At 73.9% G+C, this 56,171-nt stretch carries 56 protein-coding genes and 1 pseudogene; 34 read left to right on the top strand and 23 right to left on the bottom strand.

Annotated features, from left to right (window positions below; translation table 11 throughout):
* The first annotated feature begins 16 nt into the window (after positions 1–16).
* Both EFE23_RS09050 and EFE23_RS09045 read left to right on the top strand, forming a co-directional pair.
* Positions 17–235 (top strand): hypothetical protein, encoded by a 219-nt coding sequence (locus EFE23_RS09050; protein ID WP_123240484.1) that lies wholly within the window; start codon positions 17–19, stop codon positions 233–235.
* 78 nt (positions 236–313) lie between these two features.
* Complete coding sequence (locus EFE23_RS09045; RefSeq protein ID WP_233600926.1) at positions 314–1,423, top strand: winged helix DNA-binding domain-containing protein; 1,110 nt, start codon at positions 314–316, stop codon at positions 1,421–1,423.
* Between the two features lie 100 nt (positions 1,424–1,523).
* Here EFE23_RS09045 and EFE23_RS09040 read toward each other — a convergent pair whose 3' ends face one another.
* Both EFE23_RS09040 and EFE23_RS09035 read right to left on the bottom strand, forming a co-directional pair.
* Positions 1,524–2,609, bottom strand: coding sequence for a DUF3866 family protein (locus EFE23_RS09040; RefSeq protein ID WP_123240457.1), 1,086 nt, complete (start codon positions 2,607–2,609; stop codon positions 1,524–1,526).
* Positions 2,610–2,669: 60 nt separating this feature from the next.
* The gene (locus EFE23_RS09035) at positions 2,670–3,677 is read right to left on the bottom strand and encodes a cation diffusion facilitator family transporter (protein WP_123240456.1); all 1,008 of its coding nucleotides are present in this window, start codon (positions 3,675–3,677) and stop codon (positions 2,670–2,672) included.
* A gap of 189 nt (positions 3,678–3,866) precedes the next feature.
* Between EFE23_RS09035 and EFE23_RS09030 the strand changes: the two genes are divergently transcribed.
* The 10 genes from EFE23_RS09030 to EFE23_RS08985 all read left to right on the top strand — a co-directional run bounded on the left by EFE23_RS09030 (position 3,867) and on the right by EFE23_RS08985 (position 12,113).
* Positions 3,867–4,865: a helix-turn-helix transcriptional regulator gene (locus tag EFE23_RS09030; protein ID WP_123240455.1), complete on the top strand. Its 999-nt coding sequence runs from the start codon at positions 3,867–3,869 to the stop codon at positions 4,863–4,865.
* A complete protein-coding gene (locus EFE23_RS09025; protein WP_123240454.1) occupies positions 4,862–5,869 on the top strand; it encodes a helix-turn-helix transcriptional regulator in 1,008 nt (335 codons plus the stop codon). Before EFE23_RS09030 ends, EFE23_RS09025 begins: the two co-directional genes overlap by 4 nt.
* A 10-nt stretch (positions 5,870–5,879) precedes the next feature.
* Positions 5,880–6,128 carry a hypothetical protein gene (locus EFE23_RS09020; protein ID WP_123240453.1) on the top strand — a complete coding sequence of 83 codons (249 nt, stop codon included), beginning with the start codon at positions 5,880–5,882 and terminating at the stop codon, positions 6,126–6,128.
* Between the two features lie 216 nt (positions 6,129–6,344).
* Positions 6,345–6,647: a Sec-independent protein translocase subunit TatA gene (tatA, locus tag EFE23_RS09015; RefSeq protein WP_123240452.1), complete on the top strand. Its 303-nt coding sequence runs from the start codon at positions 6,345–6,347 to the stop codon at positions 6,645–6,647.
* A 19-nt stretch (positions 6,648–6,666) separates the two neighbouring features.
* Positions 6,667–7,620 (top strand): twin-arginine translocase subunit TatC, encoded by a 954-nt coding sequence (gene tatC / locus EFE23_RS09010; RefSeq protein WP_123240451.1) that lies wholly within the window; start codon positions 6,667–6,669, stop codon positions 7,618–7,620.
* A gap of 115 nt (positions 7,621–7,735) precedes the next feature.
* On the top strand, positions 7,736–8,131 hold the full coding sequence (locus tag EFE23_RS09005) for a hypothetical protein (protein WP_199736985.1): 396 nt from the start codon (positions 7,736–7,738) through the stop codon (positions 8,129–8,131).
* Positions 8,132–8,371: 240 nt separating this feature from the next.
* Complete coding sequence (locus tag EFE23_RS09000; protein WP_158675843.1) at positions 8,372–8,749, top strand: SCP2 sterol-binding domain-containing protein; 378 nt, start codon at positions 8,372–8,374, stop codon at positions 8,747–8,749.
* Entirely contained in the window at positions 8,746–10,797 is a 2,052-nt protein-coding gene (locus EFE23_RS08995) for an amylo-alpha-1,6-glucosidase (protein ID WP_123240448.1), read from the top strand. Before EFE23_RS09000 ends, EFE23_RS08995 begins: the two co-directional genes overlap by 4 nt.
* Positions 10,798–10,832: 35 nt before the next feature.
* The gene (locus EFE23_RS08990) at positions 10,833–11,135 is read left to right on the top strand and encodes a GNAT family N-acetyltransferase (protein WP_123240447.1); all 303 of its coding nucleotides are present in this window, start codon (positions 10,833–10,835) and stop codon (positions 11,133–11,135) included.
* Positions 11,136–11,186: 51 nt separating this feature from the next.
* The gene (locus EFE23_RS08985) at positions 11,187–12,113 is read left to right on the top strand and encodes a diacylglycerol kinase (RefSeq protein WP_123240446.1); all 927 of its coding nucleotides are present in this window, start codon (positions 11,187–11,189) and stop codon (positions 12,111–12,113) included.
* Here the strand turns inward: EFE23_RS08985 and EFE23_RS08980 are convergent.
* Together EFE23_RS08980 and EFE23_RS08975 are read right to left on the bottom strand one after the other, a co-directional pair.
* The gene (locus EFE23_RS08980) at positions 12,076–13,026 is read right to left on the bottom strand and encodes an EamA family transporter (protein ID WP_123240445.1); all 951 of its coding nucleotides are present in this window, start codon (positions 13,024–13,026) and stop codon (positions 12,076–12,078) included. The genes EFE23_RS08985 and EFE23_RS08980 overlap by 38 nt on opposite strands.
* Complete coding sequence (locus tag EFE23_RS08975) at positions 13,023–13,796, bottom strand: HAD family hydrolase (protein WP_123240482.1); 774 nt, start codon at positions 13,794–13,796, stop codon at positions 13,023–13,025. The genes EFE23_RS08980 and EFE23_RS08975 overlap by 4 nt, the downstream gene beginning before the upstream one ends.
* An 86-nt stretch (positions 13,797–13,882) precedes the next feature.
* Between EFE23_RS08975 and EFE23_RS08970 the strand changes: the two genes are divergently transcribed.
* Together EFE23_RS08970 and EFE23_RS08965 are read left to right on the top strand one after the other, a co-directional pair.
* The gene (locus EFE23_RS08970; protein WP_123240444.1) at positions 13,883–16,684 is read left to right on the top strand and encodes a DEAD/DEAH box helicase; all 2,802 of its coding nucleotides are present in this window, start codon (positions 13,883–13,885) and stop codon (positions 16,682–16,684) included.
* A 166-nt stretch (positions 16,685–16,850) separates the two neighbouring features.
* The gene (locus EFE23_RS08965; RefSeq protein ID WP_123240481.1) at positions 16,851–17,738 is read left to right on the top strand and encodes an MHYT domain-containing protein; all 888 of its coding nucleotides are present in this window, start codon (positions 16,851–16,853) and stop codon (positions 17,736–17,738) included.
* 128 nt (positions 17,739–17,866) lie between these two features.
* Here EFE23_RS08965 and EFE23_RS08960 read toward each other — a convergent pair whose 3' ends face one another.
* Together EFE23_RS08960 and EFE23_RS08955 are read right to left on the bottom strand one after the other, a co-directional pair.
* Positions 17,867–18,787 carry a 5'-3' exonuclease gene (locus EFE23_RS08960; protein WP_123240443.1) on the bottom strand — a complete coding sequence of 307 codons (921 nt, stop codon included), beginning with the start codon at positions 18,785–18,787 and terminating at the stop codon, positions 17,867–17,869.
* Between the two features lie 59 nt (positions 18,788–18,846).
* On the bottom strand, positions 18,847–19,071 hold the full coding sequence (locus tag EFE23_RS08955) for a hypothetical protein (RefSeq protein ID WP_123240442.1): 225 nt from the start codon (positions 19,069–19,071) through the stop codon (positions 18,847–18,849).
* Between the two features lie 104 nt (positions 19,072–19,175).
* Here EFE23_RS08955 and EFE23_RS08950 point away from each other — a divergent pair, with 104 nt between their 5' ends.
* Positions 19,176–20,249, top strand: coding sequence for a DUF4037 domain-containing protein (locus EFE23_RS08950; RefSeq protein ID WP_123240441.1), 1,074 nt, complete (start codon positions 19,176–19,178; stop codon positions 20,247–20,249).
* Positions 20,250–20,362: 113 nt separating this feature from the next.
* Here EFE23_RS08950 and EFE23_RS08945 read toward each other — a convergent pair whose 3' ends face one another.
* Positions 20,363–21,628 carry an MFS transporter gene (locus EFE23_RS08945; protein WP_123240440.1) on the bottom strand — a complete coding sequence of 422 codons (1,266 nt, stop codon included), beginning with the start codon at positions 21,626–21,628 and terminating at the stop codon, positions 20,363–20,365.
* Between the two features lie 83 nt (positions 21,629–21,711).
* On the opposite strand from EFE23_RS08945, the gene EFE23_RS08940 reads away from it, so the two are divergent.
* Positions 21,712–22,593, top strand: coding sequence for a winged helix-turn-helix transcriptional regulator (locus EFE23_RS08940; RefSeq protein ID WP_123240439.1), 882 nt, complete (start codon positions 21,712–21,714; stop codon positions 22,591–22,593).
* On the opposite strand, the gene EFE23_RS08935 is transcribed toward EFE23_RS08940, so the two are convergent.
* Positions 22,586–23,470, bottom strand: a complete 885-nt coding sequence (locus tag EFE23_RS08935; RefSeq protein WP_199736987.1) for a serine hydrolase domain-containing protein — start codon at positions 23,468–23,470, stop codon at positions 22,586–22,588. The two genes, EFE23_RS08940 and EFE23_RS08935, sit on opposite strands and share 8 nt — an antisense overlap.
* A 317-nt stretch (positions 23,471–23,787) precedes the next feature.
* Here EFE23_RS08935 and EFE23_RS08930 point away from each other — a divergent pair, with 317 nt between their 5' ends.
* The 6 genes from EFE23_RS08930 (at position 23,788) to EFE23_RS29265 (ending at position 28,204) form a co-directional block, all read left to right on the top strand.
* Positions 23,788–25,116: an extracellular catalytic domain type 1 short-chain-length polyhydroxyalkanoate depolymerase gene (locus EFE23_RS08930; protein WP_123240437.1), complete on the top strand. Its 1,329-nt coding sequence runs from the start codon at positions 23,788–23,790 to the stop codon at positions 25,114–25,116.
* 159 nt (positions 25,117–25,275) lie between these two features.
* Complete coding sequence (locus EFE23_RS08925; RefSeq protein ID WP_123240436.1) at positions 25,276–26,406, top strand: ABC transporter permease; 1,131 nt, start codon at positions 25,276–25,278, stop codon at positions 26,404–26,406.
* The gene (locus EFE23_RS08920; RefSeq protein WP_123240435.1) at positions 26,403–27,116 is read left to right on the top strand and encodes an ABC transporter ATP-binding protein; all 714 of its coding nucleotides are present in this window, start codon (positions 26,403–26,405) and stop codon (positions 27,114–27,116) included. The genes EFE23_RS08925 and EFE23_RS08920 overlap by 4 nt, the downstream gene beginning before the upstream one ends.
* An 84-nt stretch (positions 27,117–27,200) precedes the next feature.
* Positions 27,201–27,755, top strand: coding sequence for a TetR/AcrR family transcriptional regulator (locus tag EFE23_RS08915; protein ID WP_233600925.1), 555 nt, complete (start codon positions 27,201–27,203; stop codon positions 27,753–27,755).
* Between the two features lie 93 nt (positions 27,756–27,848).
* Positions 27,849–27,971 carry a 50S ribosomal protein L36 gene (locus EFE23_RS08910; protein ID WP_089008045.1) on the top strand — a complete coding sequence of 41 codons (123 nt, stop codon included), beginning with the start codon at positions 27,849–27,851 and terminating at the stop codon, positions 27,969–27,971.
* A 104-nt stretch (positions 27,972–28,075) separates the two neighbouring features.
* Positions 28,076–28,204, top strand: a complete 129-nt coding sequence (locus tag EFE23_RS29265) for a hypothetical protein (RefSeq protein WP_255421127.1) — start codon at positions 28,076–28,078, stop codon at positions 28,202–28,204.
* 39 nt (positions 28,205–28,243) lie between these two features.
* Here EFE23_RS29265 and EFE23_RS08900 read toward each other — a convergent pair whose 3' ends face one another.
* Genes EFE23_RS08900 through EFE23_RS08885 form a run of 4 tightly spaced genes read right to left on the bottom strand, consistent with a single transcriptional unit; the run spans position 28,244 to position 30,749 of the window.
* On the bottom strand, positions 28,244–28,972 hold the full coding sequence (locus EFE23_RS08900; protein WP_123240432.1) for a glycosyltransferase family 2 protein: 729 nt from the start codon (positions 28,970–28,972) through the stop codon (positions 28,244–28,246).
* 46 nt (positions 28,973–29,018) lie between these two features.
* Positions 29,019–29,717 carry an ElyC/SanA/YdcF family protein gene (locus tag EFE23_RS08895; protein WP_123240431.1) on the bottom strand — a complete coding sequence of 233 codons (699 nt, stop codon included), beginning with the start codon at positions 29,715–29,717 and terminating at the stop codon, positions 29,019–29,021.
* Positions 29,718–29,760: 43 nt separating this feature from the next.
* On the bottom strand, positions 29,761–30,036 hold the full coding sequence (locus EFE23_RS08890; RefSeq protein ID WP_123240430.1) for a DUF4873 domain-containing protein: 276 nt from the start codon (positions 30,034–30,036) through the stop codon (positions 29,761–29,763).
* Positions 30,033–30,749: a TetR family transcriptional regulator gene (locus EFE23_RS08885; RefSeq protein WP_123240429.1), complete on the bottom strand. Its 717-nt coding sequence runs from the start codon at positions 30,747–30,749 to the stop codon at positions 30,033–30,035. Before EFE23_RS08885 ends, EFE23_RS08890 begins: the two co-directional genes overlap by 4 nt.
* Positions 30,750–30,798: 49 nt before the next feature.
* Between EFE23_RS08885 and EFE23_RS08880 the strand changes: the two genes are divergently transcribed.
* The gene (locus tag EFE23_RS08880) at positions 30,799–31,692 is read left to right on the top strand and encodes an AurF N-oxygenase family protein (protein ID WP_123240428.1); all 894 of its coding nucleotides are present in this window, start codon (positions 30,799–30,801) and stop codon (positions 31,690–31,692) included.
* A gap of 44 nt (positions 31,693–31,736) precedes the next feature.
* Here the strand turns inward: EFE23_RS08880 and EFE23_RS08875 are convergent, their stop codons facing one another.
* The 5 genes from EFE23_RS08875 to EFE23_RS08855 all read right to left on the bottom strand — a co-directional run bounded on the left by EFE23_RS08875 (position 31,737) and on the right by EFE23_RS08855 (position 35,047).
* Positions 31,737–33,227 carry a cellulase family glycosylhydrolase gene (locus EFE23_RS08875; RefSeq protein WP_123240427.1) on the bottom strand — a complete coding sequence of 497 codons (1,491 nt, stop codon included), beginning with the start codon at positions 33,225–33,227 and terminating at the stop codon, positions 31,737–31,739.
* A 166-nt stretch (positions 33,228–33,393) separates the two neighbouring features.
* Complete coding sequence (locus EFE23_RS08870; RefSeq protein ID WP_123240426.1) at positions 33,394–33,681, bottom strand: BON domain-containing protein; 288 nt, start codon at positions 33,679–33,681, stop codon at positions 33,394–33,396.
* 59 nt (positions 33,682–33,740) lie between these two features.
* Positions 33,741–34,292, bottom strand: a complete 552-nt coding sequence (locus tag EFE23_RS08865) for an STAS domain-containing protein (protein WP_123240480.1) — start codon at positions 34,290–34,292, stop codon at positions 33,741–33,743.
* Positions 34,289–34,633, bottom strand: a complete 345-nt coding sequence (locus EFE23_RS08860; RefSeq protein ID WP_233600924.1) for a hypothetical protein — start codon at positions 34,631–34,633, stop codon at positions 34,289–34,291. Before EFE23_RS08860 ends, EFE23_RS08865 begins: the two co-directional genes overlap by 4 nt.
* Positions 34,634–34,642: 9 nt before the next feature.
* Positions 34,643–35,047, bottom strand: coding sequence for an STAS domain-containing protein (locus tag EFE23_RS08855; protein WP_123240425.1), 405 nt, complete (start codon positions 35,045–35,047; stop codon positions 34,643–34,645).
* Between the two features lie 153 nt (positions 35,048–35,200).
* Here EFE23_RS08855 and EFE23_RS08850 point away from each other — a divergent pair, with 153 nt between their 5' ends.
* Genes EFE23_RS08850 through EFE23_RS08840 form a run of 3 tightly spaced genes read left to right on the top strand, consistent with a single transcriptional unit; the run spans position 35,201 to position 37,775 of the window.
* Complete coding sequence (locus tag EFE23_RS08850; RefSeq protein ID WP_123240424.1) at positions 35,201–35,869, top strand: response regulator transcription factor; 669 nt, start codon at positions 35,201–35,203, stop codon at positions 35,867–35,869.
* Positions 35,866–37,218: a sensor histidine kinase gene (locus EFE23_RS08845; protein WP_123240423.1), complete on the top strand. Its 1,353-nt coding sequence runs from the start codon at positions 35,866–35,868 to the stop codon at positions 37,216–37,218. Before EFE23_RS08850 ends, EFE23_RS08845 begins: the two co-directional genes overlap by 4 nt.
* Entirely contained in the window at positions 37,218–37,775 is a 558-nt protein-coding gene (locus EFE23_RS08840) for a GerMN domain-containing protein (RefSeq protein ID WP_123240422.1), read from the top strand. The genes EFE23_RS08845 and EFE23_RS08840 overlap by 1 nt, the downstream gene beginning before the upstream one ends.
* Position 37,776: 1 nt before the next feature.
* Here the strand turns inward: EFE23_RS08840 and EFE23_RS08835 are convergent, their stop codons facing one another.
* The gene (locus EFE23_RS08835; RefSeq protein WP_158675842.1) at positions 37,777–38,289 is read right to left on the bottom strand and encodes a DinB family protein; all 513 of its coding nucleotides are present in this window, start codon (positions 38,287–38,289) and stop codon (positions 37,777–37,779) included.
* A 268-nt stretch (positions 38,290–38,557) separates the two neighbouring features.
* Between EFE23_RS08835 and EFE23_RS08830 the strand changes: the two genes are divergently transcribed.
* Positions 38,558–39,367 carry a SigB/SigF/SigG family RNA polymerase sigma factor gene (locus EFE23_RS08830; RefSeq protein WP_123240420.1) on the top strand — a complete coding sequence of 270 codons (810 nt, stop codon included), beginning with the start codon at positions 38,558–38,560 and terminating at the stop codon, positions 39,365–39,367.
* A 78-nt stretch (positions 39,368–39,445) separates the two neighbouring features.
* On the opposite strand, the gene EFE23_RS08825 is transcribed toward EFE23_RS08830, so the two are convergent.
* From EFE23_RS08825 to EFE23_RS08815, 3 genes are read right to left on the bottom strand one after another with little or no spacing between them, the layout of a single operon-like run.
* A complete protein-coding gene (locus tag EFE23_RS08825) occupies positions 39,446–41,917 on the bottom strand; it encodes a glycoside hydrolase family 65 protein (RefSeq protein ID WP_199736983.1) in 2,472 nt (823 codons plus the stop codon).
* A complete protein-coding gene (locus EFE23_RS08820) occupies positions 41,914–42,750 on the bottom strand; it encodes an ABC transporter permease (protein ID WP_123240419.1) in 837 nt (278 codons plus the stop codon). The genes EFE23_RS08825 and EFE23_RS08820 overlap by 4 nt, the downstream gene beginning before the upstream one ends.
* Positions 42,707–43,537: an ABC transporter ATP-binding protein gene (locus EFE23_RS08815; RefSeq protein WP_233600923.1), complete on the bottom strand. Its 831-nt coding sequence runs from the start codon at positions 43,535–43,537 to the stop codon at positions 42,707–42,709. The genes EFE23_RS08820 and EFE23_RS08815 overlap by 44 nt, the downstream gene beginning before the upstream one ends.
* A gap of 269 nt (positions 43,538–43,806) precedes the next feature.
* Between EFE23_RS08815 and EFE23_RS08810 the strand changes: the two genes are divergently transcribed.
* Positions 43,807–44,172, top strand: a complete 366-nt coding sequence (locus tag EFE23_RS08810; RefSeq protein WP_148058425.1) for a DUF6841 family protein — start codon at positions 43,807–43,809, stop codon at positions 44,170–44,172.
* Positions 44,173–44,255: 83 nt separating this feature from the next.
* On the opposite strand, the pseudogene EFE23_RS08805 reads toward EFE23_RS08810, so the two are convergent.
* A pseudogene (locus EFE23_RS08805) lies at positions 44,256–46,122 on the bottom strand (glycosyl hydrolase family 28-related protein).
* A 66-nt stretch (positions 46,123–46,188) separates the two neighbouring features.
* Here EFE23_RS08805 and EFE23_RS08800 point away from each other — a divergent pair.
* The 6 genes from EFE23_RS08800 (at position 46,189) to EFE23_RS08775 (ending at position 55,688) form a co-directional block, all read left to right on the top strand.
* On the top strand, positions 46,189–47,190 hold the full coding sequence (locus EFE23_RS08800) for a LacI family DNA-binding transcriptional regulator (RefSeq protein ID WP_123240417.1): 1,002 nt from the start codon (positions 46,189–46,191) through the stop codon (positions 47,188–47,190).
* A 469-nt stretch (positions 47,191–47,659) separates the two neighbouring features.
* Positions 47,660–49,039: an ABC transporter substrate-binding protein gene (locus tag EFE23_RS08795; RefSeq protein ID WP_123240416.1), complete on the top strand. Its 1,380-nt coding sequence runs from the start codon at positions 47,660–47,662 to the stop codon at positions 49,037–49,039.
* 77 nt (positions 49,040–49,116) lie between these two features.
* Positions 49,117–50,073 carry a carbohydrate ABC transporter permease gene (locus tag EFE23_RS08790; RefSeq protein ID WP_123240415.1) on the top strand — a complete coding sequence of 319 codons (957 nt, stop codon included), beginning with the start codon at positions 49,117–49,119 and terminating at the stop codon, positions 50,071–50,073.
* A gap of 12 nt (positions 50,074–50,085) precedes the next feature.
* Positions 50,086–50,973, top strand: coding sequence for a carbohydrate ABC transporter permease (locus EFE23_RS08785; protein ID WP_123240414.1), 888 nt, complete (start codon positions 50,086–50,088; stop codon positions 50,971–50,973).
* A gap of 148 nt (positions 50,974–51,121) precedes the next feature.
* Positions 51,122–52,708, top strand: coding sequence for a glycoside hydrolase family 13 protein (locus EFE23_RS08780; protein ID WP_199736982.1), 1,587 nt, complete (start codon positions 51,122–51,124; stop codon positions 52,706–52,708).
* Between the two features lie 118 nt (positions 52,709–52,826).
* Entirely contained in the window at positions 52,827–55,688 is a 2,862-nt protein-coding gene (locus tag EFE23_RS08775) for a discoidin domain-containing protein (RefSeq protein ID WP_123240412.1), read from the top strand.
* Between the two features lie 63 nt (positions 55,689–55,751).
* On the opposite strand, the gene EFE23_RS08770 is transcribed toward EFE23_RS08775, so the two are convergent.
* The coding region (locus tag EFE23_RS08770; protein ID WP_199736981.1) for a cellulose binding domain-containing protein at positions 55,752–56,171 on the bottom strand (420 nt) is incomplete at its 5' end.

The following is a 56,171-nucleotide window of genomic DNA, read 5'->3' as shown; positions in this document are numbered from 1 at the left end:
GTACGCTGGCGTCGCGATGAACACTTCCGAACCCTCCGACCGCGATCGTGAGCCCCGGCCGGGCCGCGACTCCGGCACCGAGAAGCTCAACTGGATCGACCGGCGCCGGGAGAAGATCCGCGCCGAGATCGAGCGGAACCGCCGCGGCGAGTACGCGGTGCCGACCTGGGTGCTGGCGGCCGCGCTGATCCTCATCGTGGTCGCCTGGCTGGGGTTGATCCTCTACTTCGGGTGAGCGGTTCTGTCGGGGGCCGACGTTAGCCTCTGCGCCACGAGGGCCGGGTACGCGGTCCTGGCACGGGAGGAGCCGCGGGTGCCGGAGCGTCGCGTCGCGGCCGGGGTGCCGGTGCTGTCCCGTCGGGCGTTGAACCGGGCCACGGTCGCCCGCCAGTTCCTGCTCGACCGGACCGACCAGCCGGCCCTGGACGTGGTGCGCCGGCTGGTCGGGTTGCAGGGCCAGGTGCCGGCCGCGCCCTACCTGGGGTTGTGGTCACGGGTGGCCGGGTTCGGCCGTGACGACCTGACCGGGTTGCTGCTGCGGCGGCAGGTGGTGCGGGCGACCACCGTGCGCGGCACCCTGCACGTGACCGCGGCGGCGGACTACCGGTGGCTGCGCCCGCTGCTGCAACCGCTGATGGCGCGGCTGCAGCGGCAGTTCGCGGGCCGGGCCACCGCGGGCGTCGACCCGGCCGACCTGGTGGCGCACGCGGCCGAGCTGCTGGCCAGGGAGCCGCTGAGCCGGACCCGGTTGCGGGAGCTGCTGGCAAGGCGCTGGCCGGACCATGACCGCAGCGCGTTGCTGCACTCGGTGCAGTACCTGCTGCCGCTGGTGCACCTGCCGCCGGCGGGCACCTGGGGTGGCCGGGTGGACGGTCCGTGCGCGCTCGCGCAGGAGTGGCTCGCCGCCCCGCCGGTGCCGGCCGATCCGGCCGTGCTGGTCCGCCGCTATCTGGCCGCGTTCGGGCCGGCGAGCGTCGCGGACGTGCAGGCCTGGTCGGGACTGACCCGGCTGGCCGAGGTGGTCGAGCCGATCCGGGGCGAGTTGCGGGTGTTCCGCGACGAGCAGGGGCGGGAGCTGTTCGACCTGCCGGACGCGGAGCGGCCCGACCCCGACACGCCGGCGCCGCCCCGGCTGCTTCCGGAGTACGACAACCTCCTGCTGGCGTACGCCGACCGGACCCGGGTGCTCGGCGATGTGGAGCGCCGTCGGGTGCTCACGCCGGCGGTGGCCGCGACGGTGCTGGTGGACGGATTCGTGGCCGGGACCTGGGCGGTCGACCGGGAGGACGGCACAGCGACGCTGCGCGTGCGCCCCTTCCGGTCGCTGGGCGGGGCCGACCGGGAGGCGCTGGCGGCTGAGGCCGGCCGCCTGCTCAACTTCGTCTGCCCGGACCAGCCCGAACGGACGGTGCGCTTCGACTGACACCGGCCGGTGGGGTGATCGAGTCGGCGATCTGGCGGTGTCCACCGGTGCCCGCGCCCGCCACCTCGGCGAGATGGCCGGGGGAGCCCGAGGGAGCGGGTCAGCCGGCGAGGGCGGCGGCGTGCCGGCCGGCGGCGGCCGCGGCCAGGAAGTAGGCGTGGTCGGCGTCGAGCCCGCGTCCCATCGTGGACAACCCCACCGGGCTGGCCCGTAGCGCCGCGTCGAGCCCGTCGGTGGGCACGGTGACGATCCGGTGCCGTTCGGCGAGGGGGGCCAGGTCCGCCACCAGCCGGGCGGCGAGCGCCGGTTCGAGCCCGGCGGGCACGACCAGCTCGGCCGGGGCGAGGGCGACCCGGCCGTACGCGGTGAGGCTGTGGTGGGAGACGCCCCGGTGCCGGGGGCGGGGATCGGCGTCGGAGATCCGCAGCGAGCCGACCGCCCGCCCGCCGAGGGTCGCCACGGCGTTGACCGCCTCGCCGACGGCCACCCCGGAGAATCCCCAGCGGGTGCCGGTGCCCAGGTTGCCCGGTCCCTGGGCGACGATCGCGACGTCGGCGCGCAGCACGTGCCGGGCGGCGAGCAGCCCGCTGTGCAGCGTGGCGGCCTCCAGGTCGCCGCCGAACGCCTGGCCGACGGTGACCGTGCCGACGAGGTGTCCGGCCAGCCCGGCGAGGGTGCGGGAGAACCAGGCGGGCAGCGCCCCGCCGTCGGTGAGCAGGTACGCCACCCGGGCGTGCGGGGCGTCGGCGTGGATGCCGGCGAGGATCGCCGGGAGCGCGGAGTGCAGGTCGGCGGTGACCACCGGCAGCCCGTCCAGGCTCTCGGCGGCGGCCAGCAGCTCGTGGTGCGGGGAGGCCTCCTCGTCCACGCCGAGCAGGATCGGTTGCAGCGGCGTGTAGCGGGCCTTGACCAGGTGGCCGGCGTCGCGGGTGTCGGCGGCCTGCGGCGGGTCGGCCGGCAGCCGGTCGGGCAGGGCGACGACCAGGGCGTATCCGCCGGTGCCCAGGCCCATCAGCAGGGCGCCGGCGTTGAGCAGCACCCGGTCGCCGGGCACCGGGTCGCCGACCAGCGCCGGGTAGGCCAGGGCGCGCAGCCGGCCGCCGTCGGGCAGGTCGACGTCGAGTTCGGCCGCGCCGGCCCACCGCCGCCGTACCGCCGCCACCGTTCCGGACCGCCATCGCACCATGCCCGGCACGCTATCGACCCGGGGACGGGCCGGGCGCGGCCGGGTCGCCCGGCCGTCGGGTCAGGAGCCGCCCCCGGCCGGCTCGTCGACCGGGCGCTGGTTCTCGTCCTGGGTCGGCCGGGCCCGATGCCCCTCGGGGCCGCGCATCGAGCGGGTGGGGTCGAGGAAGACGTACGCGATCTCCGGGTAGTGCTCGGTGAGCCGCCGCTCGGCCTCGTCGGCGGCGGCCTCGATGTCGGCGGCGGTGGCGTCGTCGCAGAAGTCGACCTTGGCGGCGACCAGGATGTCCTCCGGGCCGAGCAGCATGGTCATCAGCGTGTCGACCCGGTCCACCTCCGGCAGCGCCTCCAGCTCCTCCTCGATCCGCCGGTGCACCCGGTCGGACACCGCCCGGCCCACCAGCAGTGAGATGTTGCTCCGGGCCAGGATGCCGGCGACCACCAGCAGCAGCACGCCGATCAGGATCGAGGCGATGCCGTCGTAGAGCTCGTCGGCGGTGAGTTCGGAGAGCCCGAGGCCGACGCCGGCGATCAGCAGGCCGACCAGGGCCGCGCTGTCCTCCAGGAAGACCGCCTTCACCGTGGTGTCCGGGGTCAGCCGCAGGTAGCGGTGCGGACTGGACCGCCAGCGGCGGGACTCGCGGCGTACCTGCCGGATCGCCCGAGCCAGCGACACCGACTCGATCACGAACGAGATCGCCAGCACGAGGTACGAGGCCCGATAGTTCCCGGTGTGCTCGTGCACGAGGATCGTGGTGACGCCGTGGGTGATGGCGAAGCCCGCCCCGACGACGAAGGTGAACAGGGCGGCCAGGAACGCCCAGACGTAGCTCTCCTTGCCGTACCCGAACGGGTGCCGGCGGTCGGCGGGCCGCGCCCCCCGCCGCAACGCCAGGTAGAGCAGCACCTCGGTGGTGGTGTCGGCGAGCGAGTGGGCGGCCTCGGAGAGCATCGCCGCGGAGCCGGAGATCAGGCCGGCGACCAGCTTGGCGACCGCGATGGCGAGGTTCGCCGCGCCGGCCACCACGACGGTGCCGACGCTCTCGGCCTTGGCCTCCGCTTCCGACATGCGCTCACCCTATGGCCGGTCCCGGTGGTCCGCGCGGTGAGCGGAGCCGGCCGGGGGCGGTGTGGCGCGGATCGCCTGGCGAGGTACCTCGGGCTCGGCGCGCGCCGCGACCGGGAGCGGTGGCCCCCCCCGTGCGGCGCGCCCGCGCGGGGTGCACGCTCACGCCGCGCGGGCTGCTAGCGTTCAGGCGTGTCGCGGATCCGTACCGAACGCCTGGTCAACCTGGTGATCTGTCTGCTCTCCACGCGACGGTTCCTCACCGCCGCGCAGATCGCCGCGACCGTGCCCGGCTACGAGCACGACCCGGACGACGTCAAGGACCACGAGGCGTTCCAGCGCAAGTTCGAACGGGATAAGGCCGAGCTGCGTGAGCTGGGGGTGCCCCTGGAGACCGGGACGGCCAGCGTCTTCGACGCCGAGCCCGGCTACCGGATCGCCCACCGGGAGTACGCGCTGCCCGACATCCCCCTCGAACCGGACGAGGCCGCCGCGGTGGGCATCGCCGCCCGGCTGTGGCAGCACGCCGGCCTGGCCACCGCCGCCTCCTCCGGGCTGGCCAAGCTGCGCGCCGCCGGCATCGACGTGGACCCGCAGGCGACCCTCGGCGTGGAGCCGATGGTCACGGTCGACCCGGCGTTCGCCCCGCTGACCGCCGCGGCCCGGGACCGCCGGGAGGTCAACTTCGACTACCGGGTGCCGGACCGGGACGCGCCGACGCGCCGCCGGCTGCAGCCCTGGGGCGTGGTCTGCTGGCGCGGCCGGTGGTACGTGGTCGGGCACGACCTGGACCGGGCGGCCACCCGCTGCTTCCGGCTCTCCCGGGTGGTGGGCGCGGTGCGGGCGACCGGTGACCCGGGGGCGTACCAGCCGCCCGCCGGGGTGGACCTGATCAGCCACGTCGCCCGCTGGTCCGGGCCGGTCGAGCGGACCGGGCGGGCCACCGTGCTGGTCGCCCCGGGCCGGGCCGCCGGGCTGCGCCGTTGGGCGGTGCAGTCCACCGCCGGGCCGGACGGCGACCGTCTGGTGCTGCCGTACGCCGACGCGGACTTCCTCGCCGGCCAGCTCACCGGCTACGGCCCGGACGTGCGGGTGCTGGACCCGCCGGAGGTACGCGAGGCCGTGATCCAACGGCTGAAGGAGATCGTCGCCCGGCACGACGAGCTGGCGGCGCCCGGGGGTGTCCGGTGACCCGCCCGGCGGCCCGGGGTGGCCGCACCTCGGCGGACCGGCTGGCCCGGCTGCTCAACCTGGTGCCCTACCTGCTGGCCCGCCCCGGCATCGAGATCGCCGAGGCGGCGCGGGACCTCGGGGTGACCGAGAAGCAGCTGCGCGAGGACCTGGAGCTGCTCTGGGTGTGCGGGCTGCCCGGCTACGGGCCGGGCGACCTGATCGACATGGCGTTCGACGGTGACCGGGTGACCATCACCTACGACGCCGGCATCGACCGTCCGCTGCGGCTCACCCCGGACGAGGCGCTCGCGCTGGTGGTGGCGCTGCGGATGCTCGCCGAGACGCCCGGGGTGGCCAACCGGGAGGCCGTGGAGCGGGCCCTGGCCAAGATCGAGAGCGCGGCCGGTGACCTGGCCGGCGCGCCGGTCGAGGTGCGGCTGCCCGGGGACAACGCCCGGGTCCGCGAGCTGCGCGCCGCCGTGGAGCGCGGCCGGGCGCTGCGGATCACCTACTACACGGCGGCCCGGGACGAGACCACCGAGCGGACCATCGACCCGCTGCGGATGCTGATGGTGGGCGGCCGGGCGTACGTGGAGGCGTGGTGCCGCCGGGCCGAGGCGGTCCGGCTGTTCCGGGCCGACCGGATCGACGCGATCACCGAGCTGGCCGAGCCGGCCGTGGTGCCCCCGCAGGCCCGCCCGCACGACCTCAGCGACGGGGTGTTCCGCCCCTCGCCCGACCTGCCGCTGATCACCCTGCGGATCGGCCGGGGCGAGCGGTGGATCACCGAGTACTACCCGTGCGAGCGGGTCGAGGCCGACGGCGAGCAGTGGCTGGTGTCCCTGCGGGTCACCGACCTGGGCTGGGCGCGGCGGTTCGTGCTCGGGCTCGGCTCGGACGTCACCGTGCTGGCGCCCGCCGAGCTGGCCGAGCAGGTCCGCGCCCAGGCGGTCGCCGCGCTGGACGCGTACGCGTCGCCGGCCGAGCGCGCCGACCCGGCGGTGGCCGGCGTCCCCCGGTAGGCTGACCGCCGTGGTGACGTGGATCGTGGTCGGGGTCGTGGTGTTCGCCGTCGTCGTGCTGGCCCTGGCGGTCCGGCCGGTGCTGGCGCGGCTGCCCCGGCTGCGCCGGGCGGCGCTCGCGCTGCAGGGTCGCCAGGCCGAGGCGGAGGCGCTGCGCTCGGCCGCCGAGTCGCTCCAGGAGCGGGCGGAGGCGCTGCAGGAGCGGGTCGTCGTCGTGCAGGAGCGGATGACGTTGATCAAGGCCAGGCGCGGTAGGTGATCGACAGCGGTCGGTCCGGCGCGCACCGGCTGCGCGTTCCGGGGCGACTTCGCGCAGGATCGCGCCCGGACGGGTGGTTGACGGGACAGTTCGGGTTGGTCGAAACTTCACCGGCCGGGCCCGCATCGAGGGGCCGGGTGGGGTGGCAAGGCTCATGCGCGCACGTACGATGGGCTGCGACCACCCCTTCACCACACTGACCGACTGGAGCTTCCCATGGGTGCCCTCAAGCCGTGGCACATCGCCGTACTCGTGGTCGTGCTGATCCTGCTCTTCGGCGCGAAGCGGCTCCCCGACGCGGCCCGTTCGCTGGGCCGCTCGCTGCGGATCATCAAGGCCGAGACCAAGAGCCTGCACGACGACGACCGCGACCTGGCCGAGAAGGCCGACGCGCAGGCCGGCTACCAGCCGCTCCCGCCGCAGCAGCAGTACGCGCAGCCGCAGCAGCAGTTCGCCCCGCAGCCGCAGCAGCCGGTCGCCCCGCCGGTCGACCCGGTGCAGCGCGTCCGCGAGAACTGATCCGAGAGGGCCTCACACCGTGGCCTTCGGGTTGAAGAAGCGCGGCCCGAGCGACTTCGAGCGGGCCGCCGACGGCTCGATGACGCTCATGGAGCACATCCGTGAGCTGCGCAACCGGCTGTTCCGCGCCTCGCTGGCGATCGTGGCGGGCCTGATCGCCGGTTTCTGGCTCGCCGACCCGGTGTTCCTGCTACTCAAACGGCCGTACTGCCGGCTGCCCGGCACGCTCGACGCGGCGGGGCACTGCCAGGACCTGCTGGCGCTGGCGCCGACCACCGGTTTCGTGCTGAAGCTGAAGCTGGCGCTCTGGCTCGGCCTGATCATCGGCGGGCCGGTCTGGCTCTACCAGCTCTGGGCGTTCATCGCCCCCGGCCTGCACCGGCACGAGCGCAAGTGGGCCTACGTCTTCGTGTCGATCGCCGCGCCGCTGTTCGCGGCCGGCGGGGTGCTGGCCTACTTCGTGGTCGACAAGGGCCTCGGGTTCCTCATGGAGTCCGGGGTGGGCGGGCTGTCCAACCAGTTCGAGGTCAGCGCGTACATCGGGTTCGTCACCAACATGATCCTGTTGTTCGGGGTGGCGTTCGAGTTCCCGCTGATCCTGCTCATGCTCAACTTCACCGGGGTGGCGAGCGCCCGGCGCCTGCTCAGCTGGTGGCGTGCGGTGATCTTCGTGTCCTTCGCGTTCGCCGCGGTCGCCACGCCGGACCCGGGTCCGTTCGGCATGACCCTGCTGGCCGCCGCGCTCTCGCTGCTCTACTTCGTCGCGGTCGGGGTGGCCTTCCTCAACGACAAGCGGCGCGGGCGGGGCCGGGAGATCTACGCGGACGTCGCCGACGACGAGGTGTCGCCGCTGGACCTCTCCGTGGAGCCGGTGGAGGCGGCCGGGCGGGTGGAGGCGTCCGCCCCGATCGGGGCGCCGCAGCCGATCGCCGCTCCCGCGCCGATCGAGCGCCGCTACGACGACATGACCTGACGGTCACCGCCGTCGACCGGAAACGCCGCCCCCGCCCGGGGCGGCGTTTCGCATACCCGGGGTCCGAGCGCGGCGGTCCGGCGGTCCGGCGGGGACCGGCGGCATACTGGCGGCCGTGATCGACAACCCCCCGCCCGGCCGCCCGGACCTCGCCTCGGCGCTGCGCTTCCTGACCGAACTGGTCGCCTGGGTCGCCACCCCGTGGGCGCTCGCCCCGCACTCCGTGGTCCTCGCCGTCGCCTCGGTGGTGGTGCTGATCGGCCTGCCCACCGTGTTCGCCACCCCCGGCGACAAGAAGCAGGTGCTGGTGCCGGTGCCCGGAATGGTGACCATCGGGCTGGTGCTGCTGCAACTGGTCGCCGCGGTGGTCTCGGCCTGGGCGGCCTGGCCCCGGCCGGCGGCTGTGGCGGTCACCGTGCTGGCCCTGGCCACGGTGGTCACCGAGCTGCCGCGCTGGCGCCGGCTGGCCCCGCTCGCCCGCGACGGCCGCCCGCGCCGTACGGCCTCCTGACCGTCGGCCGGTCGACCGGCGCGGTCGCCTGTCCCGCCCCGGGTACCCGGTCGGTCCACCTGCCGACCCGGGCGGACGGGCACGCCGGCGTGGGTTCCGTGGATCCGAGCGTCCCCGCCCCGGCCCGGCGATAGTCTGGGGCGGCGCCGGACCCGTGGCCGGAGCGTTCGTCGTCGCAGCCCACGGGCCGTCAGCCGGAGCGGGGGCTGCGGTGACGGCCCTCTCCGGGGAGGCGGGTGGGTGTCCGATCCGATCGAGGCGTTCTTCGCGCGGCTCGCCCGGGACGCTCCGCAGCGGCTGCTGCGCCGCACCGTCGGCACCATCCGGTTCGAGTTGGACGGGCCCGGCGGGGTGGAGGTGTGGCACGTGAGCATCGCCGACGGCCGGGTGGCGGTGAGCCGTACCGGGGAGGCGGCCGACACGGTGATCCGTACCGACCGGGAGTTCTTCGGGCGGATGGCCCGGGGCGAGGCCAAACCGCTCACCGCCTGGCTGCGCAACGACCTCACCGCGGAGGGCCGGTTCCGCTTCGTGGTCCTGCTGGAGCGGCTCTTCCCCCCGCCGCCGGGTGCCCGCCATCCCCGGTCCGTCGGCGCCGCACCCGGAGAACCGGGATGAAGTCGGACCTGGTCCGGGTGCTGGACGGCAACATCTTCGTGCTCAGCGAGCACAACGGCGACATCGAGGCGACCGTCGCCAACCCGTGCGGCTTCTTCGACTTCGACACCCGGTTCCTGTGCCGGTGGCAGCTGCGCCTGAACGGCGAGCGGCTGACCCCGCTCTCCGTGGCCGAGCGGGATCACGTCACCCTGCGGTTCTTCCTGGTTCCCGGCGCGCCGACGCACTACGTGGACGCCACGTCCTCGGTGATCCGGGAGCGCGCGATCACCGGCGGCGCCTTCGAGGAACGGCTCACCGTGCTCAACCACGACCGCGAGCCGGTGGAGTTCACCGTACGGCTCGACGTGGCCAGCGACTTCGCGCCGATCCTGTCGGTGAGCGAGGAGCGCACGCCGCCGGGCCGGCTCTACCGCCGGGTGGAGGACGGCGGCCTGCGGTTGGGCTACCGGCGGGACCGGTTCCAGCGCGAGACGCTGATCACCAGCAGCGAACCGGCGCAGATCGACGAGCACGGCCTGACGTACACGGTCCGGCTGGCCCCGAAGCAGAGCTGGACGACCACGCTGCGGGTGCAGGGGCTGGCGCTGCGCCCCGACGGCCAGGACGTGCGCGAGCACCTGGACCGGCCACCCCGGCGCAGCGCCGCCGAACGGCGGCACGACCTCGCCGCGTGGCTGGACCGGGCCCCCACCCTCAGCTGCGACTGGAGCGCGCTGACCACCACATACCGGCGGAGCCTGGTGGACCTGGCGGCGCTGCGCTACTCGCCGCTGACCCTGCCCGAGGACGTGATGCCCGCCGCCGGCCTGCCCTGGTCGGCCACCATCACCGGCCGGGACAGCATCCTCACCAGCTTCGAGGCGCTGCCGGTGGCCCCGGAACTGGCCCTCGCGACCCTGCGGATGCTCGGCATCGACCAGGGCGCGGTGCTCGACGACTTCCGGGACGAGGAGCCGGGCAAGATCCTGCACGAGTTCCGCTACGGCGAGATGGTGGCCTTCGAGGAGCGCCCGGAGTCGCCGTACTACGGCAGCGCCGACGCCACCCCGCTCTACGTGGTCCTGCTCGACGAGTACGAGCGGTGGACCGGCGACACCGACCTGGTCCGGCAGTTCGAGGACGAGGCCCGCGCGGCGCTGGACTGGATCGACGAGTACGGCGACATCCTCGGCGACGGCTACGTGCGCTACCGGCGGCGCAACGAGCGGACCGGGGTGCGGAACCAGGGCTGGAAGGACACGCCGGAGGCGATCTGCCACGCCGACGGGCGGCTGCCGGGCCCGCCGCTGGCAACCTGTGAGCTGCAGGGGTACGCGTACGACGCGAAGCGGCGCGGGGCGCGGCTGGCCCGCGAGTTCTGGGGCGACCCGGCGTACGCCGGGCGGCTGGATCGGGAGGCCGCCGCCCTGCGGGAGCGCTTCGACCGGGACTTCTGGCTCGCCGACCGGGGCTACTACGCGCTGGCCCTGGACGGCGACGGCCGCCAGGTCGACGGGCTCGCCTCCAACATGGGGCACCTGCTGTGGAGCGGCATCGTCCCGGAGTCCCGGGCGGCCCGGGTGGTGGAGCAGCTGATGGACCCCCGGCTCTTCTCCGGTTGGGGCGTGCGGACCTTCGCCGAGGGGCAGGACCGGTACAACCCGCTCGGCTACCACCTGGGCGCGGTGTGGCCGTTCGACAACGCGCTGATCGCCTGGGGGCTGCGCCGGTACGGCTTCGCCGAGGAGGCCGGCCGGATCGCCGAGGCCGTCGTCGACGCGGCCGCGTACTTCGACGGTCAGCTGCCCGAGGCGTTCGCCGGCTACCCGCGCGAACTCACCCACTATCCGGTGCGGTACCCGACCGCCAACAGCCCGCAGGCGCTGGCGACCGGGGCGCCGTTCCTGCTGCTGCGCGCCCTGCTCGGCCTGGAGCCGGCGGGGGAGCACCTGCTGATGTCCCCCCGGGTGCCGGCGCGCTTCGGCCGGGTGGAGCTGCTGGACGTGCCCGGCCGGTGGGGCCGGATCGACGTGATCAGCAGCGGGCTCGGCCAGCCGGACCGGTGAGCCGGGGCAGGGCGGGGCCGTGGTTGGATGGCGGGGTGCAGTTCACCGTGACAGACGTGCCGGAGCGGGAGCGGTTCGAGGCGCGGGACGAGACCGGGGCGACCGCCGGCGTCGTCACCTATCAGCTGACCGGCAACATCATCGTCTACACCCACACCGAGGTCGACCCGGCGTTCGAGGGCAGGGGCGTCGGCTCGACCCTGGCCCGGGCGGTGATGGACGACGCGCGGGCCAGGGGGCGGACCGTGGTGCCCGTCTGCCCGTTCCTCGCCGGATGGCTGGAGAAGCACCCCGAGTACGCCCCGATCGTGGCCCGGTCGACCCGCAAGCTCAAGTGACCCGTACCCGGCACCGTCTCCCCTGGTGAGCGGGGCGGGTCGTGCCGTACGGTGCTCGCCGTGACCGCGCACGATCATCTCCCGTCCGGCCCCGTCGCCGTGCTCGCCAACCCGACCGCTGGCCGGGGGCGACACCGCGGGCTGCTGCCCCGGTTGCTGGAGCGGCTGGCCGGCGCGGGCCGGCCGGTGCGCCTGCTCGAGGCGACGAGCCCGGGGGAGGCGGAGGCGGCCTGTCGGGCGGCGGTCGCCGACGGGGCCGGCGCGCTCGTGGCGGTTGGCGGCGACGGCACGGTCCACCGCGCGGTGCAGGCGGTCGCCGGCACTGCGGTGCCGTTCGGCCCGGTCCCCGCCGGCACCGGCAACGACTTCGCGGTCGAGACCGGCTACCCGGCCGACCCGGTGGCGGCCGTCGGCGTGATCACCGACGCGCTGCGCGACGGCCGGGCCCGGCCCGTCGACCTGGCCCGGCTGACCACCCCCGACGGGGGCGACCGCTGGTACGGCGCGGTGCTCGCGGCCGGCTTCGACGCGATCGTCAACGAGCGGGCCAACCGGATGGCCTGGCCACGCGGCCCCCGCCGGTACGACCTGGCCATCCTGGTCGAGTTGGCCCGGTTGCGGCCGCGCCGCTACCGGCTGCGCCTCGACGACGAGGAGCACGAGCTGGACGCGGTGCTGGTGGCGGTGGGCAACGCCGCCAGCTACGGCGGCGGGATGCGGATCTGCCCGGACGCCGACCCGACCGACGGGCTGCTGGACGTGGTCGTCGGCGGTCGCTTCGACCGGCGCACCCTGATGCGGGTCAAGCCCCGCATCTACCAGGGGACCCACGTGGCGCACCCGCTCGTCCGCGCCTACCGGGCCCGCACGGTGGAGCTGGACGCGGCCGGCATCACCACGTACGTCGACGGGGAGCGGGCGTTCGACCTGCCGGTGCGGATCAGCGCGGTGCCGGCGGCGGTGCGGCTGCTGCACTGACCAGTGCCGAGCCCTCCGGCCCGGCGTCGCCGGGCGGCGGGCCCGCCGCCCGGCCGGCCCGGACCGCGCCGATGCTCGCGGCGATCACCAGGCCGATCGCCAGGACCTCCACCGGGTGCAGCGCCTGACCGAGGACCAGCCAGCCGGCCAGGGCCGCGATCGCCGGCCCGAGGCTCATCAGCACCGCGAAGGTCGAGGTGGGCAGCCGGCGCAGCGCCAGCAGCTCCAGCGTGTACGGCAGCACCGAGGCGAGCAGCGCCAGCCCGGTGCCGAGCCCCAGGACCGCCGGGTGCCACAGCCGGCCGCCCGACCCGATCAGCCCGATGGGCAGGGTGACCAGCGCGGCCACCGCCAACGCCAGGGCCAGCCCGTCGGCCCGGGGGAACCGGCCGCCGACCCGCGCCGAGCAGACGATGTACGCGGCCCACAACGTCCCGGCGCCCAGCGCCAGCGCGGCGCCGACCGGGTCGAGCCGGTCGAAGCCGCCGTGGCCGAGCAGGGCCACCCCGGCCAGCGCCAGCCCGGCCCAGCACCAGGCGGCGAGCCGCCGGGCGGTCACCACGGACAGCACCAGCGGCCCGAGCACCTCCAGGGTGACCGCCGGACCGAGCGGGATCCGTTCGATGGCCTGGTAGAAGACCGAGTTCATGCCGGCCAGGGCCAGCCCGAAGGCGACCACGGCGGTCCAGCCGCCCCGGCCGTGGCCGCGCAGCCGGGGCCGGCAGACGGCCAGCATCAGCAGCGCCCCGATGGTCAGCCGCAGCGTCACCGCGCCCGCCACCCCGGTACGCGGGAACAGCAGCGCGGCGACCGCCGAGCCGAACTGCACCGACAGCGCCCCGCCGAGGACCAGCCCGACCGCGCCGAGCCGACCCGCCGGGCGGTGGCCGGGGGCGGACCGGGGGCGCGTCATGCCGGTGACGCGGGCAGGGCGAGGTCGAGCACCGCGCCCAGCCCGTTGGGGCGGCCGGCGTCGGCGCCGGGCAGCACCAGGACGGCGCAGCCGGCCCGTACCGCGCCCGCGTCGGCCGGGGTGTCGCCCACCATCAGGGCACGCTCCGGGTCGACGCCGAGCATCCCGCACGCCCGCAGGAAGATCCCCGGGTCCGGCTTGCAGCGCCCCACCTCGTACGACAGCGCGTACGCGTCGATCAGCCCGTCCAGGCCCCAGGCCGTGAACAGCGGCCGGATGTCGAACCCGATGTTGCTGACCACGGCCACCTTCACCCCGGCCTGGCGCAGCGCCTTGAGCACCGCCTCGGTGTCCGGGTACGGCACCCAGCCCTCGGGGATCAGCACCCGCTCGTAGAGCGCCTCGGCGAACCCGTCGATGCCGGCGTCGACCGTTTCGGCCAACCCGGTGTACGCGCCCCGGTGGGCGTGCTCGTAGAGGTCACGGTCGGCCCACAGCTCGGCGAGCCGGGGCGGCACCCGGGCGGGCAACGGGCCGCCCGCCCGGCCGGTGGTGAGCAGCCGGTCGGCCAGTGCGGTGGCCCGCATCCGGTCCAACTCCACCCCGCACGCCGCCGCGGCGGCCAGCACCCACTCGCGGGGGTCCTCCACCTGGGCGAGGGTGCCGTGGAAGTCGAGGAGCACCCCCTCCACGGGACGGCGGGACGGGCTCGCGCGGACGACGTCGTCGGCGTCGCTCGAGGCATGGGGTGGTTCGGCATGATCCGGCACGTCGTGCACCCTACCGACCCGCCCCGACCGCCCTGCCGGACGGCCTTGGCCGGTGCCCGTCCGTCCTACCGATTAATCTTGGGGACATGTCGAGCCCCGCCGAGCGGTACGCCGCGGCGCGCCGCCGGGCCGCGCAGGCCTCCGCCTTCCCGGCCCTGGACGAATTCGCCCGCGACCTGGGGTTCGACCTCGACGACTTCCAGCGGGAGGCGTGCGAGGCCCTGGAACAGGGCAGCGGGGTGCTGGTCTGCGCCCCGACCGGTGCCGGCAAGACCGTGGTCGGCGAGTTCGCCGTACACCTCGCCCTGCGCGGGCGGCCCGGGAAGCCGGCGGCCGCCGACGCCGGTGAGAGCCTCAACACCCGGCGCAAGTGCTTCTACACCACGCCGATCAAGGCGCTGTCCAACCAGAAGTACCACGATCTCGTGGACCGCTACGGCGCCGAGCAGGTCGGGCTGCTCACCGGCGACAACGCGATCAACGGCGACGCGCCCGTGGTGGTGATGACCACCGAGGTGCTGCGCAACATGCTCTACGCCGGCTCGGCCACCCTGGAGGGCCTGGCCTACGTGGTGATGGACGAGGTGCACTACCTCGCCGACCGGTTCCGCGGCGGGGTCTGGGAAGAGGTGATCATCCACCTGCCCGCCTCGGTCACCCTGGTCTCGCTGTCGGCCACCGTCTCCAACGCCGAGGAGTTCGCCGACTGGCTGGTCACCGTGCGGGGCGAGACCGCCGTGGTGGTCAGCGAGCACCGGCCGGTGCCGCTCTGGCAGCACATGCTGGTCGGCAAGCGGATGTTCGACCTGTTCCACGACGCCGACGCGGCGCGCAAGCACGACGTGCACCCGGAGCTGCTGCGTTACACCCGGGACACGATGCGCCGCCTGGAGCTGGGGGAGGGCCGCAGCGCGGGCCCCGGCGGGGGGCGGCGCGGCCCGCGCTGGCGGGGCCCGATGCGGCCGGACATCGTCGACCGGCTCGACCGGGAGGGCCTGCTCCCGGCGATCCTGTTCATCTTCAGTCGGGCCGGCTGCGACGCCGCCGTGCAGCAGTGTCTCGCCGCCGGGCTGCGGCTGACCTTGCCCGAGGAGCGCGCCGAGATCCGCCGGGTGGTCGAGTCGCGGATCAGCGCCATCCCCGGCGAGGACCTCTCCGTCCTCGGTTACTGGGAGTGGCTGGACGGCCTGGAGCGCGGCCTCGCCGCGCACCACGCCGGCATGCTGCCGGCGTTCAAGGAGGTCGTCGAGGAGCTGTTCGTCCGCGGCCTGGTCAAGGCGGTCTTCGCCACCGAGACCCTGGCCCTGGGCATCAACATGCCGGCCCGCTGCGTGGTGCTGGAGCGCCTGGTCAAGTTCAACGGCGAGGCGCACGTCGACCTCACCCCGGGGGAATACACCCAGCTCACCGGCCGCGCCGGCCGGCGGGGCATCGACGTCGAGGGGCACGCGGTGGTGGTCTGGTCGCCGGAGACCGACCCCCGGCACGTGGCCGGCCTCGCCTCCACCCGCACCTACCCGCTGCGGTCCAGCTTCCGGCCGTCGTACAACATGGCGGTCAACCTGGTCGGCACGGTGGGCGCGGAGCCGGCGCGGGCCCTGCTGGAGTCCTCGTTCGCGCAGTTCCAGGCGGACCGGTCGGTGGTCGGCCTGGCCCGGCAGGTGCAGCGCAACACCGAGACCATGGAGGCGTACGGCGCCGACGCCGCCTGCCACCACGGGGACTTCGACGAGTACTTCGCGCTGCGGGTGGCCATCGCCGACCGGGAGCGCGCCATCGCCCGGCAGGGGCAGACCCAGCGCAAGGCCGCCGCGATCGCCTCCCTCGAACGGTTGCGGGTCGGTGACGTGATCCGGGTGCCCTCCGGCCGCCGCGCCGGTCTGGCGGTGGTCCTCGACCCGGCCACCGGTGGATTCGGCGAGCCCCGCCCGCTGGTGCTCACCCAGGACCGCTGGGCGGGCCGGGTCAGCCCGGGCGACTTCACCACCCCGGCCGAGGTGCTCACCCGGATCCGGGTGCCGAAGCACTTCAACCATCGGTCCCCGGCGGCCCGGCGCGACCTCGCCGCCGCGGTCAGCGGCACCGGGCTGGACCGGCACGGCGGGCGGCGCGGCGGGCGCTCCCGGCAGGTCGCCGGCGAGGACCACCGGCTCAGCCAGCTCCGCACGGAGCTGCGACGGCACCCGTGCCACGCCTGCCCGGACCGGGAGGAGCACGCCCGCTGGGCGGAGCGGCGTCGCCGGCTGGAGCGCGACACCGAGGAGCTGCGCCAGCGGGTGGCCGGGCGGACCGGGTCCCTCGCGCGGACGTTCGACCGGATCGTGGCGCTGCTGACCGCACGCGGCTACCTCACCGCCGAGGGAGAGGTCACCGACGCCGGGCGGATGCTCGGCCGGATCTGGACCGAGGCGGACCTGCTGGTCGCCGAGTGCCTGCGCCGTAAGGTGTGGGACGGGCTGTCCCCGGCCGAGTTGGCCGCCGCGGTCTCCGTGGTGGTCTTCGAGGCTCGCCGGGACGTCGACGAGCGGGCCTCGCTGCCGCGCGGCGCGGTCGCCGACGCGGTCGACGAGACGCTGAAGCTGTGGAGCGACATCGAGGGCGACGAGGCCGCCCGGGGCCTCGCGGTCACCCGCGAGCCGGATCTGGGCTTCGCCTGGCCGATCTACCGGTGGGCCCGGGGCGAGGCGCTCGCCAAGGTGCTCGCCAGCGGCCACCAGATCGACGGCGAGATGCCGGCCGGCGACTTCGTCCGCTGGGCCCGCCAGGTGGTCGACCTGCTCGGCCAGCTCGCCGACTCCGGCGGCGCCTCGGCCGAGCTGCGGTCCACCGCCCGGCAGGCGATCGCCGCCGTCAACCGGGGTGTGCTGGCCTACCACGCCGCCGCCTGACGATAACCGTAAGTAGTTGCCTCTCAACAATCGACGCATCCCTCTGTCACCGTGGCGGCACTCCCTGAATTCTCCGGGGGGTGCCGTCGTGCCTGCTCAATGGCTGCCCGATCATGGCTGGGACGTGTTCGTCGTGTGCTCGAAGCGCACCGGGGGGAAGGCCGTCATGATGGAGATCAATCACTTTGAGTACGGGTGGATCACGCCCGCGCTCAGCTACGCCCTGTCCGTGCTCGGCTCGGCCCTCGGCCTGGTCTGCGCCGGGCGGATCCGCGCCGCGCGCAGCGCCGGGCAGCGGGCGTGGTGGGGCCTGCTCGCCGCCTGGGCGCTCGGCGGCACGGCCATCTGGGCCATGCACTTCATGGCGATGCTCGGCTTCGCGGTCGCCGGCAGCCGGATCCGGTACGACGTGCCGCTCACCGCGGCCAGCACGGCGATCGCGGTGGTGTCGGTCGGCATCGGCCTGGCCATCGTCGGCACCGGCCGGCTGTCGGCCGGCCGGCTTCTGGCCGGTGGTCTGTTCACCGGCGCCGGCGTGGCGGCGATGCACTACACCGGCATGGCGGCGATGCGGCTCGACGGCGTGCTCGGGTACGACCGCACCCGGGTGGCCCTGTCCGTGCTCGTCGCGGTGGTTGCCGCGACCGTGGCGCTCTGGCTCGCGATGACCGTCCGTCGGGGCCTGGCGATCGCCGCCTCGGCCCTGGTCATGGGGATCGCCGTCAACGGCATGCACTTCACCGGCATGAGCGCGCTGTCCGTGCATCCGCACGAGCGCAGCGGCGACCTGACCGGCGCCGAGGTCAGCGGTCTGCTGGTGCCGATCGTCCTCGCGGTGGTGTTCGGCGTGGTCGGCCTGGTCTACGCGCTGCTCGCCGCCCCCACCGAGGACGACCGGGCGGGCGCCGCCTACCTGGACGCCCGGTGGGCGGCGGAGGCGTCCCCGGCGGTCACCCCCGAGCCGGCGCCCGACCCGGTCGGCCTGCGCGGGCGGTCCACCCTGGGCCAGCCGGGCACGCCCTTCCCCTCCCGCCGCCGCACCGACCCCCGCTGACCCGCCGGCCGTTGGCGGCGTTCGCCGGGTCGGGGAGGTGGGTGTGTCCCAGGGTTCCGGATACCGCCGGGTCGGCGAGCTGGCGGCCGGGCGGCGAGCGCCGGCCGGGTCAGGCGCCGCCGGCCAGGTCAGGCGCCGCCGGCGAGGGCGTCCACCAGGCGCCGGCAGGAGCCGGCCAGGTTCCACCGCTGCGCCAGCGCCAACAGCCGGTCCGGCTCGGCGGGCGCGGTGGGCAGCCGCGTGGTCAGCTCCGGCAGCGGCACGTCGGTGGCGACCTGGACCACCTTCGGCGCGACGGCCAGGTAGTCCCGGGCGGCCGCCAGCTTGGCGCGCAGGCCCGGGGCGAAGCCGGACTCCCCGTCGTCCAGCGCGGCCAGGATGCCGGGCAGCCCACCGTAGCGCTCGATCAGCCGGGCCGCCGTCTTCTCGCCGACGCCGGGCACGCCGGGCAGCCCGTCCGACGGGTCGCCCCGCAGCGCGGCGAAATCGGCGTACCGGTCGGCGGGCACGCCGTAGCGGGCGCGGACCGCCGCGTCGTCGCAGTCCTCCAGCTTGGCCACGCCCCGCCCGACGTAGAGCAGCCGCACCTGGCGGGCGTCGTCGACGAGCTGGAACAGGTCCCGGTCGCCGGAGACCACCTCGGCCGGGCCCGGCTGGGTCACCGAGAGGGTGCCGAGCACGTCGTCGGCCTCGTACCCGGTGGCGCCGACGGCGGTGATGCCGAGCGCGTCCAGCACCTCGAGGATCATCGGCACCTGGGGGGAGAGGGTGTCCGGCACCACCTCGCCACCCTCCGGCGCCACCCGGTGCGCCTTGTACGACGGCAGCAGCTCCACCCGCCAGGCCGGCCGCCAGTCGTGGTCGAGCGCGCAGACCATCCGGTCGGGCCGGCGGGTGCGGACGAGCTGGGCGAGCATGTCGAGGAAGCCGCGGACCGCGTTGACCGGCTGGCCCTCGTCCGTCTTCGCCGCCGACTCGGGAATGCCGAAGTAGGCGCGGAAGTAGAGGCTGGGGGAGTCGATCAGCAGGATCGGGGATCGCGTGGCCACGTCCGCCAGCCTGACACAGCGGTACGACGTGGTGGGGGACCGGTGCCCCGCGGCGGGCGTCAGCTCCGGTCGCGCCGGTACAGGCTCTCCCGGCGGGCCATCCGCTGCACGGCGTAGCTCAGCACGAGCAGGATGAGCGCCAGCACCACTTCGGTCCAGGCCAGGGCCCCGTTGGCAACCGTCAAGCCGAGCAGGAGCAGGGCCAGCCCGACCACGGCGAGCACGCCGGCCCACAACAGCCGACGACGCCGTACGGCCGCCGGGTCCCGACCGCTGTCCGACACCGCGTCACCCTCCCGGCACCCGTTTCGGCCAGGCTACCAACGCGGACCCGCCGGTGGACCGATAACCGCTGGGGGGCCGGGTGGCCGCGCGGCAGACTGGTCCCGTGACGTTCGTACCCGGGCTGACCCTGGCCCGCCGCTTCCACGACGAGCTGGTCGCCCCGCTGCTGGCCCGGCGCCTGCCCGGCCTCCGGTACGCCGCCGGCCTGCTGGACGGCGGTTCGGAGCTGCTCGGGCTGGACACCCCGCGGTCCACCGACCACGACTGGGGGCCGCGCACCCAGCTCTTCGTCGCCGACCCGGGCGACGTCGGGCCGGTCCGGGCGGTCCTCGACGCCGGTCTGCCCGCCGAGTTCCTGGGCTGGCCCACCCGGTTCGCGGGGGGTCCGGAGGTCCGGCTCGGGGTGGTACGCGCCGACGGCGAGCGACACGGGGTCACCGTCGACGAGCTGGGCGGTTGGCTGCGCGGGCGGCTCGGGTTCGACCCGCGGCGCGGGTTCGGGGTGGCGGACTGGCTCTCCGTGCCGACCCAGCGGCTGGCCGAGCTGACCGGCGGCGCGGTCTTCCACGACGGGCTCGACGGCACGCTCACCGCGGTCCGTGCCCGGCTGGCCTGGTATCCCGACGACGTGTGGCGGCACGTGCTGGCGACCGGCTGGCAGCGCGTGGGGCAGGCGGAGCACCTGGTCGGCCGGTGCGCGGAGGTCGGCGACGAGCTGGGCAGCCGGGTGGTCGCCGCCGGGCTGGCCCGCGACCTGATGCGCCTCGGCCTGCTGCTGCACCGCCGCTGGCCGCCGTACGCCAAGTGGCTGGGCACCGTCTTCGCCGCGCTGCCGGCGGCGGCACCGGTGATCGGCGCGCTCGACGTCGCGATCGGGCCGGGCGACTGGCCGACCCGGCAGGCCGGCCTGGTCCGGGCGCTGGAGGCGGTCGCCACCTGGAGCAACGACAGCGGCCTGGCCCCGCGCGTCGACCCCGGTGCCCGGCCGTTCCACGACCGGCCGTTCCTGGTCCTGCGCGCGGAACGGTTCGTCGCCGCGCTGCGCGCCGCGATCATCGACCCGGCGCTGCGCGACCGCCCACCGGTGGGCGCGGTCGACCAGTACCTCGACAACGTCGACGTGCTCAGCCACCCGGAGCGGGTCCGCCCGGTGGCCGCGGCGGTCCTGCCGGGCTGATCGGGCCACGCCGGCCGGTCCTGCCGGGCTGATCGGGCCGGGCCACGCCGGCCGGTGCGGGCCGGCCCGGTGGGGCCGGCGGCGCGGGGCGACCGGAGGCGGCGGGTGCGTGCTCAGCCGACCGGGGCCACGGCCAGCCGCTCCGCCGGCTCGTCGACCGGCAGGTCGGCCAGGTCGCGCAGCCCGCGTACCCGGGACAGGAGCAGGGCCAGCGGCGCCAGCGCCGTGGCCGCGGCGAAGGCGAACAGGGTGAGCCGGGCGCCGGCCGGACCGGCGAGGGCGCCGGCGACCAGCCCGCCCACCGGGATCGCGCCCCAGGAGACGAAGCGGACCGTGGCCATCACCCGGGAGAGCAGTTCGGGCGGGCTGGCGGTCTGCCGGTAGGTGCGGGTGGTGACGCTGAGCACCACCACGCCCCCGGCGAAGAGCACGTTGCCGGCCGCGAAGGCGAGGTACGCGGGCCAGCCGGTGCCCAACGGCACCAGGAAGGCGCCGCCGACGGCCACCACGCAGGCGACCACCAGGGACCGGGCGGTGCCCCACCGCCCGGTGATCCACGGCGTCAGGGTCGCCCCGACCAGTGAGCCGATGCCCTCGACGGCGAGCAGCAGGCCGACCAGGGCGGCGGGGGCGTGCAGCTCCCGGACCAGGTAGAGCGGGTAGACCGCGAGCTGCGCCCCGCAGACGAAGTTGACCGCCGTGGCCGTCCACATCGTCGGCCCCATCACCGGGTGCCGGGTGACGTACCGCCAGCCCTCGCCGATCAGCGTGCGGACCGGGGGTCGCCGGTCCGGGGCCTCGGTCTGGCGGGCCGGCAGCGACCACAGCAGCGCCGCGGAGACCAGGTAGCTGGCGGCGTCGACCAGGACGGCCGGGACCGCGCCGAGCGCCTGCACCGCGAGACCACCGAGGGACGGCCCGCTGAGCTGGGTGCCGGCGTGGGTGGCCGAGGTCAGGCTGTTACGCGAGTGCAACTGCTCGCGGCTCACGATGGCCGGCAGGAAGGTGGCGTTGGCGACGTCGAAGAGCACGTTGGCGAAGCTGATCACGAGCGCCACCACGACCAGTTGGGCGACCGTCAGCAGGCCCCACCACCAGGCCAGCGGGACCGAGGCCACGGCGGCCGCCCGGGCCAGGTCGGCGCCGACCTGGGCGCCCCGCAGCGGCAGCCGCTGCACGATCACGCCGGCCGGCAGTCCGATCACCAGCCAGGCCACGTAGTTCGCCGCCGCGATCAGCCCCATCTCGAACGCGGAGGCGTCCAGCACGGTCAGGGCGGTCAGCGGCAGCGCGACCGCGCCGACCGCCGACCCCACCTGACTGGTGGAGCCCGCGGCCCACCAACGCCAGAACACCCCGGCCCCCTGCCCGACGGACATGCCGTCAACCCCCGATCCGAGCCGGTTAGTTCCAATTTGAAACTGACTATACTCGAGGCGATCGGGAGGGCGGGAGGTGGGACGTGCGGCGGGCGGACCTCGGCGACGCCGACTGCGGCATCGCCCAGGCGCTGGGCGTGCTCGGCGACTGGTGGACCTTCCTGATCGTGCGGGAGATCGCCGGCGGCACCACCCGGTTCGACGCCGTCCAGCGGGAGCTGGGCGTCAGCCGGCGGGCGCTCACCGAGCGGCTCGCCGGCCTGGTCGAGCACGGGGTGCTGGTCCGCCGGCCCTACTCGACCCGTCCGCCCCGGCACGACTACCTGCTGACCGCCAAGGGGGAGGCGTTGCTGCCGGTGCTGGTCGCCCTCCAGGACTGGGGCACCCGGCACGTCATGGGCGACGGCACCCTCACCGCCACCGCGACCGCCGGCTCCGCCGAGGCGCGCCGGATGCACCACCTCGTCGGGCGGCGGCTGCCGGAGCTCGTCCTGGCCCGGGACGACGGCGGCAGCGAGCCGCCGGCCGTTCCGGACCGGTGGACGGTGCTCTACCTGTTCCCCGGCGCCTTCGCCCCGGGCACGCAGGGTGTCCCGCCCGGCTGGGGCGAGATCCCCGGTGCGGTCGGCTGCACGCTCGAATCCCGGACGTACGCGGACCGGCACGACCGGTTCCGGGCCCTCGGCGCGGAGGTGCGCGGGGTGAGCACCCAGCGACCGGACCAGTTGCGTGCCTTCGCGGCGCACGCCCGGCTGCCGTACCCGCTCCTGTCCGACCAGGACGGTCGGCTCGCGGCCGGCCTGCTGCTGCCCACCTTCCGGGCCGGCGGGGTGGACCGGCTCAAGCGGCTGACGCTCCTGGTCGACCCGCGGGCCGTGGTGCGGGCGGTGCAGTTCCCGGTGACCGACCCGGCCGGGTCGGTCGACGAGATGCTTGACGAGGTACGCCGCCGGACGGTCAGCTGAGGGCGGCGCCCGCCAGGGCGTCGAAGGTGCCCGGGGCGATCGCCTCGGAGTTGGTGAGCAGGACGATCCGTCGACGCGAGGCCGGCAGGCAGCCCGCGAAGGACAGGAATCCGGCGTTCTGTCCGCTGTGGTGGAACCACGGTTCACCGGCGAGCGTGCCGGTGAACCAGCCGTAGCCGTAGCCGTCCTCGCGCGGTCCGCGCCCGGTCGGGGCCCGGGCGGTGAGCATCAGCGTCCGGTAGGGCTCGTCGAGCAGCCGGCCGGCGCGGAGCACCTCCAGCCAGGCGAGCAGGTCGCCGGTGGTGGACCAGACGTCACCGGCGCCCATGCCGACCACGTCGAGCTCCCAGGAGGGCACGGGCCGGCCGTCCGGCCCGTGCCCCGGCGCGATGTCGTCCCGCCCGGCCGGCGACCCGGCGAAGGTGCGCTCCAGCCCGGACGGGGCGAAGACCTCCTCATCGAGCAGCCGTGCGTACGGGCGGTCGGCCACCCGCTGGGCGACCTGGGCCAGCAGCACGTACGCGGGACTGCTGTAGTGCCACCGGGCGCCGGGGGCGAACAGCGGCGGCCGCCGGTGGAAGGTGGCCAGCAGTTCGTCCCAGTCGACGGGCCGGGCCAGATCGATCTCCGGGTAGTCGTCCCAGTGCCCGATGCCAGAGGTGTGGGTGAGGAGCTGGTGCAGGGTCAGGTCCCGCCACCCGCGCGGGCTGCCGCCGAACCAGCGGCCGACCCGGTCCTCGAGGTCCAGCGCGCCACGCTGGGCCAGCAGCAGGACCGCGACCGCGGTGAACTGCTTGCTCACCGACGCGATCTGGAAGCGGGTGCCCGCCGTGCAGCCCTCGGCGATCGTGTCGGCGACGACCGTGTCGCCCCGCATGACGACAAGAGAGCCGGGGAGGTGCGGTACGGGCGGCATCTGCCGACCGTACCCGGGCCCGGTGACTCCGGCCGACCGCCCGCGGCCACCTTCCGGAAGCCTTCCGGAAGGTGGTTGTCGGCCGCCGGGGCGCGCCCTAGACTCCAACTCGGACCGCTTAGATCTGCGGTCGTCTATCTCGTCTCCGAGGGTCCGGGCCGCCGTCATGGCGCCTCGTCGGCGGGCACGCAGGTGGCAGGGCACCCCTGCGCGGCTTTCCCACCACCTCAGGAGATCGCATGCACCCATCGCCCCGCCCGCCCGCCGTGAGAAAGAGGATGAAGATCCTCGGCGCGGCGCTGATCGCCGCCGTGCTCGCCGCGCTGGCGGCGTTCGCGCTGCCCGCGCCGGCCTCGGCGGCCGCACTGACCGAGGTCACCAACTTCGGCGCCAACCCGAGCAACCTGCGGATGTACCTGTACGTGCCGGACACCGTCGCCGCGCGGCCGGGGCTGCTGGTGGTCAACCACTACTGCACCGGGTCCGGCCCGGCGATGTACTCCGGCACCCAGTTCGCGTCCCTCGCCGACCGGTACGGCTACATCGTGGTCTACCCCTCGGTGACCCGCAGCAGCAAGTGCTTCGACGTCTCCTCGCCCCAGGCGCTGCGCCGCGACGGCGGCAGCGACCCGGTCGGCATCAAGTCGATGGTCGACTACGTCCGGCAGCGCTACGCCGTCGACCCGAACCGGATCTTCGCCACGGGCACCTCGTCCGGGGCGATGATGACCAACGTCCTGCTCGGCGACTACCCGGACGTGTTCGTCGCCGGCGCCGCCTTCGCCGGGGTGCCGTTCGGCTGCTTCGCCACCACCAACGGCTCGGAGTGGAACAGCGACTGCGCCAACGGCCTGATCGTCAAGACCGCCCAGCAGTGGGGGGACCTGGTGCGCGGCGCCTACCCGGGGTACACCGGGCGGCGGCCGAGGATGCAGCTCTGGCACGGGACCAGCGACGAGACGCTGCGCTACCAGAACTTCACCGAAGAGATCAAGCAGTGGACCAACGTCAACGGGTTGAGCCAGACCCCGACGTACACCGACACCCCGCAGTCCGGGTACACCCGCACCCGGTACGGCGGCACCGGGGGCACCGCGCCGGTCGAGGCGATCAGCATGCAGGGCGTGACGCACAACCTGCCGGTCGACGCCGCCCAGGCGATCCGCTTCTTCGGCCTCGACAGCAGCACCCCGCCGAGCAGCCCGCCGCCGACCACGCCGCCGCCGTCGACCCCGCCGCCCAGCACTCCGCCGCCCAGCACCCCGCCGCCGTCGACCCCGCCGCCCGCCGGTGGGTGCCGGGTGGCGTACGTGGTCAACGCGTGGAACACCGGGCTCACCGCGTCGGTGACGATCACCAACACCGGGACGGCGGCGGTCAACGGCTGGAGCCTGGCCTTCACGCTGCCCGGTGGCCAGACCATCACCAACGGCTGGAACGCCACCTACGCCCCGACCAGCGGCGCGGTCATCGCCCGCAACGTCTCCTACAACGCGACCATCCCCGCGAACGGGTCGGTGGACATCGGCTTCCAGGCCAACCACACCGGTAACACCGGAGAGCCCTCGTCCTTCACCCTCAACGGCGCCCCCTGCACGGTCGCCTGACGGCCGGCTCCACCGGACGCCCGGCACCTGGGCGTCCGGTGGGGCCCCAGGGGCGTTGCCGACGCGATGTCGGCAAGCGACCACCCCGCCGACGATGTTGTCGACATCATGTCGATAACATGCCGACATGATGTCGACAAGATGGCGAGGTGCGGCCTGATGTTCCTGGCGCTGCGGGAGTTGGCCTTCGCCCGGACCAGGTTCGGGTTGATGGGTGCCGTGATCGCGCTGATCGCGGTGCTGATGGTGATGCTGTCCGGCCTGTCGGTCGGCCTGGTGAACGACGGCGTGTCCGGGCTGCAGAAGCTGCCGGTGACCGCCTTCGCCTTCGAGAAGCACGTCCAGCACGACGCCGCCTTCTCCCGCAGCGTCGTGGACGACGACGCGGTACGGGCCTGGCGCGAGCGACCCGACGTGGCGGCGGCCACGCCGTACGGCAACTCGCTGGTGAACGCCCGCAGCGACGGCGGCGTCGAGATCGACCTGGCGCTGTTCGGGGTCGAGCCGGACTCGTTCCTCGCCCCGCCGGTCAGCCAGGGTTCGCGCCTGTCGACGCCGGACGGGATCGTGGTCAGCACGACGGCGGTGACGGCCGGCCTCCGGGTCGGCGACACCGTCACGCTGGACCGGATCGGCACCCGGCTCACGGTCGTCGGAGTCACCACCGGCCAGCACACCTTCGGCCACGTCGACGTGGCCTTCGTGCCGCTGGACACCTGGCAGCGGATCAAGGCCGGGGTCGGGCCGGGCGGCGTGCTGCCCGACCGGGCGACCCGGGAGAGCACGGCGGTGGCCCTGCGGGCGAAGCCGGGACGGACCCTCGACCTGGCCGCCGGTGACGCCGCGGCCGGCACCGAGAGCCTGACCCTCGAGCAGTCGTACGGGGCCTCCCCGGGCTACACGGCGGAGAGCACCACCCTGCGCCTGATCCAGGGCTTCCTCTACGCCATCTCCGCCCTGGTCGCCGGGGCGTTCTTCGCGGTCTGGGTGATCCAGCGCAAGCACGAGGTGGCGATCCTCCGGGCCATGGGCGCGCCCGCCGGCTGGGTCCTGCGCGACGCGCTGGTCCAGGCTCTCATCCTCATGGTGGGCGCGGTCGCGGTCGGCGCGGCCGTCGGCGTCGGCCTCGGCGCCTTCATCACGGGCGGCGGGGTCCCGTTCGCGCTCAGCGCCCCGGACATCGCTGCCGCCGCGGCCGGGCTGATCCTGCTGGGCCTGGTCGGCGCCGCGGTCGCGGTGGCCCGCGTCGTCTCCGTCGAACCCGCGACCGCGCTGGGAGGAAACCGATGAACGCGATCGCCGCCGTGGAGCCGGACACCAGCCGCCGGCACGGGCTGGTCCTGCGGGACGTGTCCCTGCAGCACGGGGACGGACCGGATCTGGTGCGCGCCCTCGACGAGGTGAACCTGACGGTGGCGCCCGGGGAGTTCACCGCCGTGGTCGGCCCGTCCGGCGCCGGCAAGTCGAGCCTGCTCGCCGTCGCCGGCGGGCTGACCCGGCCGACCGCCGGGACGGTCCTGGTCGCCGGTCACGACCTCACCGCCGGCGGCCAGCGGGCCCGGGCCGCCCTGCGGCGGGAGCACATCGGCTTCGTCTTCCAGTCCGGAAACCTCCTGCCCGCGCTGACCGCCCGGGACCAGGTGCGCCTGCCGCTGCAGTTCGCGTCCGGCGGTCGCCGCGGCCGGCGGGATCCGCGGGACCTGCTCGCCGAGGTCGGCATGGCGGAGAAGGCCGACCGGCGCCCGCACCAGCTCTCCGGCGGTGAACGCCAGCGGGTCGGCATCGCCCGGGCCCTGGTCACCGAACCCCGGCTGCTGCTGGTCGACGAACCCACGGCGGCCCTCGACCGGGCCCGCAGTCACGAGGTCGTCCGGCTGCTCGCCCGCGAGGCGAAGCAGCGCCGGGTCGCGGTGGTCATGGTCACCCACGACCACGACGTCCTCGAGCACTGTGACACCGTGTACGAGATGGTCGACGGTCGGTTGAGCCGGCACGGCTGACTCCGGACCACCCGGCCCGCCGTCCCGGGCGAGCACCGACGCCGGATTCAGGAGGAGCGCTTGCCGAAGATCCAGGCTTCCACCGTGGCCGAGCACCGCGCCGCGCAACGGGCGGCCCTGCTGGACGCGGCACGCGGCCTCCTGTCCCGCAACCCCGCCGAGCAGCCGCCCAGCCTGGCCGAGGTGGCGCGGCGGGCCGGGCTGGCCCGGTCCAGCACCTACTCCTACTTCAAGTCGCGGGAGGACCTGCTCGACGCCGTCATCGCCGACACGTTTCCCCGCTGGTCGGCGTACGTGACGGAGCAGATGGACCGGCACGCCGACGCCGGCCGGCGGGTGCTGGCGTACGTTGACGCCAACCTGCACCTCGTCGCCCGCGGGGACCACGCCCTGGTCCGCGCCCTGGCGGCCGCCGGGCGTCCGGACACCCTCGCCACCTCCAGCAAGCTGCTGCACGACGAGCTCCGTACGCCGCTGGAGGCGGCGCTGCGCGCGCACGGCGCGCCGGACCCGGTCCGGATGGCCGAGGTCATCCAGTCCGTCGTCTTCGCCCTCACCCGGATGATCGAGGACGGGACGCCGGAGCGAAAGGCCCGTCGCCTCGCCCACGAACTGCTGGAGCCGTATCTTGGCGGGTGATCGCCCGCCCGACCTGACGACCGGGCATGGGCGTGCCACGGCCGGGTACGCGTACCGGACAGCCGAGAATCCGACCGGAACGGGGTGACCCGGATGAAGGTCCGCAGCTCCCTCCGCGGCCTCAAGCGCAAGGCGAACTCGATCGTGGTGCGCCGCCGCGGCAAGCTCTTCGTGCTCAACAAGGCCGATCCGCGGCAGAAAGCCCGGCAGGGCTGAGTCGGGCCGAGACGGCCCGGGTCGAGGCCGTGGTGGTCGACCCGGGTCGGCCGGCACGGCCTTGCCGGGCGTACCACGGTTTCGAGGCGCCCACCGTCGCCGGCGTGCGGTTCCACGACCTGTTCACCGTCTCGCTGGGCGGCAACGGGAGGATCACCCACGTCATGAACGACACCGGTGGCGCCGCGCAGGGAACCGACACCGTGCCGGTGAACCTGGTCGGCTATCCGTGACCGACCCGGGCGGCGGCGCGTCCCGCGGGCCGCCGCCCGTCAGGCGCCGGACCCGTGCTGCGCGGCGGCTCGGTGGACTTGGCCCAGCAGCCGGCCGGCGGCGAACCGCAGCAGCGGACCGTAGATCCGGACCGAGTCGGCCAGCGCGGAGAAGTGCGAGGAGGCGTTGTCCGCCTGGTAGCGGGTGGCGATCGGCGCCTCGGCGATCGGGTGGCCCGACCGGGTCGCGTGCAGCAGCACGTTCATCTCGTACTCGAACCGCTCGCCCGGGACGGATCCGAGCCAGTCCAGCAGCCCGGCCGGGTACGCCCGCAGCCCGGTCTGGGTGTCCCGCACCGGCACCCCGGTGGCGAGGCGGAACACGTCCCGGGTGAGCGCGTTGCCGGCCCGGCTGCGCAGCGGCACGTCGCCGGAGAACCGACGTACCCCGAGGGTGAGGGCGCCGGTCTCGCGCATCCGGTCGACCACCCGGACGACGTCCCCGGCGCGGTGCTGGCCGTCGGCGTCCACACAGACCACGTCCCGTCCCGGACGGGTGGCGGTGACGTACCGGAAGCCGGTCTTCAGCACCACCCCCTTGCCCCGGTTGACCCGGCGGCGCAGCACCTCGGCGCCGTGCGCCCGCGCGGCGTCGAGGATCTCGCCCGCCTCCGGTCCGCTGCCGTCGTCGACCACCACGGGCTGCCAGCCGCGTCCCACCCCGGCCAGGTCGTCGAGGAGGTCGAGCAGCTGCCTGCCCGGCCGGTACACCGGCACCAGAACGATCACGGGACCTCCCGACCGTCGCTGCCGCCGGGGCGGTCGCCGGCGGCGATCAGCGCCGCCCGCCGGGCCGATCGCCGTCCGCTGTACCCGGGGCGCGGGCGGGCCAACCACCGGCGTGGCCGCGCCGCCGTCCACCGAGGAGGGTCGCGATGCGGCGCTCCCGGCGCAGCAGGTCCGCGGGGGCGTGGACGCCGAGGTAGCCCAGGTGGGCGGCGGCCCGCAGCGCGCGCTCGCGTCGCCGGTCCCGGCCGGCGGTGGCGCCCGGGGTCGGGATGTCGAGCAGCGCCGGGCCGGTCAGCCCGAGGACCTTGCCGGCGAGGAACCGGACCCGGGGCAGGTGCCAGGGGTGTGAGACCAGGCCGAGGGGTCGGGCCGGGCCGAACGCCTGATCGGCGAGGAGGCCGTCCTGGACGGTGTGGACGAGGTTCTGCAGGGTGGTCCGGGAGCGGGACTCGGCGTGCAGCCGCGCATACCGGTCGAGGCCGGCGGCCCGGGCCCGGGCCAGCATCAGCTCGCCCTCGCGGCAGCCCGCCGGCGGGCACGCCGCTGCCGGGAAGCCGTGCGGCCACCCGCCGGTGCAGACGATCCGGGCCGCCGCGGCCCGCCGGAACGCGTCGGCGTGCGCGGTCACGTAGGCGACCGCCGCGTCGACCCGGGCCGCGCTCTCCGCGCTGAGCCGGTAGCCGTCCCGGTCGGCCACCACCCCGCGACCGAAGACCAGCAGCACCGTGGCCGTCGCTGGCGTCACGCGCCGCCTCCCTTCACCCGCGGAAGACGGTACGCCCCTCAGCTCACCCCTCGTCCGCCTCCGCCGGCCAGGGCGGCGCGCCGACCCCGGTGACCCGGACCCCGCCCCACGGGTCTACCTCGACCAGCCGGCCCGGGGCGGTCCGGTCGCCGACGCGTACCACCACGTCGCGGCGGCCGGAGCGGAGCAGCCGGACGATCCGGGGTTCGGGTTCGATCCGGCCGGCCCAGTGGTAGCGGCCGTCGACCGGCTCCCAGCGTCCGCTGCCGTGCAGCCGTACCTCGGTGTCGGCGATCCACGCCGGACCGTGCCAGCTCACCGGTCGATCCGCTCGTGCGCGCGGGTCAGCTCCGGGGCCAGGTCGGCGCCGCGCCGGACGCCCTCGATGCCGCTCCACAGCAGGGTGGTCAGGTAGTCGGTGAGCGCGGCCCGGCGGATCGGCTGGCCGTGCGTGGTCCACCAGTCGCCGACCGCCTGCACGAAGCCCACCAGGCCGTACGCCCATGGCTCGGCGGGGCCGGCGTCCAGGCCGAGGGCGCGTAGCCGGTCGCCGATCACCCGGGCCAGCCCGGCGGCCACCTGCCGGCTGGTGCCGGCGACGACCTGGTGGATGCCGGGGTGGCCGGCCTGGTGCATGAGGAAGCGGTACAGCGTCGGCTCCGACTCGATGATCCCGAGGTACGCGTCGATGGTCGCCTCGACCAGGGCCCGCTCCTCGCGCACCCGCTCCACGGCGGGGGCGACGGTGTCCACGACCCGGGCGGCCACGACCTCGCTGACCGCCAACCAGAGCTGGGACTTGTCGGCGAAGTAGCGGTAGAGGATCGGCTTGGTCACCCCGGCGGTGGCCGCCACCTGGTCCATGTCCACCTGTGGGCCGTGCTGGAGCAGCGCCTGCACGGCGGCTCCGATCAGCTCCTGCCGGCGCTGCTCGCGATGCTCGGCCCAGCGGTCCCGGCGCCCGGTGCGCCGGCCGGAGGGCGGCTCGGGCGGGGTGCCGGATCCATTGACATCGGTGGAGGTGCGCTGCATGCTACCACTCGTAACAGTTACCAGAAGTTACGTCAACCCGGGAGGGGTCATGGAAGAGGGCTTCGCGCGCGAGGCGGTCGCGACCCGGCTGCTCACCGCCTCGGCGCGCACCAGCTACGACCCCGCCGTGGAAATCGACTGGTCGGCGCCGCACCTGCCCGGGGCGTACTGGCTGCCGCCCGAGCGCAGCAGCCTGTACGGCACGCCGCTGTGGGACGGGCTGACCGAGGAGCAGCGGATCGAGCTGACCAAGCACGAGGTGGCCAGTGCCGCCAGCGCCGGGATCTGGTTCGAGACGATCCTCATCCAGATGCTGGTCCGGCACTACTACGACGCCGACCCGACCAGCCGGCACGCCCAGTACGCGCTCACCGAGATCGCCGACGAGTGCCGGCACTCCATCATGTTCGGCCGGCTCATCGAGGCGACCGGCTGCCCGGTCTACCGGGCCGGGCCGGTGGACCACCTCCTGGGCCGGTGGCTCAAGGCCACCGCCAGCGGCCCGCAGATGTACGCGGCCATCCTGATCGCCGAGGAGATCCTCGACGCGTTCCAGCGGGAGATCATGGCCGACGAGTCGCTCCAGCCGCTGATCCGGATGGTGTCCCGGATCCACGTGGTGGAGGAGGCCCGCCACGTCCGCTTCGCCCGCGACGAGTTGACCCGCCAGGTCGAGGCCGCCGGCCCGCTCGCCCTCGGCTACGCGCGGCTGGTCATCGGCCGCGCCGCGTACTCGGTCACCCGCCGCCTGGTGCACCCTGCGGCGTACGCGGCGGTCGGCATCCCGCCCGCGGTCGGCCGGGCCGCGGCCCGGGCGAATCCGCACTGGCGGGCGACCCTGCGCTGGTCCGCCCAGCGGGTGCTCGACCACCTGACCGGCCTCGGTCTGGTGTCCGGGCCGGGGCGGCTGCTCTGGGCGCGGGGCGGCCTGGTCGAGCGGTGAGGGCCGGCGGCGGCCCGCCCGCGCGGGCCGCCGCCGCTCTCGGGTCAGGACGTCGGGAAGTTGTCCGGGGTACGGATGCGGTTGCGCATGAAGTTGCCCGAGTCGGTCAGCACCGAGGTGCCGGCGTACGTGCCGCCGTAGCAGGTGCCCGGCTTGAACGCCGCGCTGCCCTCGCTCGCGTCGGAGTACGTCCAGTTCGCGTAGCTGATCTTGAGCCGGTCGAGCAGGTCGAGCCAGGCCGTGCTGCTGGCGCTGTCGACCGCGCCGTCACCGGTGTAGCTGACGGTGCCGAACTCGGTGACGAACAGCGGGAGCCGGGACGCGGCCCGCTGCACCTCGTTGCGGTAGTTGTCCTTGTGCGAGGCGGCGTAGAAGTGGAACGTGTACATGATGTTGTCCGCCCGCACCGGGTTGTTGACGATCTCGTCGGAGTTGCCGCCCTCCGAGACGCCGAGCGAGGACCAGCCGCGGGTGCCGACGATGACCACCGCGTCCGGGTCGTTGGCCCGGATCACCGGGATGACCTGCTCCGCGTAGTTCTTGATGGTCGACCAGCTGACGCCGTTGGGCTCGTTGGTGATCTCGTAGATCACGTTCTTCTTGGCGGCGTTGCGCGCCGACACCGCGGCGAAGAAGGTCTTGGCCCGGTCCAGGTTGTACATCGGGTCACCCGGCGTCAGGGTGTGGAAGTCGATCAGCGCGTACAGGCCGCGCGCCTCCGCCTTGTCCACCAGGGTGTTCACCTGGTTGGTGAAGCCGGTGGGGTTGGTCTCGTAGCCCTCCTCCTGCACGTACATGGAGATGCGCAGCAGGTCGGCCTGCCAGTCGTCGGCCAGGGCGTTCAGCGACGCGTCGTTGTAGCACTGGGCGAACCACTGCAGCCCGTGGGTGCTCATGCCGCGCAGCTGGATCGGCCGGCCGTACTGGTTGCACAGGTTGACCCCGCAGACCCGCAGCTGGCCGTTGATGGCCACCGGCGTGGTGCCGGTGGGTGGCGGAGTGCTGGGCGGCGGGGTCGTGGGCGGTGGCGTGGTGGGCGGTGGCGTGGTGGGCGGTGGCGTGGTGGGCGGGGGAGTGGTGCTCGGGGGCGGCGTGGTGGGGGTGGTGGTCCCGCCCGTGCAGGTCGTGCCGTTCAGCGTGAACGAGGTCGGGGACGGGTTCGCGCTGGTCCACGAGCCGTTGAAGCCGATGGTGGTGCTGGCGCCGGTGGCCAGTGCGCCGTTGTAGTCCACACTGCGCGCGGTGACCGCGCTGCCGCTCTGCTGGTAGGTCGCCGACCAGCCCTGGACGACCCGCTGGCCGGAGTCCGGGAAGGTGAAGCCGAGGGTCCAGCCGTTCACCGGGTCGCCGAGGTTCTTGATGGTCACGGTGGCGGTGAAGCCGCCCTGCCAGGAACTGGTGGTGTACGTGACGGCGCAGCCGGTGGCCGCCATGGCATTGGTCATCGGCAGCACGGCGGTCGCGGCCAGCGCCAGCGCGCCGGCGGCGCCGCCCACGAGCAGCCCGCGCCGGGACGGGCGGGGAATCGAGATCATGCGGGATCGTCCCATCTGGGGGTGGTGTGAATGGACGGGTGCCCGTCGCGAACTCGCCCGGAAAGTCCGACGCGGCAACCTCGGGAGCGCTCCCACGGGAGAGTAGAGGGCGGTGGTCCGCCCATGCAACCGGGTCCGCCGCGTCGGCGGCCCGCCCCGCCGCGGTTCAGTGGCCCCCGCGGCGCACCGGGTACAGGCCCAGCGCGTTGCAGACGTCGAAGACGCCCGGGACGTCCCAGGCGAGGTCACCGGCCGCCTGTCGGGCCTGCCGGTCGGCGACCGTCCCGCTCAGGATCACCACCCGGTTCTGCACGGTGACCGCGATGCGCTGTCGGCGGGTGGTCCAGTCGATGCTCAGCCGTTGCGCCACCAGCGCGGCGAGGCGTACGTCCTCGCTGTCGGGTTCCGGTTCGTCGCCGGTGAACGGGAACTCGGGGTAGGGCCACGGCATCATCTCGGGGGTCTCCTTCGGGGGCGGGGTGGCGGGTCCGGCCGGTGCCGACCGGACGGGGGTCAGTGCGGGTCGGCGGCGACCGGCTCGGCCGACCCGCTCAACGCCCGGGTACGGCTGTCGAAGACCGGGAACACCCCGTCCAGCCGCATGGTGTGCAGCACGGTCAGCACGAACCGGGACGGGGCGACCAGGCACAGGCGCCGGCCGTGCTGGCGGGCGTCGCGGTGCGCCCGGACCAGCAGCCCGAGCCCGGTCGGGTCGATCACCTCGACCTCGGTCAGGTCCACCAGTTCCCGGTCGTCGAGGACGACCGTCTCGGCGAGGGCCCGGCGCAACGGGTCGACCGGGTCCACCTCCCGCGCCGCTGGGTCGTCGCCGCCGACCTCGTCCAGGTAGTCCACGCCGAGCCCGCCGTCGTCCGTCGCGGCGGGGACGCTGCACCGGGGGCAGTGGTGCGGACCCGAGGCGAACGGTGAGCCCACCCAGTCGTTCTCGAACACCAGCGTCCAGACCACCTCGGCGTCGGGCAGGGTGCACCCGGCACCGGTGACCGTCTCGCCGCACCCGTCGCAGATGAGCGTCATCAAACGGTCCGCCGGCACAACCGTCACGACCACTCCCTCCCGCCCGGTCCGGGCTCGGCCGGCCGGCCCGGCGGCGTGCCGGCGGATCGGCCGGCCGACCCGTCCGGGCTCGGCCGGCCGGCCGCCACCACGGCCAGTACCACCGCCACCGCGGCGAATCCGGACTGCACGACCAGCGGCAGCAGCGCCGGCGGCGTGCGGTCGACGCCGACCAGTCCGACGACGATGGCGCCGAGCAGGGCGGCGGCCACCCCGAGGGCGAGGGTCAGCCAGACCGGCGCGGCCGTCCGCCCTGGTACGGCGAGGCGCCCGACCGAGCCCACGACGAGTCCGACGACGAGCGCGCCGACGAGGGTGCTCCCGTTCACGACTCCTCCTCAGGGCTGACTGGCGACCCGGGCCCGGCCGCGAGCCGGCGCGTCGGGCGGGGGCTCGCTCGCCACCGGGCGGCGGGCTGGTCGCGGGGTGTGGACGATCGGCACGGTCTCGCCCAGTCGGGCGGTTTCGAGGATGCGGTGGATGCGTGGATTCGGGTTGCGGACGGTGAGGGTGGCGCGGCGGCGCGCCATCCGGCGGTGCACGTCCAGCAGCAGCGCGATGGCGGCCGCGTCGACGTGTCGGCACTCGGCCATGTCGACGATCACCTCCCGGGGGTGCAGGGCCAGGACCCGGTCGAGGACGACGGCCACCTCCGACAGGCGGGCGAGGTCCAGCTCCTCGGTGATCTCCACCTCCACCAGTGGCACGGCGCACTCCGGCGGGGACTGCGGGGGAGCGGTCATCGGGTCGGCTTCCTTGGCGTCGGGTCGGGTCCGTCCACCACTCTCCGCAGCGATCTTGGAGGTCCTCGCGCGGTTGGATGACAGTTGTGTGACAAAAGCCCGGACCGGCTGACACGGTTGGGTGACCCGGGCTCGGCCGGGGATGATGCGAGCATGACGGCCGTACTGGTGATCGAGGACGACGACCGGATCCGGCTCGCGCTGCTGCTCGCCCTTGAGGAGGAGGGCTACACGGCGTACGGAGCCGGCACCGCCGAGGAGGGGCTGCGGAGGCAGCGGGAGACCCCGGCGGACAACGTGCTGATCGACCTGATGCTGCCCGGCATCGACGGTTTCGAGTGCATCCGGCAGTTGCGCCGGGACGACGACGTCCCGATCGTGGTGGTCAGCGCCCGGGACGACACCCACGACATCGTCGCCGCGCTCGAGGCCGGTGCGGACGACTACCTGGTCAAGCCGGTCGCCGTCAAGGAACTCTCCGCCCGGCTGCGGGCGTTGCGCCGGCGGGGCCGCTCGACCGCGGTCCCCGCGCAGGTCTTCGGCGACCTGGAGATCAGTCCGGAGGCCGGCGAGGTGCGCCGCGCCGGCCGGCCGGTCGCGGTCACCCGGACCGAGTTCCGGCTGCTGTGCGAGCTGGCCGAGCACGCCGGCCGGGTGCTGTCCCGGCAGCAACTGCTGCGGCGGGTCTGGGGGTACGACACGGGCGACGAGCGCCTGGTCGACGTGCACGTCGGCCGGCTGCGGCAGAAGATCGAGCCGGACCCGACCAAGCCGCGTCACCTGGTCACCCTGCGTGGCCTCGGCTACAAGCTGCAACGATGACCCGGCTCGGACTGCGCGCCCGGGTGACCGCGGCCTTCGCCGTCGGCGCGCTGCTGCTCGCGGCGTCGATGGCGCTGTTCTCCTACGACCTGATCCGCCGTTCCCTGCTCGACGAGCGGGAACGCACGGCCGTCCGGGCCGCCTACTACGACGCCGCCGTGGTCCGGTCGGGGCTGGACACGGAGAGCCCGGACGTGGTGGCCGTGCTCCGGTCCCTGGACACCGGCAGCATCCGCCGGCCCCTGCTGCACCTGCCCGACGGCTGGTACGCCCGCACCGCGGAGACCGGCGGCGGCGCGGTCCCTCTGGAGCTGCAGCAGCTGGTCCGTTCCGGTAACCCGGGCGTGCAACGGATCCGGATCGACGGGCAGCCGACCCTGCTGGTCGGTGTTCCGCTCTCCGCCGGGGTGGGCTACTACGAGCTGACCTCGCTGCGGGAGGTCGAGGAGACCTTCCAGGTGGTGGGCCTGGCGCTGACCGCCGTCGCCATCATGGTCGCCGGGGCCGGCGCGGCGCTCGGCTGGTACGCCACCCGGCACAGCGTGCGTCCGCTCACCGCGGTCGCCGACGCGGCCGAGCGGATCGCCGCCGGCGACTTCGCCACCCGGCTGGACCCCACCACCGACCCCGACCTCACCCGGCTGTCCACCTCGTTCAACCACATGGTCGACCAGTTGGTGCGCCGGATCGAGCGGGACCGCCGGTTCGCCGCCGACGTCAGCCACGAACTGCGCTCGCCGTTGCAGACCCTGGCCGCCGCCGCCAGCGTGCTGACCCGCCGCCGGGAGCACCACGACGAACGTACCGCCACGGCCGCCGGCCTGGTCGCCGACGAGGTCGATCGGTTCCAGCGCCTGGTCGACGACCTGATCCAGCTGGCCCGCACCGAGCAGCCCGCCCAGCGGGAGACCGTCGACGTCGGGGTGCTGGCCCGGGAGGCATGCGCCGCCCGCGCGCTGCCGGAGCACCTCGTGCGGGTGCCCGCCGGCACGCCGACCGAGTGGCGGGTCGACCGGCGGCGGGTCGAGCAGATCCTGCTCAACCTGCTCGACAACGCGGTCCGCTACGGCGGCGGACCGGTGGCCGTGCGGCTCTCGCTGGTGGACGGCTCGGTCGGGACGATCGACGTCGACGACGACGGCCCGGGGGTGCCGGACGCCGACCGGGAGATCATCTTCGACCGCTTCGTCCGGGGCCGCGCCGCGCACGCCCGGGCCGGCACCGACGGCACCGGACTCGGGCTGGCGCTGGTGGCCCAGCACGCCGCCGCGCACGGCGGGCGGGCCACGGTCGTCGACCGGGAGCCGAAGGGCGCCCGGTTCCGGGTCCAGTTGGCGGAGGTGCGGTGATGCGAGGAGCCCTCCCGGCGGTCCTGCTCGTGGTGCTGCTCGGCGGCTGTGGCGTGCCAGTCGACGACCGGCCCCGGCCGGTGTCGGCCCCGCCCGGCTCGTTCCCCGCCGCCACCGGCACGGCCACCACCGATCCCGACGGCCGGGTCGACGAGACCCTCTGCTTCGTCCGGGGCGACGGGCTGGCGGCCGTCACCCGCCGGGTCGACGGCGTCTCCAGCGTCGACACCCACCTGCAGCACCTGCTCGCCGGCCCCGACGACGGGGAACGGGAACGCGGCCTGTCCAGCGCCCTGCCGGGCACGATCACGGTCGCCGGGGCCAGCACCACCGGCGCCGTGGTGACGGTCGACGTACGGGAGGCCGGTGAGGAGGCCGGCCGCAGTGACGAGGTGCTCGCCTTCGGGCAGATCGTCTGCACGTTGACCCAGCGCGCGGACGTCGACAGCGTCGGGTTCCGGCGCGACGGCCAGCCGCTGGAGGTGCCGCGCGCCGACGGCTCGCTCTCCGCGCTGCCGCTCACCGCGGCGGATTACCGGCCGCTGCTGCGCCGCTGACTCATCCGTCGGTGGCGGCGGCTCCACCGCCCCGGCGGATGTCGAGCAGATGGTGCTCGCCCTCGTGCACCGTGTGCTGCCCGAGCCAGAGCAGCGTCCGGACCTGCCGCTCCGGCCACGGGTAGACGCCGGTGCGGGCCAGCTGCGCCGGGCCGAGCCCGGCGAACCGGGCCGCCAGCTCCTGGGCCGCCGTGCCGAGTTCGGCCAGGACGGTCGCCGGCTCCTGGTCGTTGTACCGCTCCGTCAGGGCGCGTTCGTCCCGACCCATCGGGACGAACGTCGGCTCCTCGACCCGGAGCGCGAGGGCGAGTCGTTCGCCCTGCACGCGGAGCACGTCCCGGACGTGGCAGGTGTACTCCAGCGGCGACCAGACACCGGGCGCCGGGCGCCGGCGTACGTCCGGCACCTCGCCGAGGGCGGCGGTGAACCGTCCACCCAGACCTCGCAGGAGGGCCGGCAGCGCCTCGCCCGGCACCTCGGAGTAGACGAACAGACACTCGTCGCAGCGCTCCACGACACGGAGGATATGCCCGCGCCGCGCACGCCTCGACCCGGCGTGCCGCACGCGCCGCAGACGGGGCGGCGTCGCCCGGGGCGCGCCCGGATTGACCAGTCCTGTGGCCCTGGACGCACCCGAACCGGCGCATTTGGTAGAGCTATGGGGGGTTATGGGTGTTATATCCATCATCCGTTCGGTTGATTAGTCGACAGACTTTGGTCTAGTGTGGCTGGCACGACCGGTGCTGGGAGGCACCCGTTCTCCTCAGGACAGGAAGGGCCGCATGACCACGACGACCATCGCCCCGACGACCACCGACGTGCACCGCGCCGCGGCGACCGGTGAGGAGTCCCGCGCCAGCGAGCTGATCGCCGCCCTGGCCACGCTGCCCGAGGGGCACCCCGACCGGCCCGCGCTGCGCAACCAGGTCATCGAGGCGTGGCTGCCGCTGGCCAACCACCTCGCCGCCCGCTACAGCGGTCGGGGCGAGCCCGCCGGCGACCTGGCCCAGACCGCGGCCCTCGGGCTGATCAAGGCGGTCGACCGGTTCGACGCCTCCCGCGGCGTGGACTTCGCCGGCTTCGCGATCCCCACCATCCTCGGTGAGATCAAGCGGCACTTCCGCGACCGCACCTGGAACATCCGCGTCCCGCGCCGACTCCAGGAACTGCGGCTGCGCATCTCGGAGGCGAACAGCACCCTGACCCAGACGCTCAACCGGGCGCCCACCGTCGCGGACATCGCCGCCCACCTCGACGTCACCGAGGAGGAGGTGCTCGAGGGCCTGGAAGGCGCGCGCGCCTACAACGCCGTGTCGCTGTCCACCCCGATCGGTGACGGCGACAGCGCCACCGAGCTCGGCGACACCCTCGGCGCCGACGACAACGAGTACGAGCTGGCGGAGCTGCGTGCCTCGCTCGGCCCGGCCCTGGCCACCCTCGACGAGCGGGAGCAGAAGATCCTCACCCTGCGCTTCTACGGCAACCTGACGCAGAGCGAGATCGCCACCCGGGTCGGCGTGTCCCAGATGCACGTCTCCCGGCTGCTCGCCCGCGCGCTCACCAAGCTGCGCGGCCAGCTCACCGAGGCCTGATCCGGCACCGACCCACGCACCGCCACCCGGCTCCCCACGGGCGGCGGTGCGTCTGTGCCCGGGGGTGGGTGGGCGTCGTCAGGCCCGGTCCGCGCCCGGGTCGCGCCGTCGGAGGGGGACGGTGACGATCGCGCCGGCGGCGAGCAGGTGGACCTGCTCCTGGACGGCCACCGGGACGGGCGGGTCGGCGCCCGGACCGGCCGAGATCCGCACCTGGTCGCAGTCGACGTGCAGCACGAGCAGCCGGTTGCGGTACCGCAGCACGCAGTCGAGCTGGTCCATCCCCTCCGGCAGCACCGGGTTCAGGCGCAACACGTCGCCGCGCACCTCCAACCCGGTGTAGCAACGTTGCAGGATGTCCAGCGTGCCGGCGGTGGCGCCGAGGTGGATGCCCTCCCGGGTCGAGCTGTGCGCGGGGTCGGCCAGATCGGTGCCGAGCGCGTCCAGCAGCATGTGGAACGAGCGACGACGGTCGGTACGGGCCAGCACCCAGGCGTGCGCGATCCGGCTCAGCGTCGAACCGTGCGTGGTGCGGGACAGATAGTGGTCGACGGTGGCGGGGATCCTGGCGGGGTCGAAGTGGTAGCCCATGCCGCGGATCAACGCGGTGAGTTCCTCGGCGCTGAACAGGTACAGCAGCATCAGCACGTCGGCCTGCTTGGAGATCTTGTAACGGTTCGGGTCGTCCCCCTCGGCCTGCAGCAGCGGTCCGAGCAGCCGCAGGTCGCCGTAGCGCCGCCGATACCGGTCCCAGTCCAGCTCCACCAGGTCGCCGTAGCCGGCGAACTGCGCGAGGAGCCCGTTGGGCAGGAAGACCAGCCGCAGCCGGCGGGCGATGTGGGTCCAGCGCCGGCGTTCGCCGGCCGGAACGGCGGCCGCCCGCCACGGCGCCGCGCCCGGGTGGCGGTCCTGTAGGACGCACGCCTCGTCCGCCCGGGCGAGCACCCACGCGACCATCACGTTGATGTACGCGCAGTTGTCCAACCCCTGGCCGGCGCGGCCGGGGTAGCCGTCGTGGTACTCGTCGGGCCCCAGCACGCCACGGATGTCGTAGCGGTCGTCCGACGGGTCGTAGGTGGCCAGGCCGGCCCAGAAGCGAGCGGTGGCGATCAGCAGTTCGGCCCCGTGGTCGAGGAGGAAGGACAGGTCGCCGGTGGTCTCCCAGTACCGCCACACCGAGTAGGACACGGCGAGGTTCACGTGGTGTTGGCGGCCGGTGCGGTCGTCCTGCCACTCGCCGGTGACCGGGGAGGGGGAGCGGACGGGACTCTCGTCCCGGCCGCTGGTGGCGCTCTGCCAGGGAAACAGCGCGCCGGCCATCCCCGCGGCCGCGGCCTGCCGTCGGGCCGCCGGCAGCCGCCGGTACCGGTATTCGAGCAGTGCCCGGGTCAGCTCCGGCAGCCGCAGGTTCAGGTACGGATAGACGAACAGTTCGTCCCAGAAGACGTGCCCGTGGTAGCCCTCCCCGTGCAGCCCGCGGGCCGGCACCCCGGCGTCCAGGTCGACGGTGTGCGGCGACAGGGTCTGCAGCAGGTGGAAGGTCTGCACCCGCAGTGGCAGCTGCCAGACGTGCTCCTCGCCGACGTCGAGGCGGAACCGCGACCACAGCCGGTCCCACGCGGCGACGTGGTCGGCCAGCAGCACCGCGAACGTGCCGGCCCAGCGCAGTGCCTCGGCCGCCGCGGTCAGCGGATCGTGCACCGCCCGGTCCCGCCCGCAGAACACCGCGACCGTCTTGTCGATCGTGATCGGCGTGCCGGCGAGTACGTCGATCGCGTACATCTCCGCCACGGCGGCCGCGTCCCGGACCACGGTCCGGGTGGCCGGTGCGGCCGCGTCGACGACACCGACCGTGGTCCGGGCGGTGACCGCGACCGGCTGCCGGGACCCGGCCGCCACGGCGGTCAACCAGATCGCGTCGTCGTTCGCGCCGCCGGTGACGTCGGCGAGGTGCCGACCGCCGGCGCCGACCCGGGCCGCTGTCTCGGCGTTGGACACCCCGCCGTCGATGCCGGACCGCAGTTCCAGCCGGCCGGACCAGTTCTCCGCGACGATGCTCGTCTCCAGCGCGGCGAAGTGGGGGTTCGCCATCGACACCAGCCGTCGCTGGCGCAGCCGGGTGCGCCGCCGGTCGGGATCGACCACCACCAGCTCCCGCAGTTGGACGCCGCGGCGCAGGTCCAGCATCCGGTGCTCGTGCACGCGGCGGGCCCGGCCCGGCGCGTACCAGTCGCCGCCGGCGGGGCGGAACGTCAACGGCAGCCAGTTGGGCAGGTTGACGATGCTCTCCTCGCCGTCGGGCCGGCCCGCACCGCCCGGCAGGCGGTTGTGGAAGCCCGCGAGGTAGGTGCCCGGGTAGTGGACGCCGTCGGCCGACGCCTCCGGGGCCGCCCCGCGGGTGGCCAGGTAGCCGTTGCCGAGGGTCAGCATGGTCTCCCGGGTGCCTTCCCCCGCCGGGTCGCCGTCCGGATAGTCGAGTACCCACGCCGCGGGCAGGTCGGCGGTGCACAGTGCGCAGCCCGGGTCCGGCTCCACCGGGGCCCCGCTCACTGCACGACCCGGGGACAGAGGCGGGCGGCGAGGCCGACCAGCAGCACGAGCGAGCCGATCAGTACCGCGAGGTCCCGGGGCAGGCCGAAGGCGCTGCGCCCGGCGGACAGCATGAGCGCCCGCAGGAGGTCCGTCTGGTAGGTGAGCGGGTTGAGGTGGGCCAGCCACCGCAGCGGCGGCGGCATCAGGGCCACCGGATAGATGGCGTTGGACGCGAAGAAGAGGGGCATAGTGAGGATCTGCCCGATGCCCATGAACCGCTCCCGCGTCTTCACCAGACAGGCGATGATCAAAGAGAAGGTGGCGAACACTGCGGCGCCGAGAAGGACGGTCACCACGACGCCGGCCAGCGCCAGCGGTCCCCACCGCAGGTGCACGCCCAGCCCGGCGGCGACCAGATAGACGATCACCGCCTGCGCGAGCGAGCGCACGCCGGCCGACAGCGCCTTGCCGAGCACCAGCGCAGGGCGGGACGCGGGGCTGACCAGGTACTTGTTCAACACGCCCAGGTCCCGTTCCCAGATCACCGCGATGCCGTAGAAGATGGCCACGAACAGGGAACTCTGCGCCAGGATGCCGGGCGCCAGGAAATCGAGGTACGGCAGGCCTCCGGTCGGGATGGCCCGGGCGTGCGCCATCACCGTGCCGAAGACGAGCAGCCACAGCACGGGTTGGACCGCCCTGGTCAGGAGTTCCAGGGGGTCGTGGCGCAGCTTGCGGATCTCCACCGCGACGATGGCCGCGGTGTCCTCGACGAACCGTACGGGCCCGGCGGGTTGGCGGAGCGGCTCAACCGAGACGCCGTGCGGTACGCCTGGCCCGGCCGGCGGCACCGAAACCCCCTTCCTCCACGCCCTGCGTTCCTCCTCCGGTGAGCGCGATGAAGACGTCGTCGAGGTTGGCGTCGGGTCCGACGCGCGCCTTCAGCTCACCCGGTGTGCCCTGGGCGATGACCCTGCCCCGATGCATGATCGCCACTTGTTGGCAGAGGGCGTCGGCCTCCTCCATGTCGTGCGTGGTGATGAACAGCGTGGTCTGCTCCGTCGCGTTGACCTGGCGCAGCTCGGCCCAGATGTCGTGGCGGGCGGCCGGGTCCAGTCCGATCGTCGGCTCGTCGAGGAACAGCACCGGGGGACGGTGCAGCATCGACTGGATGATCTCGAGCCGGCGGACCATGCCACCGGAGAAGTCGCGTACCAGCTTGGTGGCCGACCCGGCCAGCCCGACCGATGCGAGGGCGTCCGCGATCCGGGCCCGGCGTTGTGCCCGCGGGATGTGGTAGAGGCGGGCGAAGACCACGAGGTTCTCCTCCGCGGTCAGGGCGCCGTCCGCGGAGAGCAGCTGCGGGACGTACCCGACCAGGCGGCGGACCTGGGCGGGCCGGGTGCGTACGTCGCAGCCGGCGATGGTCGCCGTGCCCTCGGACGGCGCCAGCAACGTGATCAGCATCTTGATCAGGGTCGTCTTGCCCGCGCCGTTCGGCCCGAGCAGCCCGAAGACCGCAGCGTGCGGCACGGCCAGGTCGACCCGGTCGACGACCACCGCCGCGCCGAACCGCCGGGTGAGTCCGCGGACGACCACGGCGTCGCCAGGGCTCGGGGCGGTTGGCGAGCTTTGCACCAGTTGAAAATAGTGAGGGGTGCCCGTACCCGGGCCTGATGTCGGCGATCGTGGGCCGCACGGATGAGGCGGGACGAGCCCGGCGGCACTTGATCTCCGTGGATTAATGTGGTAATATGTCGGATTCTGGCTGGTAGCGTGGCGGCACCTCGGGGGGGAGGGGCTCCGCCGACCTCGGAGGCGATCGTGGCCGCGCCGACCTGGCGCGGCCGGCTCACCGAGAGGACCAGCCGCCATGCCCCCGACGTCCACCCTTGAGGCCCGACTCCGTGGTTTCTTCGCCGCCTTCGCACCCGACGCCGGGGGACCCGGACGGCTTCGGCGACCTGTTCAGCGATCCGTTCCTGCTGGCCGACGACGCCGGCGCCCGGCCGGTGCCCCGGGCCGCCTTCCTCGCCGCCCTGCCCCGGCGGGCGCGGCTGTTCGCCGACGCCGGGCTCGGCCCCGCGACGCTGACCGGGCTGACCTGCCAGCGGCTCGACGACCGGTACGTGCTGGCCCGGACCGACTGGGACGCCCCCCGCGCGGCCGGCGGTGCGCCGGTCCGGCTGGCGTCGTCGTACCTGCTGCACGACGACGGCGAGCGGTTCCGGGTGGTGCTCTACCTCAACCACCAGGGGCTGCCGGGCGCTTGAGGCGTCCGGCCGTCAGCACCAGCCGTTGACCGGGCCGGCTCGGCGGGTGCGCCACCCACCGAGCCGCGTGCGGACGGAACCGGTCACCAGGGCGCCGGGGTCGGCGGCGGCACCACCGGAGGGCGGTCGTCGCAGGTGATGGTGTTGGGCAGCAGCCAGGGGGCGAGCCAGCCGCCGTCGTTGCCGCCGAGGTCGGTGAGGTGGAACTCGGCGCCGGCCGGGGTGAAGTGGAACGAGCCGCAGTTGTTGACCCCGACCGCCCCGACGTTGCGGGCGTCGACGTTCTCGAAGGACGCCGAGCCCGCGGTACGGGCGCTGACCACCGAGGTGCCGGTGCCGTCGACCCGCAGGTCCCGGAAGTGGACGTTGCTGATCGCCACCGTGTCCTTCACCGGCCAGTCGCTGACCAGCATGATCGCGTTGTAGGTGTTGTCGAGGAACGCGTCCCCGACCACCTGGATGTCGGCGTCGATGCTGCGGTCGAGCGCGTAGAACCAGATGGCGCCGAGGCCGATGTTCCAGTTCAGCTCGTACCCGCCGGCCCGGACCGTGGTGTGGTCGGCGATCCGGAGGCGGCCGGCGAACGGCTCGGCGCCGAACCGCGAGCCGACCTGGATGGCGCTGCCCTCGCGGACCGGGTCGGCGACCAGGTTGGCCGAGATCGTGTTGTCGGTGCCGCCGTACAGCGCGATGCCGTTGGCCAGCACCGGCGACTGCACCGTGTTGTGGTCGAAGGTGTTGTGCGCGTTCGCCGTCCCCTCCGACCACATGGCCAGGCCGTCGTCGCCGGTGTTACGGACGAAGCTGTGCGAGACCGAGGAGTGGGTGACGCCGGTGTGGAAGTTGAGCCCGTCGGCGATCTGGTCGGCGATCACCGTGTTCGTGACCCGGAGGTCGGTCATCGGCCCGTCGAACCACATGCCGACCTTGGTGTGGTGCAGGTAGAGGGCGTCGATGGTGGAGTCGTTCAGCGCCCCGCCGATCGCGTTCACCTGGTCGGTGTCGACGCGTTCCCGGACGTCGCCCTCGATCGCGAAGTCGGTGTGCCAGCTGCCGGCGCCCACGATGGTCACGTCGTCCACCACGATGTGCCGATTCACCTGGTAGGTGCCGGGCGGCAGGTAGAGCGTGCGGTGCGCCCGGCGGGCGTACGCGACGGCCCGGTCGAACGCGTCGGCGGACTCGCGCCGGCCGGTCGGGTCGGCGCCGAAGGCGAGCACGTTCGCCGCGCCGGGCACCACCCGGGGCGGGCCGACCAGGTGCGTGTCCAGCAGGTCGATCACCGTCCAGGCGGCGCCGCCACCGATCGGGGCGGTCAGCCGCACCACCTCGCCGGCCCGGTACGTGCGCCCCAGCAGCAGGCGCTGCTCGTCGTAGAAGTGGTGCGGCCGGAACGGCGTGGCGAACGCCGGGGCCGGGGTGGTCGCGGCCGGCACGCAGGAGCACTCGGTGATCCACCAGTCGGGGTGCAGCAGCCCGGCGTCGGGGTCGTTGGCGAACGGGTACTGGTTGTAGAGCCAGGCGTACCGCGAGGTCAGGGTCATGGTGCGGGTGGGCCCCCGGCCGACGGTGACCTGCAGCGGCGCGGTGATCCCGCCACCGCCCGGGGCGTCGGGGATGCTGTACCGGACGGTGATCGCGTTGGTCGCGGCCGGCAGGGTGAACTCGACGTGCTGGCCGGGGGAGAGCCGGACCGCCCGGCGCCCGGAGGCCTCACCGGCCAGGGTGTAGGCGGCGCGGTCGGGGCCGATGACGGTGCCGGTGGTCCCGGGCCTGCTCGGCCTCCTGCTCGACGAAGTCCACGGTGGCGCCGCGGCCGGCGACCAGCGCGGGGTCGAGGCCGGCCCGGGTGACCACCGGGGTCGGGCCGGTGCCGGCCGGGCCGGCCGCCACCGCGGCGCCTCCGGTCGGTACGGCGAGGGCGACGGCGGGGTCGCGGTAAGCGATCATCGACTTCTTGCGCCGCTGAGCAACGGCCGGTTCATTTCTTGCAGGATCGCGGCCTAGGATTGCGGCGTGACGAAGAGGTTGACGGAGGTCGCCCGCAAGGCGGGCGTCAGCGAGGCGACCGTGAGCCGCGTGCTCAACGGCCGCGGCGGCGTGTCCGAGGCGACCCGGACCGCGGTGCTGACCGCCCTGGACGTCCTCGGCTACGAGCGCCCGACCAAGCTGCGCGGCGAACGGGCCCGGCTGGTCGGCCTGGTCCTGCCCGAACTGCAGAACCCGATCTTCCCGGCGCTCGCCGAGGTGGTGACCGGTTCGCTGGCGCAGCGCGGCTTCACCCCGGCGCTCTGCGCCCGGACCATCGGCGGCGTCCCCGAGTCCGACTACGTCGAGATGCTCCTCGACCACCAGGTCTCCGGGGTCATCTTCGCCGGTGGGTCGTACGCCCTCGCGGACGCCTCGCACGAGCACTACCGGCGGCTCACCGACCGGGGTCTGCCCGTGGTGCTGGTCAACGCGGGCGTCGACGAGCTCGGCTTCCCCCGGGTGTCCACCGACGACGCGGTCGCCGTGGAGCAGGCGTACGGGCACCTGCGGTCGCTGGGGCACGAGCGGATCGGCATGGTGCTCGGCCCGGAGGACCACGTCCCGTCCCGGCGCAAGCTGGACGCGATGGCCCGGGCCGCCGGGTGGACCGAGGGGACGGGGCACGTCGAGCGGTCCAGCTTCTCGATGGAGGGTGCCCGGGTCGCGGCCACCAAGCTGGTCGAGCGGGGCGTGACCGGCATCATCTGCGCCAGCGACGTGCTGGCCCTCGGCACCATCCGGGCCGCCCGGCGACTGGGCCGGGCGGTGCCGGCCGACGTGTCGGTGGTGGGCTTCGACGACTCCGCGTTCATGACCTGCACCGACCCGCCGCTGACCACCGTGCGGCAGCCGATCGAGACGATGGGGCAGGCCGCGGTCGACCTGCTGGTCACCCAGATCGAGGGGGCCGGCGTGCTGCACGACGAGTTGCTGTTCGAGCCCGAGCTGGTGGTACGCGGTTCCACCGCTCCGGCGCCCGGTCGCTGACCGCCGCCCGACCCGCACGTAACCCAGGCCCCCGGCCGTCGACCGCCGCTCGCGGTCGACGGCCCTGTCGTCGTTGCCGCGACCAGCCAACCTCTGACTCCTCGGCATGCCGCGACCCGGGTCCTGGCTGGACGACGTGGCCACCCCGTGCCGCAACCCGGGCCGTGCGCCGACCACCACACCCCGCCCTGCCGCGACCCGGGGCGATCTTCCCCGCCGGGTCGACGGCCGGCCTTGCCGTCGTCATCTGCCGGCCAACAGTCGGGTCTTTTCGGTGCTCGGTCGAAACCTTGCTGAAATGAGTCGCCTTCGCTACGGTGACTGCACTCACACCCGGCCCGGCTGCAGCGGCCGGGGGAGGTCGCAAGGTCGCGTGGCGAATGCCGGCGGTCAGCCGCGTTCCCCACGCTGACGATCACCGCAGATCAGCGAAGGCCATGGATACACCCGTTCCCGAAGGGATGGACAGATGTCCGTACCGCAGTACCGGAAGGCTGCGGCGCTAGCGCTCGTGGCCGGCCTGGGCCTCAGCCTGGCGGCGTGCTCCACCAAGGGCGACGACCCGGGGAAGGACGCCGGCGGCAAGGTCACCATCACGGTCGACTGCCAGCCGGTCGGCTCCCAGAAGGAGCTGTTGCAGAACTGGAACGACGACGTCGCCGAGTTCCAGCGGCAGAACCCCGACATCGTCATCAAGAGCGTCAGCGTCGGCGAGCAGTGCAACAACCCGCCGGACTTCACCGCCCGCCTCGCCGGCGGCACCGTGACCGACGTGTTCTACGGGTACATGACCGATCTTCAGCAGGTGCTCGACTCCGGTCAGGCGATGGACATCACGCCGTACGCGAACAAGGACACGATCCCGACCTGGGACAGCGTCGACCCGGCGCTCAAGGAGGTCTTCACCGACGGCGGCAAGCTCTACGCCGTCCCGGTGAAGAACTACTCGATGGGCCTGGTCTACAACAAGGTCCTGTTCCAGCGGGCCGGGCTGGACGTGAACAACCCGCCGAAGACCTGGCCCGAGGTCCGCGCGGCCGCGAAGAAGATCGCCGCGCTCGGCGACGGCATCGCCGGCTACGCCGAGTACAGCGCCGGCAACACCGGCGGCTGGCACTTCACCTCGCTGCTCTACTCGCAGGGCGGCCAGGTGCTGACCCCGGACGGCAAGAAGGCCGACTTCAACAACGCGATGGGCCGGCAGGTCCTGCAGAACCTCAAGGACATGCGGTACGGCGACAACAGCATGGGCAGCCGCCAGCTGCTGCAGTGGGGCGACCTGCTGACCAACGCGGGCGCCGGCAAGGTCGGCATGTTCATCGGCGCGCCGGACACCACCCAGGCGATCGTCAGCCAGTTCCAGGGCAAGTTCCAGGACTGGGCGATGGGTCCGCTGCCCGGCCAGGACGGCCCGGCGAAGGCGACCCTCGGGGGCGGCGAAGGCTACTTCTTCAAGAAGGGCCTCACCCCGGAGCAGGTCAAGGCCGGTCTGAAGTGGATTGCGTACCAGAAGCTGACCCCGGGCAAGGGCCAGTTCGACTACGTGCGGTCCAAGCCGCAGAACTACCCGGTGGGCCTGCCCCAGCCGCTGCTGTTCGCCAACGGCAGCGCCGCGCAGAAGCAGGAACTCGACCTGCGCAAGGCGAACGCGAACGTCGACACGGCCAACTTCGCCGCCTTCGAGGCGAACCCGGTGCCGATCAAGGGGGAGCCGCGCAACGCGCAGGCGATCTACGCGGTGCTCGACGCGGCGATGTCCGGGGTGCTGACAAACCCGAACGCGAACATCGACGCGCTGCTGAAGACCGCCGAGGACAAGGTCAACAAGCTGCTGGCCGCGGGGAGCTGAGCCGACGGGTGCGGGGGCCGGCGCACCGGCCCCCGCACCCCGCCCCGCCCGGTCACCTACCACCCGCAGGAGATGTCTTGGCGATCACCACCGCCCCGGGTGCCACCGGCGCACCGGGTCGCCCCGCGCCCCCGTACCCGTCGGGGTGGCGGCGGACCAGCCTCGGCCGCAAGGTACGGGACAACCTCACCGGGCACGCGTTCCTGATCGGCGCGGTCCTCTGCTTCGCCGTCTTCTCCTGGTACCCGATGGTCCGCGGCGTCGTGATGAGCTTCCAGCGCACCCGGCGTGGGCAGACCACCTGGGTGGGCTGGGACAACTACGCCCGCATCGTCGACGACCCGAGCTTCTGGACCGCCTGGAAGAACACGTTCTACTTCACAATCCTGGCGCTCGTCCTCGGCTACGCGGTGCCGTTCCTCGTGGCGATCCTGCTCAACGAGTTCCGCCACGCCAAGGGGTACCTGCGGATCCTGGTCTACCTGCCGGTGATGCTGCCGCCGGCCTCGGCGCTCTTCCTCTTCAAGTTCTACGCGTACGACCCCAGCGAGGCGGGACTGTTCAACGCCACCCTGAGCGCACTGCACCTGCCGACGTCGGAATGGATGCAGTCGCCCGGAATGACGATGCCGGCGATGGTGATCGCGTCGACCTGGATGAACATGGGCAGCGCCGTGCTGATCTACCTGGCAGCGCTGCAGAACATCCCCGGTGAGCTCTACGAGGCGGCCGAACTGGACGGTGCCGGGATCTGGCGGCGGATCGTCAACGTGACCATCCCGCAGACCCGGCTGATCCTCGCGCTGCTGGCGATGCTGCAGATCGTCGCCACCATGCAGCTCTTCATCGAGCCGCTGATCCTCGCCAACGGCGCGGGCACCGGCGACTCGGCGACGTCGGTGGCGTACCTCATCTACCAGCACGGGTTCTTCCAGAACGACCTCAACGGCGCCGCCGCGCTCGGCGTGATCATGCTCGTCGTGCTGGCCGGCTTCTCCGCCGGCTACGTGCGGCTGACCGCGAAACAGGACTAGGACGGACGAGGAATGGCACAGGATTCCGGGACCCGGACCCTCATCTCCCACGCCCAGCTCCGCCGGGGGCGCGGCCGGGTGCTCTACTGGACGCTGCTCACCGTCGTCGTCGTGGGCTTCACCCTCGTCTTCATCGGCCCGCTCTACTGGATGGTCACCGGCGCGCTCAAGTCCGGCCAGGAGATCGCGCAGACCCCGCCGTCGCTGTTCCCGCAGGACCCCCAGCCGCAGAACTACGTCGACGCGTGGACCAACCTGAACCTCGCGAAGCTGCTGTTCAACACGTTCTACTACGCGGTCGGCGCGGTGCTGTTCCAGCTCGTCCTGGACACCGCCGCGGCGTACTCGCTGTCGAAGCTGCGGCCGGTCTTCGGTAACGCCATCCTCGGCCTGATGCTGGCGACGCTGATGATCCCCGCGATGGTCCTCATCGTCCCGCAGTACGTGACGGTGATCGACCTGCCGATCCTGCACCTCAACCTGCTCGACTCGCCGTTCGCCATCTGGCTGCCCCTGGTCGCGAACGCGTTCAACATCTTCCTGCTGAAGCGGTTCTTCGACTCGATCCCCGAGGACCTCATGGCGGCGGCCCTCGTCGACGGGGCCACGCCGCTGCGTACCCTCTGGTCGATCATCCTGCCGATGTCGCGCCCCATCCTCGGCGTGGTCTCGATCTTCGCGGTGACCGCGGTCTGGAAGGACTTCCTCTGGCCGAAGCTGGTCATGCCGTCGCCCGAGACCCGGACGGTCAGCGTCGGCATCTACGCCTTCGCCGGCGGCACCCCGATGAACGTGGTGATCGCCGCCTCGGTCATCGCCGCGATCCCGACCGTGATCATCTTCCTGGTCTTCCAGCGGAACATCATGTCCGGCCTGACCACCGGCAGCCTCAAGGGCTGACCGCACCGGCGCGCCCCCAGCCAGTCCCCGCGGCGAACGACGACCGTTCGCCCGGCCCACCCTCAGGTCCGGCGAACCCGCCGACGTACGACGCAGAAAGCAGGTGCCCGTGTCCACAGCAGGCAACGGTCCGTGGTGGCGTGGAGCGGTGATCTACCAGGTGTACCCGCGAAGCTTCGCCGACGGAGACGGCGACGGCGTCGGCGACCTCGCCGGCATCCGGTCCCGGCTGAGCTACCTCGCCGAGCTCGGTGTCGACGCGATCTGGTTCAGCCCCTGGTACCCGTCCCCGATGGCTGACGCCGGCTACGACGTGGCCGACTACCGGGACATCGACCCGGTCTTCGGCACCCTCGCCGAGGCGGAGGCGCTGATCGCGGAGGCCCGCGCGCTCGGCATCCGGACGATCGTCGACGTGGTGCCGAACCACTGCTCCGCCGCGCACCCCTGGTTCCGGGCGGCCCTCGCCGGCGGCCCGCACGCGCCCGAACGGGAGCTGTTCTGGTTTCGTCCCGGCCGCGGCCCCGGCGGTGACCAGCGACCCACCGACTGGGTCGGCGAGTTCGGCGGCCCCACCTGGACCCGCACCGTCGACCCGGACGGCACCCCCGGCGACTGGTACCTGCACCTGTTCGCCCCGGAGCAGCCGGACTTCAACTGGGACCACCCGCGGGTGCGGGCCGAGTTCGAGGACATCCTGCGGTTCTGGTTCGACCGGGGGGTGGACGGCATCCGGATCGACTCGGCCGGGCTGCTGGTCAAGGATGGCAGCCTGCCCGAGACCACGCCGGACCGGCCGCACCCGTTCCGGGACCGGGACGGCGTGCACGAGATCTACCGCGACTGGCGGCGGATCGCCGACGGGTATCCCGGCGACCGGGCCCTGATCGGCGAGGTGTGGCTGCCGGACCGGCAGCGGTTCGCCAACTACCTGCGCCCGGACGAACTGCACGCCGCGTTCAACTTCGACTTCCTCGGCTGCGCCTGGGACGCCGCGCCGCTACGGGCGAGCATCGACGGGACGCTGAGCGCGCACGCGCTGGTCGGCGCGCCGGCCACCTGGGTGCTGTCCAACCACGACGTCACCCGGCACGTCACCCGCTACGGCCGGGCGGACACCACGTTCAGCTTCGCCGCGAAGCGCGAAGGTATCCCCACCGACCTGGAGCTGGGCACCCGCCGGGCCCGCGCCGCCGCGCTGCTCTCCCTCGCGCTGCCCGGTGCGGCGTACGTCTACCAGGGCGAGGAACTGGGCCTCTGGGAGGTCGAGGACATCCCGTACGAGCTGCGCCAGGACCCGATGTGGGAACGCTCCGGCCGGGTCGACCCCGGCCGGGACGGCTGCCGGGTGCCGCTGCCCTGGGCCGGCGACGCCCCGCCGTTCGGGTTCAGCCCGGACGGCGCGGCGGTTCCACCGTGGCTGCCCCAGCCGGCCGACTGGAAGGACCGGACGGTCCGGGCGCAGACCGGCGACCGGCACTCGATGCTGGAGCTCTACCGGGCGGCCATCGCGCTGCGCCGGCGCGAACCCGCCCTCGGCGACGGCACGCTGGCCTGGCTGCCGGCCCCCGAGCGGGTGCTCGCCTTCGCCCGCGAGCCCGGGTTCGCCTGCCTGGTCAACCTCTCCGACACGGCCGTGCCGCTGCCCGACCACGACCGGCTGCTGCTGGCCAGCGGGCCGCTGCACGACGGCCGGGTGCCGCCGGACACCGCCGTCTGGCTGCGTACCCGCTGAGCCGACCCGCCGCCCGGCGGCCCGTCCGGGCCGCCGGCCCCGCCGCACCACCGGGAGGAGGGAGGAGCAACCGCACCCACGGGGGACCTGGCCACCGACGAAAGGGAGCACACCCCTCATGGCCGAGCACACCACCCCGCACCACCATCGAAGCGGCCGGCTCCGCGCCGGGCTGGCCGCCGTGGCCGCCGCCGCGCTCGCCACCACCTCGATCACCGTCGTTGCGCTCACCTCCGCCGCCACCCCCGCCCGCGCCGCCGGGCTGTCCCCGTTCGACATCGCCGGCCGGGGCGCCACCGTCGGATTCGTCGAGCAGGAGGCGGAGCGGGCCGTCCACACCGGCACCCGGATCGGCCCCGACCGGCACTACGGCACCCTGCCGTCGGAGGCCTCCGGCCGCGAGGCGGTCACCCTCGACGCCGTCGGCGAGTACGTCGAGTTCACCCTCACCGCACCGGCCGACGCGGTCACCTTCCGGTACAGCCTGCCGGACAACGCCGCCGGCACCGGCCGGGACGCCACCATCGACCTGCGCGCCGACGGCGCGCTGGTGAAGGCGGTCCCGGTCACCTCCCGGTACGGCTGGTACTACGGCGGATACCCGTTCAACAACAACCCGGGCGACACCAACCCGCACCACTTCTACGACGAGGCCCGGACGCTGTTCGGCGCCACCTACCCGGCCGGCACGAAGATCAGGCTGCAGGTCTCCTCGACCGCCCAGTCACCCACCTTCACCATCGACCTGGCCGACTTCGAGCTGGTCGGCGGGCAGATCCCCAAGCCGGCCGGCGTGCTGGACGTGGTCACGGACTTCGGCGCCGACCCGACCGGCGCCACCGACTCCACCGCGAAGTTCCAGGCCGCCGTCGACGCCGGCCGGGCGCAGGGGAAGCCGGTGTGGATCCCCGCCGGCACCTTCACCCTGTGGGACCACGTGGTGGTCGACGGGGTGACCCTGCGCGGCGCCGGGCCGTGGTATTCGGTGCTCGGTGGCCGGCACCCCACCGATCGGAAGCGGGCCGCCGGCATCTACGGCAAGTACGTCGCCGGCGGCGGCTACGGCGGCGAGATCCGGCCGCACGAGGCCGGCGGGCCCAGCCGCAACGTCACCCTCCGGGACTTCGCCATCATCGGCGACATCCGCGAGCGGGTCGACGAGGACCAGGTCAACGCCCTGGGCGGGGCGATGTCGAACTCGGTGGTGGACAACCTCTGGCTCCAGCACACCAAGGTCGGCGCCTGGATGGACGGGCCGATGGACAACCTCACCATCCGCAACAGCCGGATCCTCGACCAGACCGCCGACGGGGTGAACTTCCACTGGGGCGTCACCAACTCCACCGTGACCAACACCTTCGTCCGCAACACCGGTGACGACGGCCTGGCCATGTGGGCGCAGAACGTCCCCAACGTCAACAACGCCTTCACCCACAACACCGTCGGCGTCACCATCCTGGCCAACAACCTGGTCACCTACGGCGGCCGGGACATCCGGATCACCGACAACGTGACCGCCGACTCGGTCACCAACGGCGGCGGCATCCACGTGGCCAACCGCTATCCGGGGGTGAACGGGCCGACCGCGGTGGCCGGCACGATCACCGTCGCCCGCAACACCCTGATCCGCAACGGCAACTCCGACTACAACTGGCGGTTCGGCGTCGGCGCGCTCTGGTTCTCCGCGCTCAACGAGCCCATCCAGGGCGCCACCATCAACGTCACCGACACCGACATCCTGGACAGCTCGTACGCCGCGTTGCACTGGATCGAGGGGCAGACCAGCGGGATCAACCTGACCAACGTCCGCATCGACGGCGCCGGCACGTTCGCGCTTCAGGTGCAGGCGCCCAGCCAGGTCAGCTTCACCAACGTCCGGGCCACCGGCATCGCCCAGCCGAACCCGATGTACAACTGCGTCGGCAGCGGCTTCCAGATCACCCAGGGCACCGGCAACTCCGGCTGGTACTCGGCCAGCCCGTACTGCGGTCCGTGGCCCGAGCCGCAGTGGGGCGACGGCCCGTCCACCCCGCCCAGCGCGACGCCCACCAGCCCGACGCCGAGCCCCTCACCCACCACCACCCCGCCGCCGTCGGGCGGCAACCTCGCCCTCGGGCGCCCGGCCACCGCGTCCAGCACCACCCAGACGTACGCGGCGGCCAACGCGGTGGACGGCAACGCCGGCACGTACTGGGAGAGCGCCAACAACGCCTTCCCGCAGACGCTGACCGTGGACCTCGGCGCGACCCGGGCCGTGGACCGGGTGGTGCTGAAGCTGCCACCGGGCTGGGAGCGGCGTACCCAGACCCTGTCGGTGCTCGGTTCCACCGACGGGTCGACCTGGACCACCCTGCAGGGGTCGGCCGGTTGGACCTTCGACCCGGCCACCGGCAACACGGTGTCGATCCCGCTGCCCGCCGGGGACCGGCGGTACGTCCGGCTCACCGTCACCGGCAACACCGGCTGGCCCGCCGCGCAGGTCGCCGAGTTCGAGGTGTACGGCGGCACCACCACCCCACCGCCGACCACCACGCCGCCACCCACCAGCACGCCGCCGCCCGGCGGCAACCTCGCCGCCGGCCGCCCGGTCACCGAGACCAGCCACGCCGACGTGTACGGCGCGGCGAACGCGGTGGACGGCAACGCCGGCACGTACTGGGAGAGCGCCAACAACGCCTTCCCCCAGTCGCTGACCGTCGACCTGGGCGCGGCGTACCCGGTCTCCCGGATCGTGTTGAAGCTGCCGCCGTCGGCGGCCTGGCAGACGCGCACCCAGACCCTGTCGGTGCTCGGCTCCACCGACGGGTCGACCTGGACCACCGTGCAGGCGTCGGCCGGCTACCCCTTCGATCCGGCCACCGGCAACACCGCCACCGTCACCGTCCCGGCCACCGCCGTGCGCCACCTGCGGCTGACCTTCACCGGCAACACCGGCTGGCCGGCCGGCCAGCTCGGCGAGTTCGAGGTCTACGCGAACTGACCGGTCCCGGGGTCCCCGCGACGCGGCGGGGACCCCGGACCCCCGGGAAGAAGGCGACCTGTGCTACGCGCCCGCGCAGGGGTTGCCGTCGATCGTGCAGCCCTTCGGCGCCTGGCTGAGCGGGTCCGGATCCCGTACGTCGAACCGGATCGTGGCCGACCCGCCGGCCGGCACCGCGGCCCCGGTGAAGGTGACGACGTCGCCCTCCTGGGTCGCCTCCGCCCCGTTGACGCTGCCGACCGTGGCGCCGGAGCCGAGCGTGACGACCACCGTCCAGCTCTGCTTCGCCGCGCCGCCCGGGTTGCTCACCACCACCTCACCCCGGTAACCGAAGACCCGGTCGGAGACCGTCCGGTAGGTGGCCGCGAGCGCCACCGGAGACGCGCTCGCCGCGCGCGTGCGGCGGGGCGAGGCCGTCGAACTCGGGACGGTGGCGGCGGCGCTGCTGCGGGTGGCCCGGGGCGCACGGGACCGGCCCGCCTC

The sequence above is a fragment of the Micromonospora solifontis genome (genome assembly GCF_003725545.1).
Taxonomy (GTDB): domain Bacteria; phylum Actinomycetota; class Actinomycetes; order Mycobacteriales; family Micromonosporaceae; genus Micromonospora; species Micromonospora solifontis.
This window is presented reverse-complemented; position numbering and strand designations above follow the sequence as displayed.

Bases quoted from the DNA above. Each gene is read 5' to 3' on its own strand.
- EFE23_RS09050 (WP_123240484.1), top strand. From the start codon at position 17: ATGAACACTTCCGAACCCTCCGACCGCGATCGTGAGCCCCGGCCGGGC.
- EFE23_RS09040 (WP_123240457.1), bottom strand. From the start codon at position 2,609: ATGGTGCGATGGCGGTCCGGAACGGTGGCGGCGGTACGGCGGCGGTGG.
- EFE23_RS09035 (WP_123240456.1), bottom strand. From the start codon at position 3,677: ATGTCGGAAGCGGAGGCCAAGGCCGAGAGCGTCGGCACCGTCGTGGTG.
- tatA (WP_123240452.1), top strand. From the start codon at position 6,345: ATGGGTGCCCTCAAGCCGTGGCACATCGCCGTACTCGTGGTCGTGCTG.
- EFE23_RS08995 (WP_123240448.1), top strand. From the start codon at position 8,746: ATGAAGTCGGACCTGGTCCGGGTGCTGGACGGCAACATCTTCGTGCTC.
- EFE23_RS08980 (WP_123240445.1), bottom strand. From the start codon at position 13,026: ATGACGCGCCCCCGGTCCGCCCCCGGCCACCGCCCGGCGGGTCGGCTC.
- EFE23_RS08970 (WP_123240444.1), top strand. From the start codon at position 13,883: ATGTCGAGCCCCGCCGAGCGGTACGCCGCGGCGCGCCGCCGGGCCGCG.
- EFE23_RS08965 (WP_123240481.1), top strand. From the start codon at position 16,851: ATGATGGAGATCAATCACTTTGAGTACGGGTGGATCACGCCCGCGCTC.
- EFE23_RS08945 (WP_123240440.1), bottom strand. From the start codon at position 21,628: ATGTCCGTCGGGCAGGGGGCCGGGGTGTTCTGGCGTTGGTGGGCCGCG.
- EFE23_RS08935 (WP_199736987.1), bottom strand. From the start codon at position 23,470: ATGCGGGGCGACACGGTCGTCGCCGACACGATCGCCGAGGGCTGCACG.
- EFE23_RS08930 (WP_123240437.1), top strand. From the start codon at position 23,788: ATGAAGATCCTCGGCGCGGCGCTGATCGCCGCCGTGCTCGCCGCGCTG.
- EFE23_RS08925 (WP_123240436.1), top strand. From the start codon at position 25,276: ATGTTCCTGGCGCTGCGGGAGTTGGCCTTCGCCCGGACCAGGTTCGGG.
- EFE23_RS08920 (WP_123240435.1), top strand. From the start codon at position 26,403: ATGAACGCGATCGCCGCCGTGGAGCCGGACACCAGCCGCCGGCACGGG.
- EFE23_RS08910 (WP_089008045.1), top strand. From the start codon at position 27,849: ATGAAGGTCCGCAGCTCCCTCCGCGGCCTCAAGCGCAAGGCGAACTCG.
- EFE23_RS08885 (WP_123240429.1), bottom strand. From the start codon at position 30,749: ATGCAGCGCACCTCCACCGATGTCAATGGATCCGGCACCCCGCCCGAG.
- EFE23_RS08880 (WP_123240428.1), top strand. From the start codon at position 30,799: ATGGAAGAGGGCTTCGCGCGCGAGGCGGTCGCGACCCGGCTGCTCACC.
- EFE23_RS08875 (WP_123240427.1), bottom strand. From the start codon at position 33,227: ATGATCTCGATTCCCCGCCCGTCCCGGCGCGGGCTGCTCGTGGGCGGC.
- EFE23_RS08870 (WP_123240426.1), bottom strand. From the start codon at position 33,681: ATGATGCCGTGGCCCTACCCCGAGTTCCCGTTCACCGGCGACGAACCG.
- EFE23_RS08855 (WP_123240425.1), bottom strand. From the start codon at position 35,047: ATGACCGCTCCCCCGCAGTCCCCGCCGGAGTGCGCCGTGCCACTGGTG.
- EFE23_RS08850 (WP_123240424.1), top strand. From the start codon at position 35,201: ATGACGGCCGTACTGGTGATCGAGGACGACGACCGGATCCGGCTCGCG.
- EFE23_RS08845 (WP_123240423.1), top strand. From the start codon at position 35,866: ATGACCCGGCTCGGACTGCGCGCCCGGGTGACCGCGGCCTTCGCCGTC.
- EFE23_RS08840 (WP_123240422.1), top strand. From the start codon at position 37,218: ATGCGAGGAGCCCTCCCGGCGGTCCTGCTCGTGGTGCTGCTCGGCGGC.
- EFE23_RS08830 (WP_123240420.1), top strand. From the start codon at position 38,558: ATGACCACGACGACCATCGCCCCGACGACCACCGACGTGCACCGCGCC.
- EFE23_RS08795 (WP_123240416.1), top strand. From the start codon at position 47,660: ATGTCCGTACCGCAGTACCGGAAGGCTGCGGCGCTAGCGCTCGTGGCC.
- EFE23_RS08785 (WP_123240414.1), top strand. From the start codon at position 50,086: ATGGCACAGGATTCCGGGACCCGGACCCTCATCTCCCACGCCCAGCTC.
- EFE23_RS08775 (WP_123240412.1), top strand. From the start codon at position 52,827: ATGGCCGAGCACACCACCCCGCACCACCATCGAAGCGGCCGGCTCCGC.